The sequence below is a fragment of the Nostoc sp. LPT genome, from assembly GCF_017115165.1.
Lineage (GTDB): Bacteria > Cyanobacteriota > Cyanobacteriia > Cyanobacteriales > Nostocaceae > Nostoc.
Genome location: NZ_JABXKF010000078.1, coordinates 32102 through 89772 on the forward strand (window position 1 = coordinate 32102; position 57671 = coordinate 89772).

At 41.5% G+C, this 57671-nt stretch carries 37 protein-coding genes and 2 pseudogenes; 20 read left to right on the top strand and 19 right to left on the bottom strand.

Annotated elements, in window-relative coordinates:
• Nucleotides 1-174 precede the first annotated feature (174 nt).
• A complete protein-coding gene (locus HWQ58_RS16815; RefSeq protein ID WP_292864701.1) occupies nucleotides 175-2139 on the top strand; it encodes an AAA family ATPase in 1965 nt (654 codons plus the stop codon).
• Between the two features lie 325 nt (nucleotides 2140-2464).
• On the opposite strand, the gene HWQ58_RS16820 is transcribed toward HWQ58_RS16815, so the two are convergent.
• From HWQ58_RS16820 to HWQ58_RS16875, 13 genes are all read right to left on the bottom strand, one after another.
• Nucleotides 2465-2860 (bottom strand): DUF4280 domain-containing protein, encoded by a 396-nt coding sequence (locus tag HWQ58_RS16820; RefSeq protein ID WP_292864704.1) that lies wholly within the window; start codon nucleotides 2858-2860, stop codon nucleotides 2465-2467.
• Nucleotides 2861-3101: 241 nt separating this feature from the next.
• Complete coding sequence (locus HWQ58_RS16825) at nucleotides 3102-5036, bottom strand: VgrG-related protein (RefSeq protein ID WP_292864707.1); 1935 nt, start codon at nucleotides 5034-5036, stop codon at nucleotides 3102-3104.
• 104 nt (nucleotides 5037-5140) lie between these two features.
• A complete protein-coding gene (locus HWQ58_RS16830; protein WP_292864710.1) occupies nucleotides 5141-5662 on the bottom strand; it encodes a hypothetical protein in 522 nt (173 codons plus the stop codon).
• 27 nt (nucleotides 5663-5689) lie between these two features.
• Entirely contained in the window at nucleotides 5690-6784 is a 1095-nt protein-coding gene (locus tag HWQ58_RS16835; protein ID WP_292864713.1) for a hypothetical protein, read from the bottom strand.
• A gap of 3 nt (nucleotides 6785-6787) precedes the next feature.
• Nucleotides 6788-7312 carry a phage tail protein gene (locus tag HWQ58_RS16840; RefSeq protein ID WP_292864716.1) on the bottom strand — a complete coding sequence of 175 codons (525 nt, stop codon included), beginning with the start codon at nucleotides 7310-7312 and terminating at the stop codon, nucleotides 6788-6790.
• Nucleotides 7312-7464: a hypothetical protein gene (locus tag HWQ58_RS16845; protein ID WP_292864719.1), complete on the bottom strand. Its 153-nt coding sequence runs from the start codon at nucleotides 7462-7464 to the stop codon at nucleotides 7312-7314. The genes HWQ58_RS16840 and HWQ58_RS16845 overlap by 1 nt, the downstream gene beginning before the upstream one ends.
• Before the next feature lie 91 nt (nucleotides 7465-7555).
• Nucleotides 7556-7708: a DUF6760 family protein gene (locus HWQ58_RS38480; protein WP_322708496.1), complete on the bottom strand. Its 153-nt coding sequence runs from the start codon at nucleotides 7706-7708 to the stop codon at nucleotides 7556-7558.
• Nucleotides 7693-8058, bottom strand: a complete 366-nt coding sequence (locus tag HWQ58_RS16850; RefSeq protein ID WP_292864799.1) for a phage tail assembly protein — start codon at nucleotides 8056-8058, stop codon at nucleotides 7693-7695. The genes HWQ58_RS38480 and HWQ58_RS16850 overlap by 16 nt, the downstream gene beginning before the upstream one ends.
• 172 nt (nucleotides 8059-8230) lie before the next feature.
• Nucleotides 8231-8554: a hypothetical protein gene (locus HWQ58_RS16855; RefSeq protein ID WP_292864722.1), complete on the bottom strand. Its 324-nt coding sequence runs from the start codon at nucleotides 8552-8554 to the stop codon at nucleotides 8231-8233.
• 136 nt (nucleotides 8555-8690) lie between these two features.
• Nucleotides 8691-9179: a phage tail protein gene (locus HWQ58_RS16860; protein ID WP_292864725.1), complete on the bottom strand. Its 489-nt coding sequence runs from the start codon at nucleotides 9177-9179 to the stop codon at nucleotides 8691-8693.
• A gap of 103 nt (nucleotides 9180-9282) precedes the next feature.
• Nucleotides 9283-9756: a phage tail protein gene (locus HWQ58_RS16865; RefSeq protein WP_292864728.1), complete on the bottom strand. Its 474-nt coding sequence runs from the start codon at nucleotides 9754-9756 to the stop codon at nucleotides 9283-9285.
• Between the two features lie 118 nt (nucleotides 9757-9874).
• Nucleotides 9875-10348 (bottom strand): phage tail protein, encoded by a 474-nt coding sequence (locus HWQ58_RS16870; protein ID WP_292864731.1) that lies wholly within the window; start codon nucleotides 10346-10348, stop codon nucleotides 9875-9877.
• A gap of 84 nt (nucleotides 10349-10432) precedes the next feature.
• The gene (locus tag HWQ58_RS16875) at nucleotides 10433-12145 is read right to left on the bottom strand and encodes a phage tail sheath C-terminal domain-containing protein (RefSeq protein ID WP_292864734.1); all 1713 of its coding nucleotides are present in this window, start codon (nucleotides 12143-12145) and stop codon (nucleotides 10433-10435) included.
• Nucleotides 12146-12879: 734 nt separating this feature from the next.
• Between HWQ58_RS16875 and HWQ58_RS16880 the strand changes: the two genes are divergently transcribed.
• From HWQ58_RS16880 to HWQ58_RS16915, 8 genes are all read left to right on the top strand, one after another.
• Nucleotides 12880-14154 (top strand): DUF4255 domain-containing protein, encoded by a 1275-nt coding sequence (locus tag HWQ58_RS16880; protein ID WP_292864737.1) that lies wholly within the window; start codon nucleotides 12880-12882, stop codon nucleotides 14152-14154.
• A gap of 115 nt (nucleotides 14155-14269) precedes the next feature.
• Complete coding sequence (locus tag HWQ58_RS16885; protein WP_292864739.1) at nucleotides 14270-14497, top strand: hypothetical protein; 228 nt, start codon at nucleotides 14270-14272, stop codon at nucleotides 14495-14497.
• A gap of 10 nt (nucleotides 14498-14507) precedes the next feature.
• Nucleotides 14508-16478: an ATP-binding protein gene (locus HWQ58_RS16890; protein WP_292864742.1), complete on the top strand. Its 1971-nt coding sequence runs from the start codon at nucleotides 14508-14510 to the stop codon at nucleotides 16476-16478.
• A gap of 187 nt (nucleotides 16479-16665) precedes the next feature.
• A complete protein-coding gene (locus tag HWQ58_RS16895; RefSeq protein ID WP_292864745.1) occupies nucleotides 16666-16875 on the top strand; it encodes a Nif11-like leader peptide family natural product precursor in 210 nt (69 codons plus the stop codon).
• 79 nt (nucleotides 16876-16954) lie between these two features.
• Nucleotides 16955-17554, top strand: coding sequence for a Uma2 family endonuclease (locus HWQ58_RS16900; RefSeq protein WP_292864748.1), 600 nt, complete (start codon nucleotides 16955-16957; stop codon nucleotides 17552-17554).
• 266 nt (nucleotides 17555-17820) lie between these two features.
• Nucleotides 17821-18057: a type II toxin-antitoxin system Phd/YefM family antitoxin gene (locus tag HWQ58_RS16905; RefSeq protein WP_292864751.1), complete on the top strand. Its 237-nt coding sequence runs from the start codon at nucleotides 17821-17823 to the stop codon at nucleotides 18055-18057.
• Between the two features lie 132 nt (nucleotides 18058-18189).
• The gene (locus HWQ58_RS16910; RefSeq protein ID WP_292864754.1) at nucleotides 18190-18663 is read left to right on the top strand and encodes a hypothetical protein; all 474 of its coding nucleotides are present in this window, start codon (nucleotides 18190-18192) and stop codon (nucleotides 18661-18663) included.
• Nucleotides 18660-19064, top strand: coding sequence for a type II toxin-antitoxin system VapC family toxin (locus HWQ58_RS16915; RefSeq protein ID WP_292864757.1), 405 nt, complete (start codon nucleotides 18660-18662; stop codon nucleotides 19062-19064). The genes HWQ58_RS16910 and HWQ58_RS16915 overlap by 4 nt, the downstream gene beginning before the upstream one ends.
• Before the next feature lie 146 nt (nucleotides 19065-19210).
• Here HWQ58_RS16915 and HWQ58_RS16920 read toward each other — a convergent pair whose 3' ends face one another.
• Together HWQ58_RS16920 and HWQ58_RS16925 are read right to left on the bottom strand one after the other, a co-directional pair.
• On the bottom strand, nucleotides 19211-19594 hold the full coding sequence (locus tag HWQ58_RS16920; RefSeq protein ID WP_292864760.1) for a transcriptional regulator: 384 nt from the start codon (nucleotides 19592-19594) through the stop codon (nucleotides 19211-19213).
• A gap of 208 nt (nucleotides 19595-19802) precedes the next feature.
• Nucleotides 19803-21650, bottom strand: coding sequence for a DUF4157 domain-containing protein (locus tag HWQ58_RS16925; RefSeq protein WP_292864763.1), 1848 nt, complete (start codon nucleotides 21648-21650; stop codon nucleotides 19803-19805).
• Nucleotides 21651-22614: 964 nt separating this feature from the next.
• On the opposite strand from HWQ58_RS16925, the gene HWQ58_RS16930 reads away from it, so the two are divergent.
• From HWQ58_RS16930 to HWQ58_RS16965, 8 genes are all read left to right on the top strand, one after another.
• Nucleotides 22615-23019, top strand: a complete 405-nt coding sequence (locus tag HWQ58_RS16930; protein ID WP_292864766.1) for a GPW/gp25 family protein — start codon at nucleotides 22615-22617, stop codon at nucleotides 23017-23019.
• A gap of 201 nt (nucleotides 23020-23220) precedes the next feature.
• Entirely contained in the window at nucleotides 23221-25425 is a 2205-nt protein-coding gene (locus HWQ58_RS16935) for a putative baseplate assembly protein (RefSeq protein WP_366838099.1), read from the top strand.
• A 120-nt stretch (nucleotides 25426-25545) separates the two neighbouring features.
• Nucleotides 25546-26601: a phage tail protein gene (locus tag HWQ58_RS16940; protein WP_292864769.1), complete on the top strand. Its 1056-nt coding sequence runs from the start codon at nucleotides 25546-25548 to the stop codon at nucleotides 26599-26601.
• Nucleotides 26602-26894: 293 nt separating this feature from the next.
• The gene (locus HWQ58_RS16945; protein ID WP_292864772.1) at nucleotides 26895-27842 is read left to right on the top strand and encodes a hypothetical protein; all 948 of its coding nucleotides are present in this window, start codon (nucleotides 26895-26897) and stop codon (nucleotides 27840-27842) included.
• 33 nt (nucleotides 27843-27875) lie between these two features.
• Complete coding sequence (locus tag HWQ58_RS16950; RefSeq protein ID WP_292864775.1) at nucleotides 27876-28166, top strand: hypothetical protein; 291 nt, start codon at nucleotides 27876-27878, stop codon at nucleotides 28164-28166.
• A gap of 92 nt (nucleotides 28167-28258) precedes the next feature.
• On the top strand, nucleotides 28259-30031 hold the full coding sequence (locus tag HWQ58_RS16955) for a cache domain-containing protein (protein WP_292864778.1): 1773 nt from the start codon (nucleotides 28259-28261) through the stop codon (nucleotides 30029-30031).
• A gap of 61 nt (nucleotides 30032-30092) precedes the next feature.
• Nucleotides 30093-32306 carry a hypothetical protein gene (locus tag HWQ58_RS16960; RefSeq protein WP_292864781.1) on the top strand — a complete coding sequence of 738 codons (2214 nt, stop codon included), beginning with the start codon at nucleotides 30093-30095 and terminating at the stop codon, nucleotides 32304-32306.
• Between the two features lie 285 nt (nucleotides 32307-32591).
• Complete coding sequence (locus HWQ58_RS16965) at nucleotides 32592-35162, top strand: hypothetical protein (protein WP_292864784.1); 2571 nt, start codon at nucleotides 32592-32594, stop codon at nucleotides 35160-35162.
• 112 nt (nucleotides 35163-35274) lie between these two features.
• Here HWQ58_RS16965 and HWQ58_RS38485 read toward each other — a convergent pair whose 3' ends face one another.
• On the bottom strand, nucleotides 35275-35433 hold the full coding sequence (locus HWQ58_RS38485) for a zinc ribbon domain-containing protein (RefSeq protein WP_366838102.1): 159 nt from the start codon (nucleotides 35431-35433) through the stop codon (nucleotides 35275-35277).
• Nucleotides 35408-35563, bottom strand: a pseudogene (locus tag HWQ58_RS16970) (IS4 family transposase); the annotation flags it as partial. The gene HWQ58_RS38485 and the pseudogene HWQ58_RS16970, both read right to left, overlap by 26 nt.
• Nucleotides 35564-35711: 148 nt before the next feature.
• On the opposite strand from HWQ58_RS16970, the gene HWQ58_RS16975 reads away from it, so the two are divergent.
• Both HWQ58_RS16975 and HWQ58_RS16980 read left to right on the top strand, forming a co-directional pair.
• A complete protein-coding gene (locus HWQ58_RS16975; RefSeq protein ID WP_292864787.1) occupies nucleotides 35712-35867 on the top strand; it encodes a hypothetical protein in 156 nt (51 codons plus the stop codon).
• Nucleotides 35868-36852: 985 nt separating this feature from the next.
• Complete coding sequence (locus HWQ58_RS16980; RefSeq protein ID WP_292864790.1) at nucleotides 36853-55278, top strand: FG-GAP-like repeat-containing protein; 18426 nt, start codon at nucleotides 36853-36855, stop codon at nucleotides 55276-55278.
• A 140-nt stretch (nucleotides 55279-55418) separates the two neighbouring features.
• Here the strand turns inward: HWQ58_RS16980 and HWQ58_RS16985 are convergent.
• A pseudogene (locus tag HWQ58_RS16985) lies at nucleotides 55419-55685 on the bottom strand (ISAzo13 family transposase); the annotation flags it as partial.
• Nucleotides 55686-56387: 702 nt separating this feature from the next.
• Nucleotides 56388-56972 (bottom strand): TetR/AcrR family transcriptional regulator, encoded by a 585-nt coding sequence (locus HWQ58_RS16990; protein WP_292864793.1) that lies wholly within the window; start codon nucleotides 56970-56972, stop codon nucleotides 56388-56390.
• Between the two features lie 135 nt (nucleotides 56973-57107).
• On the opposite strand from HWQ58_RS16990, the gene HWQ58_RS16995 reads away from it, so the two are divergent.
• Nucleotides 57108-57611 carry a GNAT family N-acetyltransferase gene (locus HWQ58_RS16995; protein WP_292864796.1) on the top strand — a complete coding sequence of 168 codons (504 nt, stop codon included), beginning with the start codon at nucleotides 57108-57110 and terminating at the stop codon, nucleotides 57609-57611.
• The last annotated feature ends 60 nt before the right edge of the window (nucleotides 57612-57671 follow it).

Genomic DNA, 57671 nt, shown 5'->3' on the forward strand with positions numbered 1-57671 from the left:
AAATCAACAAATGGGTTCGCCAAATCAACAAATGCGTACGCCAAATCAACAAATGGGTTCGCCAAATCAACAAATGGGTTCGCCAAATCAACAAATGCGTACGCCAAATCAACAAATGCGAACGCCATATCAACAAATGCGATCGCTCAAATAACAATCCTATATATCCAAGCAATGACAAATACGGGACTACCAAACTGGTATCAAACCAACTGGCAAATCATTCAGCAAGAAATCTTTCGCATTCGTCAGTCGTTGGAAACATATATAGAAGACAAACCCCAGGAAGTAATTGACGATGCTATCTCCCCAACCAGTGCCTTAGCTCAAATCTGCTCAAAATTTCATTTATCTGCCTTTGCACGGGATATTCTCTTGCTGTGCGTGGGTATGGAAATCGACCCCACATTTGCCACCCTTTGCGCCAAAGCCAATGGCAACAGCGATCGCAATTTTCCCACCCTCAGTTTAGCCCTTGCCATTTTTCCCCAAGCCAGTTTCTCTGTCCTCTCTCCCCAAAATCCCTTGCAACGATGGCAATTAATTGAATTTGCCCCTGGCTTTTCCCTCACCCAAACGGCGATTAGAATCGACAAACGCATTCTCTGTTATCTGTTAGGGGAAGCCGCCGTTGACGAACAACTCTTAGGAATTGTCACTTTCCCCGAACCTGAACCCCAAACCCTACCTTTGCCTCCTTCCCACGCCGGAATTTGCGATCGCATAATTGCCACTTGGTCGCAAGCCTCACGCAAATTACCCCTGTTGCAATTATGCGGTTCCGAATCTACCACCAAATATCAAATAGTCAGCAATATTTGCGACACTCTCGGCTTTAACCTCGGCATAATTTCCGCCGCCGTCCTTCCTAGTCTTCCCCACGAACTGCATCAACTCAAGCGCTTATGGGAAAGAGAAGCGATATTAGGAAATCGGCTATTATTACTCGACTGTGACTCCATCTCCACCGCCGATCCTGTTAAAACAACAGCGATTTCTCTATTGATTGAAAATCTCCAGACCCCGGCAATTATTAGCAGCCTAGAACGTCTCCCGACTCGACAACAAACTTTCGTCAGCTTTGATGTTCCCCCCCTCAGCTTCCACGAACAAAAAACCCTCTGGGAAATTCATCTTGGTACAGCAGCAAACCAACTCAACGGACAACTGAATAAGCTAGTATCCCAATTTAACCTCACTCCAGCCACCATTAAAGCCGCCTGCCTTCAAGTCACCAGTTCTTCAGATATTTCTCTCCCTTTTCAACCAGGGCTTGGGGGGATCTCCTGCCAACTTTGGAATTTTTGCCGCACTCAAGCCCGCCCCCGCCTCGATGACTTAGCCCAACGCATCAACGCCACATCTGCTTGGGATGATTTAGTGCTACCAGAAGCCCAACGTCAGGTACTTTCCGATATCGCCACTCATCTGCAACAACGGTCTAAAGTTTACCAAGACTGGGGCTTTGCTGGCAAAAGCAGTCGCGGTTTTGGGATTACCTCCTTGTTTCACGGCGAAAGCGGTACGGGTAAAACAATGGCAGCCGATGTATTAGCACAGCAATTTTGCCTCGATCTCTACCGCATCGACCTCAGCGCCGTTGTCAGCAAATATATAGGCGAAACCGAAAAGAATTTAGCGCGGATTTTCGATGCCGCAGAAGCCGGAGGAGTTATCTTACTGTTCGATGAAGCCGATGCTTTGTTTGGCAAGCGTTCTGAAGTTAAAGATAGCCGCGATCGGCACGCTAATGTAGAAGTAAGTTACTTGCTTCAGCGCATGGAAGCCTACGGCGGTTTAGCAATCTTGACAACTAACTTAAAAAATGCTTTAGATACCGCCTTTTTGCGCCGCATCCGCTTTATGGTAGATTTCCCCTTCCCAGCCGCACAATATCGATCGCAAATTTGGCAGCGCATTTTCCCACCGCAGACACCAATCAAAGGGCTAGACTATCAGAAACTCGGACAGTTACAAGTCGCTGGAGGCAACATCCGCAACATTGCCATGAATGCCGCTTTTATCGCCGCTGATGCCGATGAACCAGTAATGATGAAACATATTCTCCTTGCAACGCAACGAGATTATCTGAAATTGCAAAGACTTCTGACAAAAGAAGAAGTCAAAGGCTGGGTATAAGTTTCACGGTATCGGCTCAATAAGTAGGGGTAGCAGAAGAAAATAAATGAAACGAGGTACACACAGTACCATCCAGAAGTGTTAAATGGCGTAATCAAAACTCTTCATACTAAGATAAACTTAGCCGATAAGTGCTATTTTTCATCTGAGCCAAATAAGTTTTCTAAACCAATAAACATAACTTATTTTCTGACACATATATGACTGTAGATAGCGAATGATAAATTTTTGTTTATATTTTTTTAGATTCTATCAGATCATGGCACTTTTCTTTAATCTCTTCCTAACATTCAACACTTCTGGATATTAGCTATTAGCATCCATTTTATGTAATATTCACCTTCATTTGTCCTGCATAGTTAATCTTAACTACACCACCCCACGCACAGTTACATATTGCAGTGTTGGGCAATGCTGGAAAATTGTTAATTTTAACTTTTATTGCTCCTGCTTTCCAAGGGCCGAGAATCATCGGAATGCAAGGCATAGGTGTTAAAACACCCAACGCTGCGGTAGTTGCCGCAGCGACCACTGGGTTGGTCAGTGAGGTACACATTCCAAAAGGCGGGATATTTGCGACAGGTGCAAAGTCCATAATTGTTGCTGCTAGCATCCCATTTACCATTACCGGTGTACCTTTGGGAATAACTAATAGCGAACTAGGTGTAGTACCAAAGGGTACACACTGTAGAGAAGCACCCATTACAACTTGTTGTGGCATATTTTTACTTTATTAATTGTTAATTGCTAATTGCTAATTGTTAATTGTTAATTGTTAATTGTTAATTGCTAATTGTTAATTGTTAATTGCTAATTGTTAATTGCTAATTGCTGATTGCTATTTTTTCTTTTAGCCATGAGCCATTAGCCATTAGCTATTAGCCATTAGCCATGAGCCATTAGCCATTAGCCATGAGCCATTAGCCATGAGCCATTAGCTATTAGCCATTAGCCATTAGCTATTAGCCTATATTTACGATTGGAGCATTTACGGCGACTGTTGTATCACCTTTTATGGTAGTTGTTAATCCTTTTACAGTAGTTGTCATGGCGGATTCAATGTTAATCCCTGCGGCTCCTAGTTCGATGGTGTTGCCGCCCATTTTTAACTTTATGTTAGACATAGAAACTTCTATACTGCTACCTCCAACTTTAAGGGTAATTTTTTGAGGTGCTGTCAATTCAATTTCGCCAGTTGCATCAATGGTAATTTTCCGTCCTTGGTCATCAAGTTTACAGGTATTTCCACCACTGCTTTTGATTTCAATTTTTTTATTTTGGTCGTCTAACAGCACTTGATGACCATCTTTAGTTTTGATTTCAATCTTTTTCTCTGTATCGTTTATATTCAATTTGTGACCATCCACCGTATTTACATACACGCCCTTTTTACTGCTGCCTTTGTCTTCTTCAACAAACTGAAGGGTGTGACCTAAGCGAGTTTTGAATGTCCGCAGTCGCACTTTACCATCTGCAACTGATTCCTGCACGCTAGTGGGCGGTGCGTCTTTGCCGTTCCAAACGCCACCAATGACAAAGGGGCGGTGGATATCGCCATGCTCAAACCCAACTAGCACTTCGTCGTTAACTTCTGGTAAACAGTCAAACCCACGACTACTTCCTGCACCAATTGACACTACTCTTGCCCAGTCGCTTTCATGTTCTTCTGTCAAAGTGGGAAACTTAACTCTCACCCTACTCCATTTTTTCGGATCGTTGTTGTTGGTGACAATTCCTACTATTAGGGTTTGTCCTGGTTGCAAACGGGTTTGGGGAGTCATGGCGGTAAATAAATCATCACCTCGCAAGCCGCGAATGTTGAAGTCTGTAGTGTAAACTCTGCCTTGGAAAATATGGCGGGTTTCGGTGACGTAATAGCTACCGCTATATTTGCCCATATCTTTTAGAGATATTACTTTTCCTGGTCGAATATCCGGGTTTCCCACAGCTTTGGCATCTGCTTGGACAAACTCACCGGAAAGTTCGTTGAAAAGTGCTTGGGCGATCGCGTCTGACTCTTTGCTAGAAAAAACCGGTTTATCGACTACAATCATTTTCGGACTACCGTTAAAGGCGGTGCTAGTCTTATTGCCTTTTCCCTGGTCAATTGAAGTCACAACCTGAGCAGTTTGAGCGCTTTTCGTAGAGACAATTGCTTGCTTATTTTTATAGTCCCACCCTCTGACTTCAACGGAGCTAACTTGTTCGGCACTATTAACACGCACATGAAAGTTGGTAATATCTTTTAACCACTTTAGGTTCAAGGAATTACCTTCTGAAGGCTTACGAAAATTCAGCTTGCCATCTTGTACAAATAGCTCAAAACCGTTACGTGCCGCCCGTTCCCTCAGAAATTCCATATTAGTCTGATTTTCTTGAAAGATGTAGCCTACCGGATCGCCAAATCCATAGGGGCCACCAGTTTCATCAATTGTGCCTCCGGCAATGCCAGCTTCACCAATGATTTGACTTACAATGTCCGAATCTTTCTTATTTTGAAATGATCGATTGTAGCGTCCTCGGTGCAAACGGTGACTGATATCGTAACCTTGGATAATAATCGGAGCCTGAGATTCCGCGTTAAACTGCGCCTCTATAGCAGTAATTTCACCCTTAAGCAAGGTACTCTGATTAGCAGTGCTAAAGTCAGTATCTTCTGTGTTGCTGGAAGTAAAACCAATTTCAATAGATTTACCAATGGTAAAAGTATTATCGTACAGCCACGGGTTTTCCCCTTCTCGAGCTGAATAATAATCATTACGAATTACTAAGGTGAACATCCCCGGTAGATGCAAGCTTTCTTCTACACTGATTTGCAGAATATCTTCTAACAAACTATCAGATGCGGGTTGTCCGTCAATTTTTAAGGTTGGGATTGCAGTATAACTAGCAGGCATAAGTTAATTGCTAATGGTTAATGGCTAATGGCTAATGGTTAATGGCTAATGGTTAATGGCTAATGGCAATCAGCAATCAGCAATTAGCAATCAGCAATTAGCAATTAACTCATACGCTTGTTACGAGTATCTCCTGTGCGATCAACTTGGTTAGGTGTACCCAGACCTGGTTGGGAGGTTGATTCGTCAATTTCTTCTAAACTTAGATCTAATTTTGCCCGTACTGGAGTACCATTTGGCAAAAACATAATTAGTTTGTAGGTCAGGTTGGTGATAAAACAGCGAATATATTGATTACTACCCCAAGCAAATACGTAAGTTGGTGGGCGCTTTTTTTGATTTTTGCCACTCTCTAGAAAGTTCACTGCTTTTTCAAACTTTTGGATATAGACAATGACGCTTTTACCACCGCCTTCTTCATAAGTATCTAGTAAAATATCATTGATGGTAAGCGTGCAAGGTTCTGGATAAGCGAAGTTGACTTTAGGTAATCCTCTACCAGTACGCGCACCGCTATTTTTAGTAAGGTTAATCTGCTGTTGAAAAACTAATTGATTGGGGTTAAACATGAATTCAATCGTTTCACCCCCATCTGAGGAAACCAGTTTAGCTTTGACTAGTGACATAACTTTTTCCTCTCAACGTAAATAACATTACCAAGATGAGCGTCCAGTATAACCGCGTCCGTGACGCTCTTGCTGAATACGCAAGCGACACCTTACTTTCTCATAGATTGCTTGCGCCAATGTTTCTATGCTTTTCGATACTTCTGAGCTAGACTCTTCTGTTGTATCGCCAAAGGTTTGCTGGCTTGATAGTCGAATTGTTTCTGGTTCGTTGGCTTCTTTGGCTTGAATTAGAGTATTGACAGATGAACTATTTTGTTTGCTCATTTTTCGCTGTACCGAAGTTGTCTGACTCTTTACAGGATTGCTAATATCTGACCAAGAGGATACATTGCTACCTGACACAGTTGTACGGTCTGATTTAGGGGAGTTAGTAGAACTTTGGGTAACTATATTACTAGCAGCATACTGACTCAGCGATGGTTTGGAAGCGAGTGAATCCAAAACCATAATATTTTGTAGAACCTGTGGCAGTTGTAGCAACGTTCCTGACTTTGTTTCTGTATGCGGCTGTAATGTAGGAAATGAATCAAAATCTGTTTTTGGCTGAACCTTTGGTATTAAACTAGTTACTGGTGCGATCGCCTGCATCGGGGAAAGCGCGAGAGAATCAACTATAACCGACTCTGCTTGATCCTCAACATCAGCATCTTTATGCTGGGTATTATCTGACTCAAAGTTAACTGCAAAATCAGCTTGTGTATCGGGAAGTTCTGATGCCTGTAATTTTCTTGTCAGGTTGGAAGATTGCAGGGGTGCAATTGTTGACTCTACTTTTTGTTGTAAAATTTGCTCCGTCGATGATGAAGTGACTAAATCACGAGAAACTTGTTTAGTTGCGTGATGTTTTGGAGTCGCAGCTCGGTATTCTGAAAAAAATGGTGAATCTTCAAACAGGTTATTAGAAAAATCTAATTCAGAATTTTTAGAAGAAAAAATTGTCGGGTCTAGTATAGAAAGAGATTGCACTCCTAATGGTACGAGAAATTGCGGGGTAAGTTCCTCATCTCCTCCCAAGGGTTTAGGTGACAGCAATGGGTCTTTTTTATTTAGAGTTTCTGTTGATTTTCTTAACTTTGGTTGAGAAGTTTCACTTATTAGCGCATTATTTGATTCAGTCATTGCTTAGTTACTACCAAAATAGCCATTATTACGTCCCTTAAGGGAAGTTGCAGAAGCTGTACCCGATTTAGCGACTTTAATGCCTTCATAAACCAAAGTCAATTCTTCAATCGCCACTGTAGAGGAATCTGCTGCTAATTGAGGAGCTTTCCAACCAACAGGTACAGCTCCAATCAGCGTCCAACACTGCATGGTTTCACCCGCTTGGTTGAATACTAAAATGTTAACGTTGCGACGTTCGATCGCCTTTTGGGAATTAGTTTTCATGACTTGACTTGCCCATTGCCAAAAGACCATATCATCACTAAGACCACGCTTTAAAGTCACTTCTGAAAATTCCGGCTGTCCTAGCAAGATACGTTGCTGGTCATTCACACCTCCTTCGTAATAAGTTTCGTATTTGACTCGAACTTCCAAACCCTGACACTCGGTAAACGAGGCAGAGATAGTACTTTCCAACCCCACATAGAAACGATTAGCTGTGACGTAGTTGAGTCCAAAAGTTTGTGTTCCATTTGTTGTTACCATTAGATTCGACTCCCATATCCTTGACTACGTTCTTGATGCTTGCGGAGGTCTTCACGCAAAAGTTTGTAAACGCGATCGCTCAACTGTTCTATCAAGAACGAATCATGTAAAATTTGTTCTAATAATTTGCTATTTATTTGTGATTTAGTCATATTTACTAATTGCTAGTTGCTAGTTGCTATTTGCTAATTGCTAGTTGCTAATTGTTTTTCCTATTAACCATTAGCCATGAGCTATTATCGATTACTCTCTAAGTTTGCCAACTTCCATAACCCAGCGACGGCGATCGCTGTGTTCCAAATTGAGAATTTCTTCTAATGACCAATGGAACTCAGAAGCAATACAGGCTACCTCTTCATAAAGTTGGTTTGAGGGGTAGCCTAAAATTCCCCCGATAGCGCCAACTCCGTAGAAAACTTGTTATTACAGCTAGGACAACACACAGCAATTTCTGAATTGCCTTGTTGGTTGATGCGGTTGTAAAACTCGCGCAGATAGCTTAGGTCACGGGTAAATAGATTTTCTAGTATTTCGGGAGTAATTTTTGACAGTGTACCCACACGAACAATCACCCGCGAAAACATCACTAAAGTGCTATAGGCTTCACCTTCTTTGGCGCGCTGATCTTTTTGCACAGCAATTTCATCTTTCGCCGTAGCCAGTCGCATTACCCCATCACGGTGAACTACACCTTCTGTATCCATCAATCCACGAGGAAGTGTAAAGTCAAACTCTGTAGTCAACATCAAGTTTTTATCTAGCAATCTTCAATAGATTTTGAACTTTTTTTTGTTAATAGCTAATCGCTAATTGCTAATTGCTAATTGCTATTGTTCTCTTACTATTAACCATTTGCTATTAGCTATTAGCAGCCTTACCGAGTGTTTAACAACTCATATAGTTCGGCTATATATTCAACTAATATTTTAGCGTTGTTTCTGGCTCCGTAGCCTCCGGTTCTAGTTCATTTATATGCCGATAGAACTTTTGTAGATAGTTAAGGTCACAGGTAAATAGCTCTTCAATCACGATAGGCGTGACTTCTTCCAATGCACCTAAGCGGCTAATTACTCGTGACAGAATAATGATCGTTGCATAAGCCGGATTCGACTTAACTCGTGGATCTCGCAATGGCACAATTTCATCAATTGCCCGTGACAGCTGCATTACCCCTTTGCGATGAACATTGCCATCAACATCAAGATAGCCTTTTGGTAAAGTAAATTCAAACTCTGTTTGCATTGCCTAACTGCTCAACCAGGAGTAAAGAGTGTTGTTAACAGCTAATTGCTAATTGTTAATTGCTAATTGCTATTAACCATTAGCCATTAGCCATTAGCCATTAGCTTCTTAGAGACACGATTACTCGTGTTTATACTCATTTAATCCGACTAAATTCATCAATTACCAACTCCATTTCTTCGATTTCAAACTCACTATTACTTGCACTGACATCAGAAATTTTGTATTTTATGGGCCATGCTCCCAAAAATCTAAATCTTGCCTGTTCAATAGCATTTTGGTTGTAGAGAGTTAAATCACCATTGCGGCGTTGCTTTGCCCAGTTGCCTTGTTCAACGGCACTGAACCAATCCCACACTGCCATTGAAACAGTCATCCCGCGACGCAAAATTAAATTGCCACTGTGAGAATTTCCTGGTATTTTTGTGCGTGCTACTCGACCAACGCTATTGCCATCTTTGCCCCATTTCTGGGGAGTCACCTGACAAAACTCGATGGCCTCCTGAGTGCGCTCAAATCCTTGACATTCCATAAAGTAGCCGTCAATGCGATCGTCACTGCCATCTACCCGAATTTCTAAGTAATAACGAGAAGAAGTTAAAAGTTCGTACTGCTTATCTGTCACAGAACTATTTTAGATTGCTAATTGCTGATTGTTGATTGCTAATTGCTAATTGCTAATTGCTAATTGCTAATTTTTTTCCCATTAGCCATTAGCCAATCTCAAATTACTTAATACGTCGGATGGAGTGGAAAGCTAATTCGACTGTTTCCGTAGCTAGTTCCGTCGTGCCTGCCTCCAGTTGGCTTGATTTATAAGTTTTGGGCATAACACCTGTCAAATTCCAGCGTGCTGCTTCTTCGCCACCCTGATTATACAGAATGATAGAGGCAGTTTTAAGCACTCCTTTATTTGTAGTTCCTCCGCCTGTAGTGGGTTGGGAGTGGGAGTCAGTGTACCATTTTATTAATCTGTCATCCTGAACTGTAGACACATATTCAACCGTGACCGTTCCATTACTGACTCCGGTAACTGTCGCCTGAATTGCAGATTTTCCTCCCTTTGTAACACCAAAAGGATTCTGGTCTCCAGCAGTTTGCAACTCTATAGAGATGCCACTGACTTTTTTGACGATTAAGTCTGACAGTCCGTCAATCTCTACATAAAACTTAGAGCAAGCAAGCACTTCACCTTTTGCCATAGTTAACTCCTGTACAAGTATTAGATTTTGTTAATTGCTAATTGCTAATTGCTAATTGTTACTATTAACCATTAACCATTAGCCATTAGCCATTAGCTATTAACCATTAACCAATGTTTTATTTTGTGCGGTCTATTTGTTCGCAGACAATCTCAAACGTTTCTACAGCCAATTCATTGCTTTCGGCGGAAAACTCCGAGACTTTGTAAGATTTAATCCAAGCCTTAGTTATCTTCCAGCGCATAACTTCTGTATCACTACTATCGTAGGCAACTATAGCGCCACCCTTTCTGTTCTCAGCCCACTTACCGTCTCCTCCTTCGCTTTTTGGCATCGTAGCCTTCATCCAGTTGTAAAAATCCATGTCACCTTCAGCTAAGTAAACATTGATAGTGAAGTTAGGATTTTGTTTGAAACCGCCTGAAGTTGTTTGCCAAAGCGTTTTACCATCTTTAGTGGAGGCAAGTGGCTTTTCGTGTCCTGTAGTTTGACCTGTAAAGTTCATCTCAGCGACATTCTTGAGCAGTTTCTCGGCAACACCATCAAATTCTACATAAAACCTACTACTAGGTATTGGTTTTAAATCAGCCATATTTCAACTCCTTATCTAAATGCGGAGAATGTGGAAGTAGGGACAGGGGAAGAATTCTCTCTCCTGTCTCCTAATTTTTATTACTTACTGTCCTGGTGCCCACTGGCTCAGGCGGAAGATGACAAATTCTGCTGGCCGTACTGGGCAAACGCCAACCTCTACATAGAGACGACCTTTCATCATTGTTTCGTGGGTGTTCATTTCACCATCGCATTTCACATAAAATGATTCGGCAGCAGAACCGCCAAACAGCGCTCCTTCCCGCCAGAGTTGCTCAAGGAAGTTGCTGACAGTGCGCTTCACACGCTCCCACAAATCCATATCGTTCGGCTCGAATACTACCCATTGAGTACCCATCTCAATGGATTTCTCGATATAGCTAATGAGACGGCGGACACTGATATAACGCCATTGGATATTATCTGGTTCTACTAAGGTACGAGCGCCCCAGATTTTGAACCCTCGGTTGTAACTGGCAAAGTTACGAATACAGTTGATACCTACAGGGTTTAGTAGTTCTTGTTCTCGCATATTGGTTTCATACGCCAAACCAAGAACCCCACGTGGAGTATCATTTGCTGGTGCTTTGAAAATACCTCGTGACTGGTCGGTACGGCACCAAACACCCATCATATGACCGCAAGGGGGAACCAGAATTGGTTTACCACCGTTGCGGGGATTGGCTACTTTTATCCAAGGATAGTAAAGCGCCCCAAACATTGAGCGACGGTTAAATTCCCGCAGCCAATTAAACACATCTTGCGGTTTTTGCTGGTCTGGAGGTACGGCACGGTTCTCGTTTTTACCTGGCTTCACAGGCGGCGGATCTATCACCACCATCCGGTAAGCTGGCCCTGGGAAAGAGTTTTCGCACATACTCAGCATCATTTCTATGACACCGTGTACCTGATCCAAGTCTATCAGTCCGTTTTGGTATGCCCGCATAACATCAGGACAGGCAACCATCGCTACTTCGTCTACTTCAAAAATGCCTTGTAAACCTGTTTTGTCGGTGCGTACACCAGTGACATCTCGTGTCATGTGTTCGGCACGAGCAATGTATGGTGGCGGAGCAATTTCGTAGGAACCATTGGCTGGGCGACGAGAGAGAGCTTGACCAGTTTGGGAAATATTAGCAATTTGCACAAACTCAGAACTTTCCAGCGCAGTTACTACATAATCAGCCACCGCAGTGTCAACCTGCTGGTTCAAGGTTAGATGGTCATACCGCTCAAGGATTTGGTCGCCACTACGGACAATAACTGAGAAGTATTCACCTGTATTAATTGGGGTATCTGTACCCTCTGGTGCATCATCTGGTAAAGGCTTCGGCTCACTTTCGAGAATCGAAACTATGAACCGTCCGCCGCTCGGTGCTAAGGCAGGTACGTTGCCTTCTGCTTCTGGCAGCTTGAGGTTAAACATCAAAGATGGCTTACCACCAGGGGTAAGCAGCCTGGTGCCAGTTTCTTCGGCAGTCGGAGCATTGGCACCAGGTAGTTTGGTGCCAATGCTCACTACCCAACAACGTCCCCCACCGTTATCAAACCAGCCCTTCACTGCAAAGGGTAGGTAGGCATCAAAGTCTGTAAACCCATCTGAGCCACCTTTGCCAAAGTACTCTAAATACTGGCTCCAGTTTGTAACCATCATCGGTTTGAATAAATCTGCGTCACCACGGACATCTTCAGTGAAGCCTACGAAGCCCGCTACGCTCATACTGACACCCTCAATTGGACGGCTGCCACGGTCTACCTCTTCAACGTAGACACCAGGAGCAAAATAATCTAATGCCATTTGTAACAATCCTCCATTGGTTTAGGGGTAGATAACGCACAAAGAGTTGCAGTGTATTGCTTTTGTCGTCGAGAGTAACTCGACCTACTCTTATGTGAGCAATATGGTCTTATTTACGGGTGTTTAAAATCTGAATTCATTGACGTTACCATATCGCCATCAACTACAAACTTGAATCACAACCGCGACTACTACAGTTATTTCAGATACATTCATCACGCCCTCTAGCACTTTGTTTGCATCGTGTTAGACTAACGGGGCTGAAATCTGGGTAACTGGCATCTGGTTCGCAAGTAGAGAAACCCCTGCCAACGATGATTTTAAGTAATTACTTGGAGATTTTAACGCCTTGTCTTTGAATTAATAGTGTAACTATTATCACATTGCTTTTAGAAGTCGCTTACCCGTAGTGCCCAGTATCTTTACATTACTCATATAAGTTGGCACACGTTACTCTTGTTTTACAAGGGCTTAACAAGCTTATTTTAATAAAATTTTCCTAGCTATTACTTTATTTAAATCAGTTTAACTTATATATAAAGTAAAATATTCTTAGTTAGATATAACTAAATTGTGCATAAGTAGAATAAAAATGGCTTTTCTTGCCTTCCAAATGGCAAGATGAATGGACAATCACCTAAGACTTGGGTAAAGTAGAAAAACTAAATTTCCCGAACTTTACTCAGTAATATTACGCAAAAAAAAGAATCATTTTTTCATTAACATAATTGTACGTGAGTAATTATCAGGCTGTTGCAACTGTGACAGCAATTTTCCAAAACATTTTACAATCTGCCGTACAGGTAGATATAGATGGTGCGAGAGTCACAACGGTGCAGCCTAGAAATATCGGCAATGGAACACCAGAAATCGGTATTAATCTTTTTCTGTATCATGTTAGTCGCAATCCCGCTCTTAATAATGCGGACGCTATGCCACGCTCAAAGGGAGCTACAATCAGGCGTCAGGCGGCACTTGACCTTTATTACGCAATTAGCTTTTATGGTAATGATACAGAGTTAGAAGCACAGCGATTATTAGGTAGTGTGGTTCGCACGCTCAACGATCGCTCAACAATTTCAGGCGATACCATTCAGGAAGCGATAAGAGTGGCAAATTATAGATTTCTGGCTGGTTCTAACCTCGGAGATCAGATTCAGCAATTACTCATCGTTCCGATGGATCTCAGCCTGGATGACCTATCTAAGGTTTGGACAGTGTTCTTCCAAGCTCCCTATATACTTTCGCTGATTTACAAAGTAACTGTAGTGATGATTGAGGGCGAAGAGTCTTTGAAGCGGTCATTACCTGTAGGCGATCGCAACTTAGGTGGCGTGGTTCCTTTTCCCAACCGTCCCGTAGTCGAACAAGTGGTGTCTGCGGCAGGTAGACTAGAGCCAATAATGGCCAACAGCACTTTGCACATATACGGTAGGCATCTGGCAAGTAACATTACAAGAGTGCGAATTAACGGCATTGATGTTTCGCCATCTGAGGTAAGCGAAACCCAAATTATTCTACCTCTTTCAGACTTGTCCATTGATTGCCTACGGGCAGGTGTGACTTCCTTGCAAGTCATTCACAGCATCCCAACTGGTACTCCAACTGTGAACAATGGACATCGTAACGTTGAGTCAAATGTCGCGCCGTTTGTACTTCGTCCGACCATCAAGGTTTTTAGCCTCTCCAAGTCCCAAGGACGTTTTGAGGAACTGCGATCGGCAATTCTTAACATACAGCTAGATGTCATGGTAGGCAAGAAACAGCGAGTTGTTCTCGTGATGAATGAATGGTCAATTGACAATCCTCTAAGTTACCAATTTGAAGCCAAATCCCGCAATGCTAATACCGATACCCTTGCTTTTAACCTTTTAAGTGTAAAAGTGGGCGAGTATTTGCTGCGCGTACAAATCGATGGCGCAGAAAGTTTGCTAAGTATCGATAAGGATGAAACTAGTCCTACCTTTAAATGGTATAACGCGCCTAAATTCACAATAAGCATTGGTTAATGGCTAATGGCTGATGGCTAATGGCTGATGGCTAATGGAAGATTGGCATTTATAACAATTAACAATTAGCAATTAGCAATTAGCAATTAGCAATTACCAATTACCAAACACTACTATGGATACTAAACAAATGTTGACAGAGCAGTTAGAACAAGAATATGAATTTGCCAGTACAAATATGTTAAATGAGATGGGAAACAAAGCCATAAAAATGGGATTGATTGCTGGGCACGGATACCACAGAGGAAAGTACGAAATTTTACAGCAGGGCAAAGCCATCTTACTCCCGCCCAAAGAGGCGTTTGACTACTTGCAGAACTTAATTGCTGAGTTGGAAAAGTGATTTTTCACAGATGATTTTTTACAGAAATGCTGACTGGCGTAGAGAAAACCAACGCTACTTAATGCAGGAACTTGCCCGTGTGCGACAGGCTTTGATGCAGGCGGAGGAAGCAGGAGAAAACACCACGTCCCCACCTCTGCCACTGTTTGCGTCATCTCCCCCATCAGCGTTGGAACAACTTTGTCAAACCTTCAAGTTGTCAGCGTTTGAACGGGATGTATTGCTTTTGTGTGCGGGGGTGGAGTTAGATGCTAGTTTTGCTCCGCTTTGCGCGGCCTCTCTTGGAGATGCACAGAAGAACTATCCTACTTTCAGTCTGGCTTTGGCGGTGCTGGAAGATGCTTACTGGGAAGCGCTGGCTCCCACTGCCTCATTGCGGCGATCGCGGCTGATTGAAATTGGCGCTGGTAATACTCTCACCACCAGTCCTTTGCGAATTGACGAGCAAATTTTGCACTATCTCACGGGTACATATCATCTGAATGAACGGCTTGTAGCAATGGGCGCAGCTGTAGCCAAGAGCGAAGAACTAGTTCCTTCCCACTGGCAATTAGTAGAAAAGATGGTAAGTATTTGGTATCTAACGCCATCAGAACCGCTACTGCCACTGTTGCAATTATGCGGCAACGATGCGGCTTCGCTTTTAGCGATCGCCTCCACTGCTTGTGACAAACTTAACTTTATACCTTACACTCTTCCTGTGGAATTACTGCCCACAGATATTGGCATCCTTAACTTGGTCAAATGCCTGTGGGAGCGGGAATTTAGTTTAAATAATCTGGCATTGTTGCTAGAGTGCGATCGCCTAGAAATGCTGGATGGGAAGGAAGAAAAAGCGATTTCTCAATTCCTAGAAAGCATCCAAGCCCCGGTAATTCTATTGAGTAGCGATCGCCGTCGCCAGAAGCACCGCCCATTAATCACCTTCGACGTTACCAGCCCCACTTCTGAAGAACAGCGTCTATTATGGCAGAAAGCTTTGAGCGACTTCGCCCCCAACCTCAACGGACACGTTGACACCCTAGTTTCTCACTTTAACCTTAGCGATCGTGGCATTCGTGCCGCTTGCTTGAAAGCCAGGAGTCAGGAGTCAGGAGACGTTAATTCCCCTCCTCTCCTTCTTTGGGACATCTGCCGTATTCAAGCGCGTCCACGTTTGGATGAACTAGCACAACGTATGGAAACTTCTGCGGGATGGGATGACTTAGTGTTACCGGAACGCGAAAAGCAAGTACTGCGAGATGCAGCAAAACACATTCACCAACGCACCAAAGTTTACGAACACTGGGGTTTTGGTGGCAAAAGTAAGCGAGGACTAGGAATCAGTGCTTTATTTGCTGGAGCAAGTGGCACGGGTAAAACGATGGCGGCGGAGGTGCTAGCACAAGAACTCAGGTTAGATTTATACCGGATTGACTTGAGTGCGGTGGTGAGTAAATATATTGGCGAAACAGAGAAGAACTTGGGGCGGGTGTTTGATGCTGCGGAGATGGGCGGTGTAATTTTGCTGTTTGATGAGGCAGATGCTTTGTTTGGCAAGCGTTCTGAGGTGAAAGATTCCCATGACCGCCACGCCAATATGGAAGTCGCCTATTTGTTGCAGCGCATGGAAGCTTATCCAGGATTATCTATTTTGACAACAAACCTGAAAAATTCCATTGACCAGGCGTTTCTCCGCCGCATCCGGTTTATTGTCCAGTTTTTGTTTCCTGATATCAATCAAAGAGCAGAGATTTGGCTAAAGGCCTTTCCCAGCCAGACACCCATTGAGGAGCTTGATGAGTGGAAACTCGCAAATTTGCAGGTAGCAGGTGGTAATATTCGGAACATTGCTCTCAACGCGGCATTTATTGCCGCCGAAGCCGACCAGCCCGTGCGGATGGAGCATATTTTGCAAGCCGCTAAGAACGAGTACATGAAGATGGAAAGACAACTTACTGATGTTGAGGTGAAGGGATGGGTTAAGACTGCTAATGGCTAATGGCTAATGGCTGATGGCTAATGGTTAATGGCTAATGGCAATGAGCAATTAGCAATTAGCAACGGACAAAACGGCTAATGGCTAATCGAAGAATCGAAGACTGACATTCTAAAACAATTAACAATTAGCAATTAGCAATTAGCCATTAGCCATTACTTAAAAACATTCGTTATTTTAGGAGTAAATTATGGCACAGCAAGAAGTTACCAGACTATTTAGAGAAGCTCAGGTTAATCCCAATTTGCGCCAAAGGCTGAATACTGCTCCTGATGTGGAGACATTTGTACAAATGGCAGAACAACACGGCTACAATTTCACGATTGAGGAATGGCAGAAAGCCACAGGTTTTGCTGTGGAAGAGTTGAAATGTAAGTTATCTGAGATTCCAGGTATTTAGTAAAATGATCGAATGAGATGTTTTTTTCTAACTGCCCATTTCGCGTTAAGTTGACATATAAGAGCATGAGGCGAAGGCAATGGTACAACTTCTCAAGAAAGCCACCGACCAACGAATTGTTCGTCACGAGGGCACATGGGAACAGTTCAAGCTAATCCAAAAAGGCTTTGAGGGCTATGACGGTGTGCGGCTGTTTTATTACAACGGCACAATTGAGATTCTGATGCCTGGAGAAGACCACGAATTTTTCAAAACCATCATTGGGTTCCTGATTGAACTGTTTCTGATTGAGAAGGGCATCGAATTTATCCCTGCTGGGTCGATGACTCAGGAGCGTCAAGGAACAGCATCTGCCCAAGCCGATGAGTCTTACTGGCTTGGTCAGAAGCAGCTCGTCCCTGACATCTCAATAGAAGTGGTGTTTACCAGTGGCGGTTCTAACAAACTGGAGCGATACAAGGCATTAGGTGTCCCTGAAGTCTGGTTCTGGGAAGATGGATTTTTCTCGCTCTATCACCTGCAAGAGCAAAACTATGAGCGAATTTACCGTAGTGAGCTTCCTGGACTAACTGACCTGGATATCGATTTACTATCACGGTGTGTTGTAATTGCCCAAACTTCAAGGATTGAAGCTGTCAGAGAATTTCGTCAGGCGATTTTAGGGAAAAAGCAGAGTTGACAAATTGAGCGCTAATAGGACATCTCTAACCAGAGAAATAAGCATTCTTGCTACATTCAATATACCTCTTGCATAAATCAAAAATAAGAAAGAACCCCACCCCGCCAAAGCTACGCTTTGTCTCCCCTCCCCGCTTGCGGGGAGGGGTTGGGGGTGGGGTGTTAAGGGACTTTTGCAAGAGGTTTAATAACAATCTTCAGGGTAAGGGAAGAATTTTTGCTATGATCTCTAAACTCATGAAACAATGTGAATCTTTAAGGAACACAATGAAAAAGGTTACACTAACGGAATTGAGTAATAATATTGATCGTCTACTGGATGAGGTACTAGAAACAGGTATTCCGCTAGAAATTAACAAAAATGGAAAGTTGTTAAAAATTGTTCCTATAGAAAAAAAAGATAAACTTAAAAATTTGACTTTTAAACCTGATGTTATCCAAGGAAATCCAGATGATTTAGTTAATATCAGTTGGGAGCAGGAGCTTAATATTGATTTATCTTGATACTCATGTAGTTGCATGGCTATATTCTGGTTTGACAGATAAATTAACTGATATTGCTAAAACTTTAATTAATGACAATGAAGTTTATGGCTAGTGTTATGATATAACCTTTTACCAGGTCTTAAAAAAACTATGGTTAAGCATCAAATCATTATTGATATTACGCCTGAGAGTGCTGAAAAATTTGCCTCATTATCTCATGAAAAACAAGGTCAATTAAAACTGTTGCTTAGTTTAAAACTAAAAGAGCTTATTAGTCCTGATAGTTTCAAAGATAGCCATAAGTCAACTATTAGTCAAAATGCTCAAAATCGAGGTTTAACAGAAGAAATCTTAGACTGTTTTTTAGAAGGTGATGTAGAAAATAAACCTAGTAATGAATTTTCGCGAAAAATAATTGAAAAATGGTATTATCTACGAGATAATCATCAAGAACTAGACCCCAATAATCCTTTGTCTGATGATGAAATTGAAATCATTCGTCAAATTTTAATTCAACACAATCAAACTCGTCCTCTTGGAGTAGCTAAAGGCGAATTGATAATTCCTGATACCTTTGATTCACCTTTACCTGACGAAATTTTAGATTTGTTTTATTCTCCATGAATTTATTACTAGATACCCATATTTTTCTATGGTTGATTAATGATCATCCTTCTTTAAGTGAAAAGTTGGGTTGTGAGATTAAAAATCCCGAAAATAGGATATTGTTAAGCATAGTTTCTACTTGGGAATGTGTTATTAAATACCAATTGAACAAACCGGAATTTAATACTTATTTTCCTGAGTCTCCAGATGTATATATTCCTCAAAAAAGACGAGAATCTTTAATTAATAGTTTAGCCATTAACGAAGCAACTATGAGTTATTTAATAGCCTTACCTTTACTACATAGAGACCCTTTTGATAGGCTATTAATAGCCCAATGTTTACAATATGATCTAGTTATGGCTACAGTGGATGATGCTATTTTAGGTTATCCTAATGTCAAGTTTTTTGAATTGTAAATTATAGTTGATAAACAGAAAAATTGGTTTGTTAGGTTAAACGATCGCAAAGCGTCCCACAGAGAAGTGAAACCCAACAGCCGATAAGGTGATCTTACCCCCAACCTACAAGAGCGATCGCACTCGCAGCACCTACAGCGATCGCACTACAAGATTAGCGATCGCAATTTGAAAGCTTCTTGAGGATTGAGTTGACGTTTTCCGTTTAATATGTCTAAAACTGTTTGTTCTTGCGGAAAAATTCCGAAAAAATCTGGTATCTTCAGATTATAGTCTTCCATTAATGTTTGTAATAATTCTCTATCAGTTAATTCAGGCAATTGTTCATTTTTTTCTTCATAATCATAGACTAACATTCCTAATACTTGTAGGTAATCTCGATCGTCATGATTAAGATTGCTTTTATCTAATATTGAGTTAATCCTTTGTTGAGTTGCCGTTAATTCAGCATCATTTGTAATAGGACGAGGTGCAAATTCTGTTATTAAACTTAGATAATAAGGGCTAGGGGTTGTTAAACCAGTCGTCATTTTTCCAATTCTCCTTATCGTAGTCTGCGTGGGTTAAAACGGCACGAATAAAGAGGTGTTTTGCTTCGTTGGGGTAGGGAGTAAGGAGCAGGGGGATTAGAAATTAGAAATTAGCGTTTTATAAGCTAAGGAGATGGATTGTTGATGAACCTATCCCACTAATAATATTTGTACTACAAAACTTAAGCTTATTGAAAAATATCTTCCATCATGTAGTCATTTGCATGAAACTTATCGCCAAATTGTCAAAGTCCATTGACTTCATTCCTAAATAACATTTTTGCAATACTTGAAATTTTTCTTTGCTTACCGACACATCGTCTGGCAGGTCTAACTCGTAAGTCCCTCCCGCTTGTGTCAATAACTCGATCATCGACTCTTCATTTGTACACACCGGGAGTATCTCGTTCAATTCGGTTAATAATTGCTTATATGTGCTTTTGGTTGCGTTATTCTCCAAGGTTTTCAAATGCTTTATGACTCCCTCCCTGTTTATACTGCCTTTTTTCAATTTTCTCGATAATGTTTGTGTCACTGTTCGTAGCGTGTTGATTCGTTGATTAACTTCCGCGCTTCCCGCCCATAGGTTCTCTATTTTGCTGTTCATCAACGTCAGTATTTCCACTATGTTCTCCACAATTCTTTTATATATGTCTAATTCTACTGTCCCGTCCCCGCTGATTTTCAATCTCACTGCTACTAGACGCTTGTCTAATTCTTCTACTCCCCCCTCTTCTGGAGAGGCCAAATGCCTGTTGACGAAATACTCCATCCCCTCTCGGATTGTGTGCCACGGCAGGATGTGTCTTATGTTCTGTTTTCCTTTTACTGTGCTTATCGCTTTCGCGATTTCTTCTGTCCATCCCGGCCTTCCATTAATCTCTATTCCTTTTCGCCACTCTTCATGATCGTTTTTATCTATCTCAAGATTGCCGTTCCCGCTTTTGTTTAGGGTCGGCTCGTGCACATCAATACCCGTAATCTCGAATCCGTGCGATCCAGCAATTGAATGCCTGTAAGACATCAATCCATCTGCTTCAGGATCGTATATGTAACCTACTATCGCTTCCACATCTATTCCACTCGTCCTCAACGTCTTCTCATTTTTATCAATGTATTCTATTATGATGTCGATTTCACTTTGTGTCGCTTCTCTACTCCTTTCACCTGCACCTCCGTTTAGATATAGCATTCTCTGGATTGCCTTTCCTTTTCCTTCTTCTTTCGTTTTTTTTGTCACCTTTTTGGTTTCTTCTTCCCTCTTGCACCCATCCTTTCTATTTTGCCTTTCTTCTCTCTTCCCATTCCGTTCTCTCTCTCCAATGCTTTCTCTTTCCTTTTCTTGTTTCTCTTGGCCTACCTTTTCCCCCTCTTTTTTCTGCTGCTCTACGTGGGTCAACTCATGCGCTATCAACTCCTGTCCCCCACGACTTCGCGGCTCATATGCCCCCTGGCGAAAGAATACATCCTGCCCCGTCGTAAACGCCTTCGCCTGAATCGATTTATTCAACTGGTCTGACTGAGCATCCGTATGTACCCTAACCCCACTAAAATCAGCGCCCATTGCCTGCCCCATTGACCGTTGCAAACCTGCATCTAATGCCTGTCCGCCACCCTTTGCGTTGTTAATTGCTGATTCCAAATCTGTTGATGCTTCCCCTCCACCAATGGCTTCCCGACGTTGCACCAAGGATTTCATTTGTATTTCTGACTTTTCAGGCTTTTCTATACGCTGTATATTCTCTTCCTGCTTTGCAGACACTGCTTCCGGTTGATTTATTCGCTGCACAACTTGCGCTGCTACTCTATCCGCTTCTTGCTCGTATTTATCTCCCGGCTCACCAATAGTCAGTTTGGGTTGAATCGCTAACTTTCCAAAGCTGTGACCAAAACGACTGGCTCGCTCTACTTGCGCTTGTAAATCTGGGGGTACAAGTTTCTCTTGTGTTACCGTATTGCTTGTTTGTGCAAAAGGTCGCATTTGCAGAAATTCTGATGAGCTAGGTGTAGCTGTTGATTTCGATAAAGCTTTTTTTTGAAGCGGTTGCTGTGTCATTAGGAACCCCAGATTTTAGTATTAACTATATGACTGTCCCAGTTTGGCACAGCATCAGGGTTTTTACAGTTCAGTATTGTTATGGAGTTTTATATAAATATTTATAACTATCAGCATTTTCATTCATCTATTACAGCCTGTAACGCTTAATCAGCAGCAGTGTGGCGTTTTATAGTACTTTTCGTTTCCTACGGAGATTAGGTATAATTCTTTCTCTTTATCTCATCACTGGGATTTTACGGCGATGGCTAAGTCGGCAATTGCCACATTTCAGTGATATTACGGTTGAATCCAAAGTTGATTAAATATAATTTACATTACATACCATATTGGCTCAAAGTCGTTTAAAACAGTTACAGCGTTTTGCTTCTATTTACAGTAGATCCTTTACCCACCTTATAAAAGCTACGGTTTAGACACAAGTCAAATTACCCCCCTTAATCCACCCCTAGAAAGGGGGGAAACCGGAAATCAACTTCCCTCCCCTTTATAAGGCTACGGTGTACACACAAGTCTTTTGGTTCAGAACACAAGTGCTTTCGTTCAGAACACAAGTCTTTTGGTTCAGAACACAAGTGCTTTCGTTCAGAACACAAGTCTTTTGGTTCAGAACACAAGTGCTTTCGTTCAGAACACAAGTCTTTTGGTTCAAAACACAAGTACTTTCGTTCAGTACACAAGTCTTTTGGTTCAGAACACAAGTACTTTCCTTCAGAACACAAGTCTTTTTTGAGCCTTTGAGGGAATAAAACAGCTTTGCTTTTCAAGAGGGTGTTAGGGAGATTAAAAGTCGTGGAGCCACTCTAAAAGACTTGTGTGTACACGGTAGCCTTTATAAGGGGAGGGTTAGGGAAAGGTATTAATAAATATCTACATCACTTTTTTCGGGATTTAATAATCAATCTTGTTCCGATTTGGGACTAGATGTTAAATACCGAAAACTACTCAAACTCAGGAGAGTAATATGCCAGAAGAAAACAACGAAACCCATTTGGGTAAAGGATGGGCATTTCCACTCGGAGTTAGTGTTCAGGGAAGTGTACAACAAAGTTCCATAGTCCCAAATATAGAGGAATCAATACTGATTATATTGCGGACTCGATTGGGTGAAAGGGTGTATCGACCAGATTTTGGCTGTCGTTTAGAAGAGTTAATCTTTGCACCAATGAATACACAAACGCTGTTGCTGGCAAAACTGTATACCCAAGAAGCACTAGTGAAATGGGAACCCCGAATTATACTTGATGCAGTGCGTACCGAACCAGATCCAGTCCGCGGTCGCTTAGACATAATTATTGAATATCACCCCAGGAATAGCCACGAACAGCGCAGTTTGGTTTTTCCGTTTTATCTTATGGCTAATAGTTAATTGCTAATGGCTAATGGCTAATGGCTAATGGCTCATGGCTAATAGCGAATCGTAAAAACAATCAGCAATCATCAATTAGCAATTAGCAATCAGCAATCATCAATCATCAATTAGCAATCAGCAATCAGCAATCAACAATCAGCAATTAGCAATCAACAATTAGCAATTAGCAATCAGCAATTAGCAATTAGCAATTAAAAAATGACCATAGAATTTGAATTTTTACCAAAACTACCAAAATCAAACTTAGACGATCGCACCTTCAAAGACTTAGTAGACGAGTGCATTCTTCGCATCCCGCGCTATTGTCCAGAGTGGACGAATTACAATCCGGGCGACCCTGGGATCACGCTGGTAGAACTGTTTGCGTGGCTGACTGACCAGATGATGGTGCGCTTTAACCAAGTGCCGCGACGTAATTTTGTCGTGTTTCTGGAAATGCTCGGTATTCGCTTGCTCCCAGCCGCCCCAGCCCAAACTGAACTAACGTTCTACCTGAGTTCTGCCCTTCCCCATACTTACGAAATACCCGCAGGTAGAGAAGTTGCGACTATTCGCACCGAAACAGAAGAAGCAATTGTCTTTAGTACTGACGAAACTCTGAGAATTGGTCAGCCGGAAATTACCCACTTGCTGAGTGCGAGGACGGCAGAAACAACACCAACAGTATTACGCGATCGCCTCACAAATCTCTGGACACGACATAATGACAATTGGGAAGGTCGCGCCCAGTCGATTTTTGAAGAACATCCCCAACCTGGAAACTGTTTTTACCTCGTATTCAGTCCCGAACAGCCAATTAGCGGCAACGTCCTCGCCATCAAACTACGGGGAGAAGCCGCTACATCCACAGGTATCAACCCAGATACACCGCCCCGCCATTGGGAAGCTTGGAATGGGCAATATTGGCAATCGATTCTCTTGCAAGAGTCTGATGATAGCACCCGTGGTTTCAGCTTTAGTGACACTGGGCAACCCCCCGCCCCCAACACTGTTGCTGAAGCTGATGTTGTCCTGCACTTGCCTCAAGAATTTCCCGTCACCTACTTTGCCGCTTATCAGGGACGCTGGCTGCGCTGTGTTTATACGCTACCAATGGGTACACAGTCAGGATACACTTACTCGCCTCAGTTAATCAGCATTTGTGCTCGTTCCATTGGCGGTACGGTGAATGCCAGTCAGTGTAATTTAGTACTAGATGAATTAATTGGTAAAAGTGACGGCACTCCCGGACAGAAATTTCAACTGCAAAATACCTCAATTTTGCCACGAGAACCAGGAGAATACATTCTAATATCGCCGCCTGGAGGGTTGGCGGAGATTTGGAGCGAGGTCAACGATTTTGCTGATTCGAGTCCATCTGACCGCCACTATCGGATTGATTCGCTGACCGGAGAAGTGCAGTTTGGTTTTTTAATTCGGGAACCAGCCCAGATGCGCGAAGAAGTACAGCTACGGGGAAGAATACAAGTCACTGGTGAAAGCATCACCCAAGTTAGAGAACAGGCGCACTTTGTCCAAGAGATGGAGCGACAGTACGGAGCCATCCCCCCCAAAGGTTCACTGATTCGGATGGTTGCATACCGCACAGGAGGCGGACGCCAAGGCAACGTAACTAGCGGCTCCTTGCGAATTCCCAAAACCGCAATTCCTTATGTAGAAAGGGTGATCAATCATGTCCCGGCTCGCAATGGTGCTGATGCCGAATCTTTAGAAGATGCCGTGATGCGAGTGCCACGAATACTCAGGACACGCGATCGGGCCGTCACTCCCGAAGACTTTGAAACTTTGGCACTTCAAGCTGGCAGAGGTGCTGTTTCCCGTGTCTGTTGCCCCCCACGCGCCAATGACGAAACCACCAGAGGCATAGTTGACTTGTTAATTGTTCCGCAAGCCAACACAGACAGCATTAACCGTGCTGAAGGCATTAACCCCGCTCAATTCGCACTAAACCTTGCCCTGCAAGCACAAATTCTCAGTTATCTAGATCAGCGACGCTTATTGGGCGTACATGTACAGCTGCGAGAACCAGAATATGTTGGTGTAGCCGTGCAAGCAGAAGTAGGGCTAGAGCCAGAATACAACAATCCCCATGCACAGCAAGCAATTATCCGCAGCTTGCAAGTAGCGTTATACCGTTTCCTCAACCCACTCACAGGTGGACTTGATGGTAAAGGCTGGCAATTTGGTGCTAGCGTCTACCCTTCAGATATCGTCAGCTTATTTCAGAAAACAACCGGAGTCCGCTTTCTTGGAACCATCCTTTTATTTGAACTCCGCCGACAAGATTCCACTTGGACACGCTCTCTAGCACCTAATAATATCATCAACCCCGGAACTCTGGGACTAATCTGCTCCTGGGCAGATAGTGAACTGCGATCGAGTCATGCAATTACTGTAATTTAGTCAATTGCTAATTGCTAATTGCTAATTGCTAATTGTTTTTCCCATTAGCCATTAGCCATTAACCACTAGCCATGAGCCACTAGCCACTAGCCATTAGCCATTAGCCATTAGCCATTAACCATGACACAATCCCAAAAAAGCCAAAATCTGTGCCTGCAATTGACTCCAATGCAAATTCCGGAGGCAATACCAGTTTCGGAAGTAAAGCGCCCTATTTCTTGGGGAGGAATGGGTACAAACGCTCAAGAGCGCCTGAATTTAAACTTGTTGCTGCGCCCAGGAGAACCGAGCGAGATGGTGGTACAAGTGAAAAATGTGGGATCTCGCCCCGTACAGATGGATTTGCAAGTAAAAGGAGACTTTCCTCAAGAGTGGTGTCGCATTGGGATGGAGGGGTCTGAAGTCCGCGCGGGTCAGCAGATGGAAGCAGTGCTGTATTTTAGGATACCTACTGACTTTTTTGAGTCTCTCTCAGCGCTACACCCTAAGGAAACTCTCAAGCTCAACTATATAGTTCATCTGCACGCCTACTTAATTGAATCAGACACAAGTAGGCGAGAAGTAGAGAGCACTACATTCAATCTTTATGTACGTCCTCCCAGTCTATACCTCAACTTCCTGCCTGCTATTTATCGGGAAGTGGATTTTGTCGGACGTTTTCTCAAAATCTTTGAGCAAAGCTTAGAACCTTGCGTTCATACCTTAGAAAATCTCTGGGCTTACCTCGATCCTTTGACTGCACCCCAAGCGATGTTACCATTTCTGGCTCATTGGGTAGCTTGGAATCAAACACCACAAATCGGACTGGAACGACAACGCTATTTGATTAAAAGCGCCATGCAAATTTACCAATGGCGCGGTACGCGACAGGGATTACGTTTTTACTTGCACTTAGCAACGGAGTTACCTTTAGATGACCACATATCTGATGAGAAAGATAAGCATATTGGAATTACCGAATTTTTTAGTCGAGGGTGTGTTTTTGGAGAAGCAAAATTAGGGGAAGACTCTATTGTAGGTGGTAGTCGCCCGTTCCATTTCACACTGCATTTGCGCCCAGAGAACAAAAATCAAATTGATGAATCTTTTGTCCGCAGTGTAATTGAACAAGAAAAACCTGCATTTTGTACTTATGATTTAATAATTGAATCAAAAGAGCTAATGGCTAATGGCTAATGGCTAATGGCTAATGGCTAAGAATATAAATTTACTAAAGCCAGAGGAGATAAAAATTAGAAAAATGTTATTTATTTTGAAGGGAGCATAGCTAATGGCTAATGGGTAAGAATATAAATAAAAAACCGCAGAGTATAAAAAAACTAGAGAAATGCAATTGTTGCAAATTATTGAGAATTCATATTATTAATTGGCCAGTCTTCCATTAGCAATTAGCAATTAAATCTCCTATGTCCTCACACTTTCCACCTTTATCAATTAAGCCTTTACAATGACTACAAGTCAATAATGGTTTGCTGCTCACAGCCGAGCATTGGCGATTGGCTCATGATTACCACCGCCAACGTCAGAATATTTATTATCAGTCGCTACACCAAGCTGGTATTGTTAGCGGACTGGCAGTTTGCGTAATTCCACCACCTTCTGAAGTAGCACAAGAATACCGGGATGGGCGCTGGCTGCTAATTCAACCGGGGGTTGCCATTGACCACAATGGCAACCCGATTGTCGTACCGCAGCCACTAGCATTTCATATCGCTTCGGAGCCATCTATTAGTGGTTCTTTGGTGGTATATGTGGTGATTAATTATGTAGATCCAGACCGCCTGCAAGGTTTGGAAGAACGGCAACTGCTTCAAGAAACTTTTCGCATTGATGAAAAGATTACACCACCAAATGATACTGATGTGGAACTGTGTCGGGTTTTGCTCGAACCTGGTGAGGTGCAGCTAGAACCAGCCGCAGATGTTCTAAATCCTGAAATGAACCAGTTGGATCTACGCTACCGTAAGCTGGCACAAGTCCGAAGTTTAGAGCAAGTCCGGGTGGCACAGGTAACTCAGGGACAGACGGGGGATGCTGTGACTTTTGCAAAGTTTTCTTACCTGATGCAATCAGTTACGGCTCTTTACCCAGCTATACAGGGAACAATTAACCAGGTGACATTGCAAGCAGGTGCAGAGCAATTAGATTACGATTTGTTCTATTTCACGCTTCCGCAACTGTTGACATTACAAGAGTCTGAGCGTCAGACTTTACGTCAATATTTGGCAGGTGGGGCAGTGATAATGCTAGAAGTGTCGATACAAGAGGCGAATATTGTTGAACTAAGTGCCGTCAGACAGCAACTGCGATTTGCGATCGCCAATCTCACCGATGAGTCGGAAATCGCCTCAGTTCGTCAAGAGGTAGAAACCGAACTCAACGCCGTTGAGTCAAATTTAACTCAGCAGTTATGGTAATTTTCGCAACCAATCCGCGATTTCGCTGAAGATATGGGCATTAATACCGTTAATTCGGATACTTTAAGTTCTAACCACTCTTTACGTAATCAACCGTTTCTCTTTGCTCAATTGCCAATTGTGCAAAATTACCCGATTCACCTATTTAACTGGGGTGGCATTGTACTAGTAGTTGGTTCACTTTCTAGCGCTTGGGGAATTGATGATACTTTATCGCTATCAAGAGAAACTATTCGCAGTGCCCAAGAAATGGGAATTAATATTCTGCATTTTGCATGGCATCGCCATCAATTAACGCAGTTGCAGCAAATTGTTAATGGTTAATGGCTAATGGCTAATGGAAAAAAAATTAGCTATTAGCAATTAGCAATCAGCAATTAGCAATTAACACTTACTTATAACTACTAATTAAAAAAATGCCTTCCATTAGAACAACTGTTCCAATCGCTTTTTTAATTCCTCTGCTAACCTGCGTAGGAGTGTTGGGAACGATTGCTTTATATATAGGTTATCACGATGCTAAAAAATTTTCGGATAAAAGTATGGAAATGATAAGCGAGCGGATTACAGAACGGCTGAAAAAATATTTAGAAGCTCCGCATCTAATTAATCAAATAAATGCTGATGCAATAGCACAGGGTCAATTAAATTTGGAAGAACCGAATAAATTGGAGCGTCATTTTTGGTATCAAGCCAAGGCGTTTAAATCTGTGAATGGCATTCAATTTGGTTATGAAGCAACTGGCAAGCTACGAAGCATTGTTAGAGATAATAATAATAATGATCAACTGACGTTTAATGTTGCCGATACATATACTAATAAGGCACTTATAGTCTATGAAGCAGACAAGGGAGGAAATCGCAGCAAGGAATTAGATAAACGTAAACTACCTAATTTCGATCCCCGCAATCGTGACTGGTATCAAACGGCGGTGAAAGCAGGAAAGCCGACTTGGACGGGAGTTATTGAAAAAAAATCCACTCAAAAAATTCAACTGCGCGTCTCAGCAGTACGTCCCGTTTATCAACAAGATAGTGGTAAGCTGCAAGGCGTTTTGGCAGTAGATTTTTTCTTGACTCAAATCGGTGAATTTCTCAAGAAATTGAGTCAGGGTAGTTCCAGAGAAATTTTTATTGTAGAACCTTCTGGAAAATTAATTGCCGCATCAACTGACAATCGTATTTTTGACGATCAAGGTAAGCAAATTGAAGCTATAAATTTTGTTCAAGAGCCACTGATTAAAGCCACTGCTGAATATGTAAACAAAAAATACAGTAGCTTTAGCAACATTCATAAAAAAGAGCAATTCAATTTTCCTCCACAAAGCACAGAACCCTTTCTAATCCATATCACTCCCTTTGAGGATAAATATGGTCTTAAATGGTTGGTAGTCGTAGTTGTGCCAGAAAAAGAATTTATGGGAGGTTTCCAGCGCACTAGAGATGTCACTATTATTGTAGGGCTGGGTGTGTTAGCGTTCAGCTTGCTGATGGGACTGGTGGTGACTCGCTGGTTAACTAAGCCTATCTTGGAAATGAATGATGCAGCAAAGCAAATTGCATCTAGTGAATTTGACTTAAACAGTCTCACACCCTTAGCCAAACGTTCTGATGAAATTGGGCAATTGGCGCGGGTATTTCAAGAAATGGCTGATATAGTTTATAGCCGTGAAAAGAGTCTCAAAGACCGGGTGCAGCAGTTGCTTTCGGAAACTGACAAAGCCAAGAAAACTGCTTTATTAAAGCAGATGACTGGTAATGTTGATTTCCAAGAATTATTAATGCGATCGCGTTCATGCAGGGAAAAAACTACATTTCCTAAACAAAACTTAAGTAACCTGCTGCATAAAGTTCCTTCTTTTCAAGAGTTAAATCCTGTCCTATTACAAAAACTCATTGAAATTGGCTACCAACAATCTTTATTTACAGAAGTTATTCTTTATCGGGAAGATCAACTAAACAACAAATTTTATCTAATTATCTCAGGTAGCGTAGAACTTCACATTGACAAATTGAAAAAGCCCTTAAGCATTCTCTCAGCCGGGGAATTTTTCGGCGAACAGTCTCTATTAGAAACTATCCCCGAAGTTGCAACAGCACGCACTTTAGAACCAACAACTTTATTTATTATTGACCAACAGGGATGGCAAACACTATTCCCACATCCAAAAGAACTGGCTAATAGCTAATAGCTAATGGCTAATGGCTAATGGCTAATAGCAATTAACAATTAACAATTAGCAATTTTATATGTTAAAAGAACTTATATTTACGAATATTTCCACACAAGAAATAACACTGGAACCTGGGGTAAATCCTGTATCTTTTGATGTTATGGTGGTTAATAATAGCGACCAGTTTGCAACTTTTCAGGTAGAATTGCTAGCAGCTGGGGCTAAGACTGGTAAAAGTGCTAATTGGTACAGAGTAACCCCGGAAGTTTGTACTAAAAAACCTCCAGGTGACTCAACTCAGTTTTCTATCACCGTACTTGATAGTCCTAAACCTGGATTTACAGGTTTGATGACGATGACAGTGCGGGTTTTTTCTCTAGAGTTACCGTCTTCAGATAGTCGCTTGGTGGTGAGGTTGATAATACCAGGAACAGGCGCTGCGGCACCGCAACTTGACTTACCTAACGAAGAGTTTAAACGCTATCCGGGAGAAAAGTTTCAGATTCCTGTTTCCCTAGAAAGCTATAGTCCACGAGCTACCAAAGTTACTCTGCGTTTGTTAGGTTTAGATTCCTCGTGGTTTCCAGAGGGAACAGAGAAGCGTCTGCTACTTCCTGTTGGTGAAAAGATAAAAGAAGTTTTTGAGTGCTACATTCCCACTACTGCAGAAGCATTGAGCGATCGCTACGCCTTCACCATTGAAGCAAATCAGCCAGAAGCGCCTTTGGTTCATGTCCAAGGCTATTTAACTGTTTTACCGGAAGGATTTATAAATTTTGAATGTATTCCTTTACGCCAAAAAATACCAGAGAAACTAGGCGTGTGGCGTGATAGAAATGCCGATACTGCTGAATATACGCTCCAATTTGATAATCAAAGTAATCTCCGTCAGGAAGCAAGTGTTGAAGTCAGTTATGTGGAGGAGGAAAAAAAGACTTTAAATTTAATATTTGAGATTGTAGATTCAATTAAATCTAAAATCCGTCTTCTCAGGCAGTCAGAGAATGGAAACGAGCCAATCCCAAACTCCAAATCCCAAATTTCTAGTCTTGAATTTGAGGTGATGCCAGAAAAAGCAGACCTCAAAGAGGCGGGACTAACGCACTTTAGCCTCAAGGTGAAGCAAAAACGCCCAAGGCTTGGTTGGACAAAACGCAAATTTTTACAAGCCAAAGCTGTCACAAATGACAAGCGGATTGAAATACAGAATGATACTCAAACATTAGAGTTACAGGTGCTGCCTGTAATTCCCGAATGGCTGCAACTGGGAGGACTATGCATCGGAGTGCTATTGAGTCTGGTTTTAAGTAATCGGTTGCTTTGGCTTGGCCAACAACACACAGATACAGTCAACACTGTTCGGTTCAATGGATTGGCTGAGGAAGTGGTTAGTGGTTCTAATGACCAAACTATCCGCCGATGGCGCGTGGAATCAAATGGGTTAGCGCTTCTAGGAGTGTTGCCACGAGCAAATAAAGCCGTGCGAGTGGTGCGTTACCGCCCCGTGAACAACGACAAAGTAGCAGTAGGTTTTGAAAACGGTCAAATTCAGTTGTTTAATTTGCTATCAGGAAAAGCCGAGCCTCCCTTCACCGCTAAAATAGATGACCGTGTATTTGATTTGATGTTTACCAAAGACTCGCGATCGCTATTTAGCGGTCATGGTAGTGGATTAGTTGTACAGTGGACGCTGGATGGGTTATCAAGCCGGATATTCCGCAAGCAGCAGGTAGGATTTGCGGTGAATGCCTTGGCTTTGGTTGGGGAAGCAGAAAGTCATCTCGCAATTGCTGGCAGATTCAACCAACTAACTCTTTGGGATTTGAAAGCTAATCAATTACGTTCCGTATCTACTGGTTCTAGCACTAATAAAGACTATATTTTTACTCTAGCCTCTAGTGACAGCAAGCCTAATCTGTTGATAACTGGAGACAACCAAGGCGCGATCAAAATTTGGAACTTACGTCCTTGCTTGAGGAGCAAAGCTAAATGTGAATTGCTAGATGAGTGGACTGCCGATTCGCAAGCTGTGCGTGCAGTAGCTATGAGTAGTGATGGTTGTTACCTGGCAAGTGCAGGCGAAAACGGTCAAGCAAAGCTTTGGTCTTTGAATGAGCAGGGTGAGCGTAGCAGTAAAAATTTAACAGGTAAAGTACTCATCCACTCTGCAAAATCGCTGACAAGTGTTGACATAATCCGCATTCGAGATGAAATTTTAGTTATTAGTGGCTCAGAAGAACATTTAGTGAAACAGCAACGTGTTAAACAGTTTTCTTCAGATTGTCGTTAATAAGAAATGCTAATTGCTAATTGCTCATTGCCATTAACAATTAGCCATTAACCATTAGCCATTAGCTCTTCCCAGTGTTAAACAGTTTTCTTCAGATTGTCGTTAATAAGAAATGCTAATTGCTAATTGCTCATTGCCATTAACAATTAGCCATTAACCATTAGCCATTAGCTCTTCCCAGTGTTAAACAGTTTTCTTCAGATTGTCGTTAATAAGAAATGCTAATTGCTAATTGCTCATTGCCATTAACCATTAGCCATTAGCTCTTCCCAAAAAAACAAGATAATGTTAAGCAAACATTTGAACTCACATATAGCAGATACACAACTGAGTAGCAGTCTTCTCAACTCTACTCGCGCAAAACCACTCTTCGTGATTTTAAGCGCTTCTGGCAAAGATGCTGTGTCGGCAGGGTCAACTTTTGTTTTAAGTGTGACGCTAGGCAATAAGGGCAAGCAAAGTGCTGTTATAGAAGTCTACATCGAAGAGATATCATCAGGTGTGCGCTCCTGGTGTACTTCTGGACGAGAATATCTGGCGTTGGGGTCAGAACAGAGTGAAGAGGTAGTTTTTACTTTTGATGTGCCTGTTGATACGCTACCAGGAACTTACAATTATATTGTGGTGGTTGATGCCCACGAGCATTACCCCGAAGATACACCAATTCGGTACGAACAGTATATCCAAGTATTGCCTGCAACTAATGATATTGTTAGTAGCAGTGAGCCTACGTTTATCTTACAACCCGTCAGCAGTTCTGCTAACCCAGCTGTAATTCAGCAGGGAGGGGCGCTGCCTGTTCAGGTATTGGTGCAAAACCGAGGCGATTGCGTTGATCGCTTTCGCCTGGTTTGTTCTGATTTGCCTAAAAGTTGGTTTACCATTACTTATCCTCAAGGTTTCCAGGGCGCTGGATTAATCGTTCAGTCTGACAGTTTGAACCTGAACCCAGGCGAGTGTGGAGTAATCATGCTTGTGATTACTCCAGGGATGGATGCGCTCTCTGGAAACTATGTTCCAACTTTGCGGTTATATTCAGAAAACTATCCAGACTTGATTTTGCTGGATTTAGTTTATCTGCAAGTACCACCCAGACATCTACTCCAGACAGAATTACGCTCAATTATTAGTCGGGTACGAACTAAGCCAGGACTATTTCAAGTACAGTTGACCAACTCTGGCAATACAGAGCGGCAAATTTCTTTACAAGTCAAGAATCTTGATGAGTTAGAAATCTATTCCTACACTTTAGAGCAGTCTCAAGCACTTGTGCAGCCGCAGGAAACTGTAGGTATTAACTTGCAGGTACAGCCACAGAAGTGGTGGCGGCGTCCACTAATTGGTGGTGGGCGAATTGTTAACTTTTGCGTTGATTTAGAAGATTTACAGCATTTGCCTATCGCTAACAATAGTTTACCGGGAGTGTTAGTGTGGGAAGCCCGTCCTTTATGGCAATTGTTACCTTTTTTACTTTTAGGTTTATTGAGTGTGGGGGCAGTTGCCTATTTAATTTGGTGGGTATTATTTAGAATTCCTCCCTCGCCTAAAATTGTCGAGTTGTATCCAGAAGATACTATTTATTCAGCTGTTAATGGCGATGTGGTGCATCTTGGCTGGCAAATCAGCGATGTTAATCGCCTGCAAACTCTGAAAATTGTCGGATTGTCTGTTGATGGTACACCTCTGACTCGGAAAGAAGTCTATGATTTTAATCAAGGTGTGCCTACGGATCTGCAACCTTTCTGCACTAAAAACCAAAGTTCGCTAACTTGTCGTCAAGTTCGCACCAGCGCCCGCAAAAGCGCAACTTACGTTTTTGAAATGACTGCTCTAACGAAGCCAGGGCGGGGTGCTGTTACAGACATCGGCAAAACTACCCCAGTAACAATTGTTCCTATTCCCCAGCCTTCTATTGTTGTTTTTAACTCGACACAACCGATATATCAAGAAGTCCGAGGACAAGAGACAGGGGAAAAAAGACAGAAGGTAGAAGTCACAAGTCACAAGTCAAAGGGAAAAACTGAGGAATCCAGCAAGCTCGTGGATGATGAGATTCGCCTCAATTGGTCTGTGATACATCCCAAAGAATTGCAATCACTACAAATTATCGGTCGTACTCCTGACAATTTAATAGTAAGTGCTGTAAAAACATACGATTTCAGCCAGGGCATTCCCCGCGAGTTGCGGAGGTTATGTACTGTTGAAGAACAGCTTGTCTGTCAAAAGGTGAAAACTGGTATCAAGAAACCAGGTAGTTACGTATTTGCACTGAAAGCAATTCCTAAAGGTGGTGAAAACGACAAGCTTGAACCAAAACAGACAGAACTAATTAAAATTCTTCCCAGACCACCGCGCATTCTCAAGTTTACAATCAATGGTAAGCCTGTTAACAACAAATATCTCATTCCCATCAGCAAAGATAAAAAGGTTTTACCTCTAATTTTTGCTTGGCAGGTTGATGCTAGTGACTCTACACAGGTTCAGTTACTTCCCACACCTGGAAGTGTACCTCTAAAAGGCTCGATATCTCTAAATCCTGACCCAAAGCCTAGTACTATGACACTAGTGCTTCAAGTTACTACTACTACCGGGCAACAGCAGGTGCGATCGCTTATTCTAGAAACCTACGATCCGCAAGCCCAAGATCCATCTGTGGCTGCGGCTGCGGCTGTGGGGCAGGCACTAATAAACGCCCAAAAAGCAGCAAGTCACGGACAGAATAAGGCAGATACTGTTCAGCAAGAACCTCAGCGACCAAGTAAAGAAGAAGATGAAAAAGATATTGATAGTGATTCAGATGTGAAACAGCCTCTTACTCTATTCCCTTTTGAGCAGCCACCTCAATTGGATAGATAAACTTTCACTGCGCTGACAATCGCCTCTTTTGCTCTCTGAAAGTTACTCAATTCTACTTTTGTAGTCTTGAAGTTCAGTTTCTAGCTTGGAGCATGGGAGCGGTGAGCCATCACTATACTTGCACGATTGAGCTTATCCGTGCGTAATTTAAAAGATTAATACTAGCATTTAAGTCGCGGTTAATAGACAAATTGCAGACATTGCAATCATATTGTCTTTTGCATAAACCAATACTTCGGACAAAATTAGGCAGCAATAACACCGTAATCACGTAGGTTTTGGTAGTTAGGATGGGATTTAATTAGAGTCGGCGAAAGTCCTAACCTTGAAATAAAGGTGTCGAGCAAATGGTCATTGAGTGCGCGTCGCTTAACACTCGCCATTGAAAAAACAAAGGGTTTTTGACTCAACTGCTGTCGATGAGCATCGAGCTTGGCAATATTGAGGGCAGTGAAACTAGCATTGAAATGAAATAATCCTTTCTCCACTCGATTATGATTGCCATTGTAAAACTGATCCAGTCCAAAGGTCTTTTTCCCACTTTTAGCAATGAATGAACAATCCATCACGGCGATCATTGAGTTATTTTCTGGCGTTGCTGCTTTGGTAGAGGATTTGACAGAGCAGGAACAAAGCGATCGCCTTTACCTAGAGCGCCGTATGGAAAGAGCGTTTTTTGAGGCGGGGATTGCTGTGTCCATGTAGTACGCGAAAAGGCTGAAGGTCAACTTTTAAGCTTTGCAAAGCATTGAGATTTACATCCTAGAGTTTGATTGTCTGGTCTTCATGTCCACTAGCAAGTAAGTTTTGCTGCCAATGTTCTAGAAATTGTTCAACAACTACTAACGCTTCTTCGACTGTTATTTATTTAGTATTTTTAAAAGTTAATAGATGAATGAAATGACTTGATTTTTCACTGATTGTTTTAAGATGAATGAAATGACTTGATTTTTCACTGATTGTTTTAGCAAAGTCAATTTTACAAGCAAAAATTTTTTATAAATAGTCATTTTGTCAAGGCAAATAAACAATGTGTACTTAAGTAAATTTAACGAATAAAACCGAGAAGAATTAAAATTTCATTGTAATATGGAATTCTTATCTAAATTGCGCGAAAAAACTCGGTGGAACTCCAAGAAACTTTTTTACTATTGCTTATTGCCCTTCGGATTCAGCAGTTACTCGCGGGTAAACCCCTAAGACTGCACTGGTTAATCTATTGCCCATCTATGCAGGTAATTTCAAGAGCATTTGTAGAAGACTGTTAAGCAATATGCTTCAGGCAAAGTAGTATTATCTAATACACTGCAAAAATTATTTTTAACGTAGACGTACAGCAGTTAGAATGTCACACTCTTGGCGCAGTTTCCGTTGCTTGCGTTAACGATGCTTGCGTAGCGTCCTCCCTTAGGACAAAGGTCATCCCTCCGAACCCGTTTGATGAAGTTTCGTCGAAAGATTAGGATTTCTCACGGAGTATCATAAAGGATGCTTTCGGCTTTTGCCTTTGGCGTTGCCATCAAAAATTATAGAAATAGATTACTAGACATCTCCAGAAATGATTCAAGGGCCAACAATCGTTCGCCCCCACTAAGGGTTTCAGGCAACGCAGAACTAATTATTGGAGATGTCTACTAAATATAGTTAAAGCGATACCCAAGTGTAAACGCTTCTCATCTAGGAGTTAACCATGAGCAAAAAAGTTGTCTCTGCCTTTGACCTTGATTTGTGGTCTTTGAAGGGTTTTGTTGATAGCAGTATCTACCCTAAAAGTTTAGTCTTAGGAATCCAGCTAGCGACTCAACAACTACAGAATTTCGCTAATAGTCCCACTTTTTCTAGTCAGATTAAATCTGTCTTGGGGCAGAATGTTGAGACAACTAAACTACAACAAGACTGGAAACAAGGAAATTTTAGTCAGTTTCCCCAACTCAAACTGCTCTCATTTGCAGAACTGAAGGGTGCAAAGGGAGCATTTGCTGAATCAGCTAATACTATTTATTTATCTCAGGAATTTCTTGCTCGCAATACAGACAATCCTGTAGAAATCGCTAGTGTTTTATTAGAAGAAATTGGTCATGCTGTTGATGTGCGAGTTAATCAAGGCGATACAGATGGGGACGAAGGCGAATTATTTTCAAGTCTAGTTAGAGGTATTTCGTTAGAACCGCAACAATTACAAGATATTAAGCAGGAAAACGATCGCTTTCAAGCTACCATAAACGGTCAAACACTTAACCTAGAAGCAGCAGGAACTCTCCGTGAAACTACAGTCAGAGAAATACGCGATCGCCTAGACGGTATTCTCGCTGGACTTCAGGAAAATCTCAGTAGTCAGCTATTAAAAAATATACTTATTAACTCAGTTTTTGGCGATCGCTTAGAAAGCACTGAAAGCTTGCGATTACTAGATACCGTTCGTCTGCAACTGAACAAAATTAATATTACTAGTTCTGGTTATTTAGCCCAAGATTTAGTTACAGAAATCAATCGAGTGTTGGCAGGTACAGATGCGAACATTAGTTATAATGCCACCACAGATCAATTTGCTTTATCGTTCGCTAAAGCACAAACTACTCAATTTGCTTTAGATAGTCAATTGGGGATTCCCAACGTAGGGTTAAACTTTTTAGGAAAAGTTGGATTAACAGCCAATTTTGACAGCACAATTAATTTTAGCGTAGGTTCAGGAAGCTTTGTTTTCCAACCAACCACGGAAAAAGAATTTTCCTTTAACTTGATAGCAGAAAACTCAGAAAATCTAGCCGGAACTTTAGGATTTCTCAATTTAACTGCTAGTAATAATGGCGCTCAAAAAGCATTTTATACTAAATTTTCCCTATCTGCTGACATCCTTGCAGGAGGACAAATACAAGGATTTTCTACAAATGATACTCTGGATGTAAATCCACTATTAACCCTCAGTGGTGGTCAATATCTTCCCACCTTTAAAACTACTCTTGCTTATAACCTCACCTCCAGTCAATCAAATCCAACTCTGAAATTTACAGATGTTCAGATTGGCTTAGGTTCCCTTATGCAATCTGCCACTCCCTTTTTGAAAGATGTCAAGGGAGTTGTTGATAAATTTGATCCGATTATTAAATTTTTAAATAAACCCTTACCAGTAATTGATAAATTTGGCATCAATTACTCCATTTTAGATTTAGCACAAAATCCTGTATTTAAAACTTATGCAACTCAAGTCTTAAAACTTCCGCCTATAGATTTGAGCTTTCTAGATAGTATTAGTAAACTCAACACCCTTCTGGGAACATTGAGTAAATTGACTAGTTCAGGAAATATTAGTCTGGGTAGTTTTGATTTTACTAATACAGGAATTTCTACTTATACACCTAATAAAAATGCCGTTGCTAATGCTAGCAGTTTAATCGGTGATACCTCCTTTACCTTGCCTATTCTCAACGATCCAAAAACTGCATTTCAACTCTTACTAGGTAATCCCAATGTTGATTTATTCCGATTTACTCTGCCAGGTTTAAGCGTCAACACTGGAGGAACGCTAGTTTTCCCAATTTGGCCTCTTCCTCCTGTATCAGTTGGGTTTGGCGGTAGTATTGGTGCAACTATTCCCAAAACAACCTATGGATTTGATGCGACAGGATTATTGAAGTATAGAAATAGTAACAAATTTGAGAATATCTTTGAAGGACTTTATTTAGACAGTAAAGGGAAAAGACCCGGATTAGAGCTAAATTCTAAATTATTTATGGATATTAATGCTGGCATTAGAGGTATTGCCAGTGTTGGCGGCGAAGCTTACATCAAAGGGTTAATTAATTTAGCACTTAATGACCCTAATAAAGATGGCAAAATTCGTTGGTTAGAGATTAAAAATAATTTTAATCAAGGTTTTTCTTCCCTCTTTGACGTATCTGGTGGCGTTTCTGCTGGGGCAAATATTTATGTTGAATATCCCTCATATAATCCTAAAGATTATTTTTCAGGAAAAGTCTTTAAACGCGAGAATATTTTAGAATTGGGTCTTATTCCTATTCCTGGGTTACAGTTTGAGTCTTCTTCTTCCCGTACAGTTCTTCCCCCCAGTTTAGGAGTCCTCAAAGATAAAGTTTTACGCTTAAATATTGGTATTTATGCTGGTGCTAGAACCAATAATAACCAGGATGTAAGCGAAATTTATACCATCACTGGTGGTAGTACCATTACCCTCACAGGCCCAACCCAAGGACAAGATAAAGAGACTTTCTCTGGTGTTACCAGTGTACAAGGAGATGGCAATTTAGGAGACGATCGCCTGAACGCATCTGGTTTAACTGTCGCCGTGAAGTTTACAGGCGGAGTTGGGCGAGATGTCCTCACAGGTGGTAATCAGAACGACACCCTCAAAGGTGGAGAAGACAGCGATACCCTGACTGGCAATGCTGGTAATGATTCTCTATCGGGTGATGCCGCTAGCGACAGTTTATTAGGTGGTGCTGGTGCAGATACCCTGCTTGGTGGTGAAGGTAATGATACCTTGCTGGGCGAGTTGGCTAATGACAGTTTATCAGGTAGTATTGGGAGCGATCGCTTACAAGGCGGAGACGATAACGATACCCTTGATGGTGGTTTAGATAACGACACCTTAATTGGTGAAAATGGTAACGACAGCCTCTTCGGTAGTTACGGAGATGATTTGTTACAGGCTGGAAATCAAAATGATACCCTCAAAGGTGGCTATGGCAATGACAGCCTAGAAGGTGGCGAACAAGACGATAGTCTTATTGGCGAACAGGGCAACGACTGGCTAAAAGGCGCAGGCGGAAATGATACCCTCGAAGGTTCAGAAGGAAACGACACCCTAGAAGGTGGACTAAACAACGATTCCCTCTTAGGCGGATTTGGAAACGATTCTCTACTAGGGGCAGAAGGCCTTAATACTCTCCAAGGTAATGATGGTAATGATACTCTGCTCGGCGGTCAAGATAATGACACAATTCTAGGTGATGCTGGACAAGATAGCTTAGAAGGTAACAGAGGCAATGATTCCCTCTCAGGTGGTTCTGATAACGACACAATCTTTGGCAGAGATGGCGACGACATCCTCAAAGGAGACGAAGGCAATGATTATCTTTGGGGAAACCAAGGCAAAGATACTCTTTTGGGTGGTTTTGGCGATGACACCTTAGAAGGCGGCGAAGAGAATGACAGTTTAGACGGAGGATCTGGTCTTAATACCCTGTTAGGAGGCGCAGGTAACGATACTCTCGTTGGGGGCGACTTAAACGATAGCCTGTCGGGTGGTACAGAAGATGACAGCCTGCAAGGGAATAGCGGAAATGATACTCTCTTGGGAGCTCAAGGTAACGACACACTCTATGGCGGTGCCGGAAATGATTTACTCGACAGTGGTGAAGATAATGACTACTTGGAAGATGTAAATGGATCTAATACCCTGCTGGGAGGAGCGGCAAAAGATACCCTCATGGGAGGGGATGAAATTGATTTACTGCTAGGTGGTGCTGGCGATGATGAACTCGAAGGATTAGTAGGTAATGACACCCTGTATGGTGGTTATGACGTAGATACCCTAGATGGTGGCGCAGGCGATGATATTCTCTATGGTGGTGCTGGCAATGACTCAGTGATTGGAGGAATAGATAATGATACTATCTATGGCGATCAAGAAGGCAAGGATATCCTATTGGGCGGTGATGACATCCTCAAAGGTGGGGTAGGCAACGATAAACTTTATGGTGATGAATTAGAAGATAAATTATACGGTGAGGATGGAAATGATTTACTCGACGGTGGTGCTGACAACGACATCCTAGAAGGTGGTTTAGGAGATAATACCCTCTATGGTGGCATTGGAGCAGATTTGCTCACTGGCGGGGATAATAACGATACCCTTTATGGTGGCGATAAGAATAACTCTCCTGCCGATGGTAACGATACCCTTATTGGTGGCAAGGGAAATGATTCTCTAGTTGGAGAAACTGGAGAAGATAATCTGCAAGGTGGCAATAATAATGATATTCTCGAAGGAAATCAGGGCAACGATACCTTAGAAGGTGGACTGGGTGCCGATTCTCTACTTGGTGGAGAAGGAGACGATCTCCTCAAAGGACATCTCATTGAACTGAAAACAGAAGTTGTCAACGGGGATGACAACGATACCTTAAATGGTGAAGCTGGCAATGATGAAATTTGGGGTAGTGATGGCAGCGACTCTCTAATTGGTGGAGATGGTAACGACATTCTCTATGGTGATGATTCTGATAATCCATTACTAGATACAAGTTCTGCTGCCTCACCCATCGATAAAAGAGGCGATGATACCTTAGAAGGGGGTGCGGGTAATGACACCCTCTATGGTGGTTTAGGTAATGATGTTCTCAAAGCTGGAACGGGATTCGATCGCCTTTATGGTGGTACTGGCAATGATACGCTGTATGGTTATGAGCCTACCCTAGTTTTAGATAATGGTAATCCTCAGATTATTACTAATAATGGTAAAGAATACTATGTAAGTAGCGATCGCCAACCCCAAGACGGAGTAGTTTATGTTTTAGCACCGGGTTCTGGCACTGATACAATCTACAACTTCTTTAGCGGTACGAAAAACGGCAAAGAAATTAGCTACCAAAATCCCGATGGAACACCTGTCACAAATAAAGATGGTAAGGTATTAACTCTTGGCAGCGATGTCATACGCCTAACTGGGGGATTGAGTTTTAGCTTTATTGACATCGTTGAAGATAAAAAACCTGATGGGACAGTATTTACCAAAATTATCGATCTTGATACTCAACAAGTTCTAGCAGAATTTATTGGTATTACTAAAGATCAAATTGGTCGCCAAAATATTGATGAACAAAATGTACCCGTAGACCGCTTAGAATTTAGCAGCAAAAAACCCATTTACGCCAAAGAAGAAACTGTCAGTCTTGTTGATGCCCAAGTTAGAGATCCTAACGGTGCAAGCGACATTGAAAAAATTAATTTCTGGCTGAAGAATCCAGACGGAACTTGGAAAGATTTTCGAGATATTGGCTTAACTGGAGTTAAGTACGGTAATGCTGACTGGGGTGATTTTGATAAAGATGGTGATTTAGATATTTTAGTCACTGGTTATACTTCTAAAGTCACTAGCGAAGGACAAACAGATCAGGTATTTGACCTAGTTCCTGTAACTAAACTCTATCGTTATGACAAATCCAGGAATCAATTTATTGAAATCCTTGATTTAAATCAAGTCCAATCTGCTTTTGATGTCATTGATGGATTAACTTCTCCCCTAGCCCAACTTTCTCAGGGAACAGTTATGTGGGGAAACTTTGATGGTGATAGTGATGGTAATTTAGATATTTTACAAACAGGTAAGTCTGATACTGGTATCACTGTAGCTAAAATCTATATCAATCAAGGACAAAGTTTCCAAGCTCCTTTAGAAATTAAATTAAGTAGTTCTGCTAGCCAAGAAGTAAACTGGCTAGATATTAATAAAGATGGCAAGCTTGATTTGCAGATTGGTACAGATATTTATCTGCAAAATAATGGTGGACTTGTTAAAAATAATATTCCATTAGATGTCCTGCAAACTCGGAAATTCAGTTTTGTTCGGCAATTTGGGACAGAAAGTGAAGATACAAGCAAGCAAATGAGTATTGATAATAGAGGTTATATCTACATACCTCTAAATACTTACAACTCTAGTCCTACATTTAGCCAAAGGGCTTCTTTAGAAAAGTATGCTATCAATGGCAATTTTATCTCATCTAAACAATTTGCTGCCCTCCAAAATGTTGATGCAGTAGCAGTAGATAGTCAAGATAATATTTTCGTTATAGGCAAAACTGGTGATCTTTATTTCTTAGTCAAGTATGATCCTAATGCCCAATATACTGATAGTTGGGATTTATCAACTTACTTCTCCCATGTATCTGACATTCAAATTGATAAACAGGGTAATGTTTATGTTGTTAGTAGAAATAACGATTCTGAAAACAGACTAGTTAAGTTTTCGTTTGATAGTAAAGGTATTATTAATGCTTGGACTCAGCCAATTAATTTTGAGATTGCTTATCCAAATGCTGGAGATATAGCTTTAGATGAACAAGGTAATATTTACCTAACTGGCTACAATTATTTTAGTAAAAATGCTGTTATAGCTAAGTATAATACTGCGAATGGTCAGGTTAAATGGACTCAAGAATTTGGCTTTTCTTCGTCGGAATTATCTCAATCGAATGTAGCTACAGATGTAGCTGTTGACAATCAAAGTAATGTTTATATTACTGGCTTATCCAATAATGATGCTTTCTTGGTCAAGTATGATTCTACTGGCAATTATCTGTGGGGTAAAACTCTGGGATATTCCGACTCATACATTTACTCTTATAGCTATGGCTATTTTAATATTAATTTAACTGTTGATAACCTGGGTGGTATTTATGTTGCAGGAGCTAAAAATCGTGAGCAGCCTAACGATTTCCGCAATATCTTTTTAGACAAATATGATGCCAATAATGGTAATCGACTTTGGAGTGAACAACTAAGTTCAGATGATGATAGTACTCCTTCAGGAATTATTCTAGATTATTCAGGAAATATCTATATTAATGGCGAAACTAGAGGCAAAATCAGCAATGTCGGTTATCTAGACTCTAGTAATTTCTTAAAAGATGCTTTCTTAGCTAAGCTAGAATTAGCTTCTCAGATATACAGTAATGAGTGGACAAGTTTTGATGGGAAAACCTATCTTTTGATGACCGCTAAAAATTCTCAAGGTCAGCTCATCACCCAGGTTTATCAATACACTAGCGATAATCAACTTCAATTACTGAATGTAGCGCTTCTAGGAATCAGTGAAGGAAAAGCCATTTGGGGAGATTACGACAAGGACATTAAGACAGATGATATTCTCCTCAGTGGCAAAGACCAAAATGGAAATATAGTTACTAAGATTTACAAATTTAATAACACAACTAATACTTTTACTGAAGTACCAGTTTTACTGGCTAAGGATACTAACAAGAACGGCAAGTTAGACATTGAAGAAAGGAATAACTTAACCTCTATTTCTGGCGTTTATCAAGGTGATATTAGCTGGCAAGACTTTGATAAAGATGGCAATTTAGATATTCTCCTCACTGGCTTTACAGTTCAAAATCGTCGCACTGCCGATGGTAATAACGTTCCCATTCCAGTAACCAAAATCTATCAATTGATGGATGATACTAATGGAATTTATTTCGATACGAATGTTAATTTAAGTGGTGTTGCTAACAGTTCAGTTCAAGCCAAAGATTTTGATGGCGATCAAGATTTAGACTTATTAATCACAGGTGAAGATATCTTTGTTCGTCCTGAAGACGAAGCAAATTTATCTTCATCTCAACTTGAAGGAGGTAATCCTACTACCACGATTTATCGTAATGACTCTAGTGATGGCAAGATTAAATTTACCAATCCTATCTTTACCACCAATGAAAAAGATAAACGTTGGGCAGATTTCAACTATCAATTTTGGAGTGATAATTTAGATCCAGGTGTTTATGAACTAAAAGGAATTGCTTCCGACCATGCTACAGGTGGAATTGAATTAGTACCAGGTTATGCTGAGAAAACTACGACTCTCCAAGGTACAGCAGCACAAAATATCTTTGTTATCGGTAATAAAACCAATAACTTTTATGATAATACCGTTACTATTGAAGGTTTTAACCCTAACCTAGACCTGCTACAACTTTATGGCAAACAAGATGAATATACTAAGGTAAGCGAAGAAAGTAATACCCGAATTAACCATAAAAGTTCATCTCTTAGCATCCTCTTTCTAGGAGTTAGTGATACTGCTATTACCCTTAGCAACGACTTCACCCAAGGCAATATCATCTTTGCCGATCCTAAACGTGATGACAGCGAAAGCGTTAAATTTGTCATTACTAACAAAGGTGGCCCTAATAGCGACACACTAGATTTCTCCTCTGGGTTTCCCGTTCAACAAAATCAACTCCAAGAACCCCTACCTGGACAATTCAGTACCTTTGGCGCTTTAGCAGGTGGTGATGGTAACGACACCTTAAAAGGGAGTCAAACCAACAGTGAAAAAACCCTCAATGGCGGTGTTTTAGTCACTTACCTTGATGGTGGTACAGGAGATGACTCAATTATTGGTAGCAATCTTAACATAGATAGTACCGGACAACCTGTTACAGATATTTTACTTGGTTGGGAAGGTAACGATACTCTCCTGGGTTTACAAGGGCGTAATATCCTTGATGGTGGTAGTGACAATGATTTATTAGTCGGTGGTTCCAACAGCGATACCTTAGAAGGGGGTCAAGGTAATGACACCCTCAACAGTGGTACAGGAGTTGATACTGCAACTTATCGCAATGCTCCCGAAGGCGTTACTGTTAATTTAGCTTCCGCTACCGCAACTCAGGATGGTTACGATACTCAAGATACTTTTATTACCGCAGGTACTGTATCCACCATTGAGAGTGTCATTGGCTCAAATTACGGTGATTCGCTCACAGGCGATGCTCAAAACAATCTGTTATCAGGATTAGCAGGTAATGATACCATAGCCGGGGGTATGGGTAATGATTCTTTGGAAGGTGGTACAGGTAATGATTCCCTGTTAGGTGGTGTAGGTTTTGATACCCTAATCAGTGGTGGTGGAGCCGATACCTTAGAAGGTGGTGCAGGCGTTGATACTTATATAGTGCGATCGCCCCTCATGACCCTTGAGGAAGCTTTTACTACACTGGGTGGTAATTATAAAACGCGGAGCGATGTTACCATCAACGGACAAAAGCTCACTTGGGAAACATTTCGTCTCTGGGCAGATCCTAGCCGTTGGAACGGTCGGGTGCAATGGGATAAATATCGGGCGATCGGACTCGAACCTGATGAACAGCTGTATCAGCAAGCACAGACTAATAATAAACAAGGATGGCTCAGACAGTCCCTTAGTGGCACAGTAATTCGAGACGAAAATAGCGAAGAAGATACATTAATTATTGCTGCTAATGCTCCCCTGTCAAAAACTGGTTTAGCTGTTGGAAAAGTTGGTTTTTATCAGTCAGGAAATGATTTAATTCTTGACCTGAATAAAGATGGTGTGTCAAATACTAAAGATGATTTAACTATTAAAGATTTCTTTAATGGTAATCAAGGTGGTGCAGGCAGCATCAGCACCATCCGTATAGCTGGGTTAGAAGCTAGCTATTATAAAGATGCGAATTTTAGTGATTTAGTCGCTACAAAAATTGATCCAAACATCAACTTTGATTGGGGTCAGCAAGCACCGTTAACCCTTGGCGATAGAACAAACAATTTTGGTATTATATGGCAAGGTTTTCTCAAAGTTAACACAACAGGAACTTACAAATTCCAACTCAAACTAGACAGTGATGATGAAAATCCTAAAACTCACCTGTTTGTCAACAATGTACTTGTTCAAAATGAAAACCAAGGTATAAATTTAAGTGCAAATCAAGAGTATTCTTTCCGTTTAGAATATGCAGAACAAATAGGTGAAGCTAAAGTTAAACTGCTTTGGTCTATCAACAACTCAGATTTTCAAACTATTCCTGAAGAACAATTCTTTTCTCCTCAAACTATAAGTGCTGCTGACATTCTCAATACCAACAGTGGATTAACGCCTATTTTGCAAGAAAACTTGGGTATTCAAACAACCAAAGACTGGAAAAGTTCTGCAACTTGGGGAGATTATAACAAGGATGGTAATCTTGATTTTCTAGTTGTCGGCAGTGATGCTTATGGCAACGGTATTGCTAGAATTTATCGCAATACAGGAACATTTAACTCTACATCTTCAGCCTTTGCTGCACCTATTCAATTAACCCAATTTGAGCGCTTTGATACTGCTGTTTGGGGTGACTATAACAATGATGGCTATCTGGATATTTTAGCAACAGGGATTAATACTATCCTAAAGGATGGTCAACCTGAGAAAACATATCAAGTCAAAGTTCTTTTAAATCAAAGCGGACTAAGATTTAAAGAACTTACTATCAAAGGATTATCAACTCAGAATCTTAATACTCCAAGTCAAGCAAATTGGGCTGATTTTGATAATGATGGTAAGTTAGATATTGTTACAACTAATAAGAATGAAGTAACTTTGTATTTAGGTAATGGTAATCCTCTTTCACCATTTATCACCAACGTTAACAATGGAGTTATCAATCTAGGAGATATTAATAATGATGGTTATATTGATATAGTTTTGTCAGGTAAAGATAATGGGAACAAAATATGGAAACCAAAGGAATCTCAACCACTGACTGGGAACTTTAGCAGTCCTTTATCCGACAGAGGTGCATATTACCAAGATTTTCCATTATCTAGTATTCAATTTCCTTCAAAAATTGAGGATAAGTTAGAACCAAATAAACTTTATGAAATTAGTTTATCTGCTGAGAGTTTTGATACTTATCTAGAAATTGTTGACAAAGAAGGAAATATTTTTGCTTATGATGATGACAGTGGTGAAGGAAGTAACTCTTTATTAAGTTTCAACTATGTTAATAAATATAAGGATTATAAAATTCGCGTTACTACTTATTCGCCTGAAGCAACTGGTGATTTCCAACTATCAGTTCGAGAAATTAATAGTACAGTCGAGATTTGGCAAAATAGTCATGATTTTCAAACGTCCTCTAAATCTTTTGAGCAATTAAACCCAGAAAAACTGTCACTCTACGGAGCAGAAACCGCAGCCCTTGGAGATTATGATGCAGATGGAAAATTAGATATTCTCATCACCGATAAAGACCGCACGAGAGTTTATCAAAATAAAGGTAATAACGGTTCTATTTCGTTTACCGAATTTAGTGGTAAATCATTTACTGGAGAACTAACAACAGATGATGCTCTAAATTCTCTAAAAAGAGATTCTTACTATAAACGCTATCAAATTACTGATTTAATTAATGATTCCGAGAAAGCGCAGGTAGTCGAGCTTAATTTAATCGGTAATTTCGACACATATTTGCAAATTGTCAAACCTCGTGCTACTCGGCCACTGATTGCTTTTGATGATGATAGTGGTGGTGGGACTAATTCTCTAGTACGCTTTAATTACACCCCAGATTTAAAAGACGCAGAAGTTTGGGTGACAACTTATCGTACTAAGACAACAGGTTCCTACACTCTATCTGTAGGTGATATAGGACTACCCAGTAGTGTTAATAGTGCTGCTGCTTGGGCAGATTATGATAATGATGGCGATTTAGATGTTGCCCTCAGTGGACTTGGCGACCAAGGTTCTTTTACTAAAGTTTTCTTAAACCCTGTTATTGGCACTTCTACCAGTCAAACCTTTAGGGAACAGCCAGCTTTACTACCTGGACTGCAAAACGGTTCTGCAAGTTGGGGAGATTACGACAATGATGGCGATTTAGATTTACTGCTGACAGGTACTTTAGGCACTACAGCACAGCCTTTTGTCCAAATTTATCGCAACAACACTTACGACCAAGGCAATGGTACAGCTAACTTACCTCCTAGTACACCTACCTTAACCACATCCCCACAAATTACTATACCTTCAGGCATTAAACTCAGCTGGAATGATGTTTCTTTAGGTGAAGAACCTTATACTTATAACCTCCGCATTGGTACAAGTTCAGAGGGAACTAATGTACTTTCACCTTTAGCTAATAGTCAAGGGAAGCGCACAGTCGCACAAATCGGGAATGCAGGTTACACAACCAGTAAAATTCTCAGTAACCTAGCTAAAGGAGTTACCCATTACTGGAGTGTACAATCTATTGATAATGGTTTTCTAGGATCTACCTTCTCTCCAGAAAGTTCCTTCACAACTAATCCCTTCTCAATTGTACCTTTACCTCCGAGTGTAACTATTACACCGTTAACGGAATTAGTTACTAGCGAAAGTGGAATACAGGCTAAATTGCGTGTAGTTCTTAATAGTCGGCCTACCGCAAATGTCAAGATTAAGTTCAGCACTTCAAATCCAACAGAAGGAGAAGTTATAGCTGATTATGACTTAGATTATAACTCGACACCTGATACTCTGACATTCACTCCTGAAAACTGGAATATTGCCCAAACTTTTGCTGTCCAAGGAATTGACGACACATTCGATGATGGCAACGTTCGCTACACTATTGAGACTACTGTAACCAGTGCCGACGCTACCTACAATGATATTTCTGTCAATGAACTAACTTTGGTTAATCAAGATAATGATAATCCAATTACTCGTGTCAGTTTAGCGGGTGATGGAACTGCATCTAACGCTAATAGCGACTCTCCTAGCATCACTCCTAGCATCAGTGCTAATGGACGATATGTTACTTTTGAATCTAATGCTAGCAATTTAGTCCCCAATGATAATAATGGACTAGGAGATATCTTTGTCTATGACCGCACTACAGGACAAATTACCCGTATCAATGTAGCCAATGATGGCATAGAAGCAAATGATACTAGTTACTCCCCCAAGATCAGTGCTGATGGACGTTACATAACTTTTGCATCTGATGCCAGCAACTTAGTCCCCAATGATAATAATGGACTAAGAGATATCTTTGTCTATGACCGCACTACAGGACAAATTACCCGTATTAATGTAGCCAATGATGGCACAGAAGGTAATAGTTACAGCTACTCCTCTAGTATCAGTGCTGATGGACGTTACATAGCTTTTGAATCCAACGCTAGCAATTTAGTCCCCAATGATAATAATCAAAAAACAGATATCTTTATTTATGACCGGACTATAGAACAAATTACCCGTATTAATATAGCCAATGATGGCACAGAAGGTAATAGTTACAGCTACTCCCCTAGTATCAGTGCTGATGGACGTTACATAGCTTTTGAATCCAACGCTAGCAATTTAGTCCCCAATGATAATAATCAAAAAACAGATATCTTTATTTATGACCGGACTATAGAACAAATTACCCGTATTAATATAGCCAATGATGGCACAGAAGGTAATAGTTACAGCTACTCCCCTAGTATCAGTGCTGATGGACGTTACATAGCTTTTGAATCCAACGCTAGCAACTTAGTCCCTAATGACAATAATGAAAAAGAAGATATCTTTGTCTATGATCGGACTACAGGACAAATTACCCGTGTCAGTGTAAACAGCAATGGTGCTGAAGCCAATGATAAAAGCTACTCTCCCAGCCTAAGTGGTGATGGACGTTACATAGCTTTTGAATCCAATGCCAGCAACTTAGTCCCCAATGATAATAATGGCAAATTTGATACATTTGTCTATGATCGGACTACAGGACAAATTACCCGTGTCAGTGTAGACAGCAATGGTGTTGAAGCCAATGGTGAAAGCTTCCTTCCCAGCTTAAGTGGTGATGGACGTTACATAGCTTTTGAATCCAATGCCAGCAACTTAGTCCCCAATGATGATAATGGACTAGAAGATATCTTTGTCTATGACCGTACAGCCACTACAGGCGTTACCATTACATCCAATGAAAATCTCGTTACTACAGAAAGCGGTGGAACAGCCAGTTTTTCAGTTGTTCTCAAAAGCAAACCAACCGCAGATGTAATTATCCCCATTAGCAGTTCAGATATTACCGAAGGTGAAATTGCAGTTTCTCAGCTTACCTTCACCCCCGATAACTGGAATGTCGCGCAAACTGTCACCATCACAGGGGTAGATGATTCGCTCTCAGACAGGGATATTATTTACAGTATTATTACTGAAGCAATTAAGAGCCACGATAGTAATTACAATAATCTCAATCCTGACGATATCTCTGTTACGAATGTAGATAATGACAGCATTCGCGACGGCATTTGGGGTGACTATAACAAAGACGGTAAATTAGACGTTCTTTCAATTACCAGTAGCACCAGCCGCATTTACCAAAATCAAAACGGTAAATGGATAGCTACAAGCACCACCCTCCCAGGTGCAACTCAAGGTAGTTGGGCTGATTATGACAAAGATGGCAATTTAGATTTTTTGCTTGTCAGTGGTACTCAAACTTATATTTATCGCAACCAAGCCGGAAGTTTCACCGCAGTTAATACCACCCTCCCAGGTGCAACTCAAGGTGCTTGGGCTGATTATAACAATAACGGCGATTTAGATTTATTGCTTGTTGGTGATACCCAAACCAATGTATATCGCAACCAAGCCGGAAGTTTCACCGCAGTTAATACCACCCTCCCAGGTGCAACTCAAGGTGCTTGGGCTGATTATGACAATGACGGCGATTTAGATTTTTCCCTTGTCAGTGGTACTCAAACCCGTGTCTATCGTAACCAAATAGGAAGTTTCACCGCAGTTAATACCACCCTCCCAGGTGCAACTCAAGGTAGTTGGGCTGATTATGACAATGACGGCGATTTAGATTTATTACTAATCAACGCTACTCAAACCCATCTTTATAAAAATAATCTAGGTAGCCTTACCATTGATACAACTCTAAGCGGTGGCTCCAGCTTAGTCACAGGTGATTATGACCATGATGGTTTGTTAGATATAGCCATTGTGGGCGATCAAGTCAAAATTTATAAGGGTAGTGCAACCGGATTTAAGGAATATATTGACCAAATTCCGTTAAGCAGCACTTACAACACCATCACCCAAGCGGATTATGACAACGACCGAGACCTGGATTTATTCTTATTAAATGGTACAGGAGTTGCCCAAGTCTTCCGCAATGATGCAGCGAAATTAAACACCGTTCCCACTGCGCCCAATCAATTCCAAGCTGTAGTCAGCAAGACGGGTGTAACACTGAAATGGAGTGGTGCAACTGATGCTCAAACTCCTACCCCCGGCTTAAGTTACAACCTGCGTCTGGGAACAGCACCAGGAACAAGTAATATTTTTGCTGCTCCGATTAATAATGGTAATTTACTACTGCCCCAAGGTGGAAACGTTGGTCAAGGAGCTAAAGAGACAGATGGCTCTAGGAGTTGGGCATTAACAGGACTTGCACCTGGTCAATATTACTGGAGTATTCAAGCAGTAGATAATAGCTTATTAACATCGAAATTCTCAGTAGAACAATCCTTTAATATTCTGCCGCCGCCTCCTGTTCTGCCCACCTTGAGTTTTTCGAGTCCTAAATTAACCATTGCCGAAGGAGATAGTGGGCAAAAATCAGTATTGTTGACAGTTCAGTTATCTCAAGCCAGTCAGCAAGAAATAAGAGTTGAGTACAGTGTCTACAAAAGCGAGACAGATACCAGTACACCTAATGAAGATTTCCAACCGATTACGGGGACGCTAGTTTTTAACCCTAATCAAACCTCTCAGACTATTGAGTTGATTATTCAGGGAGACACGACACCAGAAACAGCAGAAACATTTACTGTATCGCTGCAAAACCCCATCAATGCCCAACTAGTTACCAATCAAAATCAAGCGAAAATTACTATTACCAGCGAAAGCAGCGATGGTGTCATTCTTGTACCAGATTTGCAAGTCACTCAGCTATCAGCACCTAACAGCGCTCAACAAACGCAATCTTTTGATATTGCTTGGACAGTGCAGAATATTGGCACGGGAGGTAGTGCCGAAACCCGTTATGCCAGCTATGTTTACTTATCTCAAGATACTGTACTTAGTGATGAAGATGACCTTTTAGGTGTTAATTGGCAATCTCTCCCAGAAGCAGGTAAAACCCAGAGTCTGAACCAATTAATTACAATTCCTTACGATGTCACTGGAACTCAATATCTAATCGTCAGCAGTAATCCGGCACAAGATCCTCAAGAAGCTAATGCTTTCAACAATACCATTAGCCGTCCCATTACTATCACAGCGGCGCAACTGCCAAATTTAACTCTGCAAAGCGTGACTGCTCCCAATCAAGGTACTGCTGGTAGCAAAATTTCAGTTACCTCCAGCGTGAAAAACATTGGAGTGGGAACGGCGAAAAGCGGATGGACAACCTTAGCTTATCTCTCAGCAGATAACATTTTAGATGCCAGCGACATCCTTCTTGAACAGCAGACTGCTACTACCCCATCGCTAGCTATAGGTGCAACTAGCAATTTAACTACTGAAGTTACCTTAGCTAACACTGGTTTAACCCAAGAATATTTGTTGTTTACGGTTGTTCCAGCCAGTGGTGATTATGATAGCGACACCAAAGAAGCAGCTACAGCAAAACCAATTGCTCTACAATTTACAGCTCAACCGCAAATATCCCTGAATGCTTCTGCTGTGTTAGTTACAGAAGATGGCAACGACAAACTTATCTACACTTTTACTCGTACTGAGGACATTACCAATTCCCTAACTGTTAACTTCAGTGTGGGAGGAACAGCGCAATTTAATACTGACTATACTCAAACTGGAGCAGCTAGTTATAGTGCAACCACAGGTAGCATCACCTTTGCGGCTGGTTCTACAACTGCAATTTTAAGCTTAACTCCTGTCAAAGATACCGTTGGGGAATTAGATGAAACCGTTCGCCTGACTTTAAGCTCAGGTAGTGGTTATACTTTAGGGACAAATGCGGCGATCGCAACTACCATCAAAAATGATGATATTCCCCTAAATAATAACTTTGCCAATGCCATTACTCTCAGTGGTAAAAATATTAACCTGACTGATTCCAATCGCAAAGCTACCAGAGAAACCGGGGAGCCGCTAATTCTCAATGATACTGTCGGCAATTCTGTCTGGTATTTCTGGACTGCTCCCACCACAGGAACTGTGGAACTATCCACTAATGGTAGTCAGTTCAATACTCTTTTAAGTGTATTCACTGCTAATTATGTATCTGGATTAACTCTTGTTACCAGTGATGATGACTCTGGAGAAGGTGAAAATAGCTTCGTCACATTTAATGCTACTGCTGGGGTGCGTTATGCGATCGCTATTGATGGTGTGGGCGACGACGTAGGCGACTTTGTTCTTAAGCAACCGAGTTTGAGCATTGCAGACTTGACGACTATTGAACGTGATAGCACTAGTCAAGCAGTGGTAACAGTAACATTAGATCCAGCCAGCGCTCAAACAACTACAGTCAATTATGCTACCGCCAACGGCACAGCTATAGCTGGACAAGACTACACTACAGTCTCTGGTACTCTGACTTTCCTGGCTGGAGAAACAGTCAAAAGCTTTACTATCCCCATTCTGACTGATGCTGTTAAAGAAAATGATGAAACCTTTACAGTTAATCTGTCAACGCCTAGCAACAATGCCAAAATCGCTCAGGACACAACAACAGTCACCATTAAAGACACGGTTAAATCCAGTACCAGCCTCACCATAGCCGCAACAGATAATAACCTGCAACTAACAGGTACTAGGAATATCAATGGCATAGGCAATGCAAGTAATAATATTCTGCTGGGTAACGCTGGCAATAATACCCTCAATGGAAGTAGCGGCAACGATACTCTTAGTGGCGGTGCAGGTAACGACACCTTCATAGACGGTACTGGCAACGATAGTGTCATTGGTGGAGATGGAATTGATACACTTAAAGAAACAAAAGATGTTAATTTTACCTTGACTGATATACAACTCGCCAGGTTCACCCTCACAAATAATATAATCACTTTTCTGGAGAGTGACACCCTCAACACCATCGAAAAAGCAGAACTTACAGGTGGTGGTGGTAATAATATTTTGGATGCTTCCGGCTTTACAGGTAACGTCTTCCTCAGTGGGAGTACAGGCAACGACCAATTAATTGGCACGGCTAAAAACGATACCCTTGATGGTGGAAATGGTAACGATATTCTCACAGGCGGACTGGGTAATGATATCCTAACAGGCGGTTCAGGCAATGATCGATTCATCTATGATACGAACGCCGCGTTTACTACTGATGCAATTGGTATCGATATCATTCAGGACTTTACTAGTGGAGTTGACAAAATTACTATTGATAAAACTACATTTACAGCCATTAGTAGTAATGCTGGTATTGGGTTTGGCATACTCAACGAATTTGCAGTAGTGAGTAGTGATTTAGCAGCGACAACTAGTAACGCCTATATTGTTTTCAACTCTGCAAATAGTAAGTTATTTTACAATCAGAATGGAGATACAGATGGTTTGGGCACAGGTAATCAACTCGTTACACTTTCTGGAGCCTCGAATATACAAGCTACTGACTTTATAATTCAAGCATAAATCCTTAAAATTCAGTTTGGCGAGATTTAGCCATCTGTTCTACCTCTAGCTACAGCCGCTAACTGTTGCTTAAGGGCATCTATTTGCTGCTGATGTTCATCAATTTCAGCTTGGATTTGTGCTTGTAATTCTTCTGGTGACAGTTGTTGAATCTGTTCCTCGTGATAGTGCAATAACTCTTCAGAGTTCTTGTCAGGTATTACAGAGTATCGCCAACCACCGCTTTTTAATTCTCTTGTTCCTTTCCGAATTGTGTCTCGATTCCATCCTAATTCTGATTCTGCAAGCCTTTGCCCTCCTAAACCTAAGCCCTGAACTATCGTAGTCATAAATTTACGCTTTGCTGCACCTTTTAATTGAGATGCAGTTTCAATCAACAACTTTTTAAGAGAATCAGTTAATACTATAGCCACCAGTTGCCACACTCAAAAACTCAAAAACTCAGTCATTATTCAAATTACTATAAAAGGGGGGATAAAGGGGCTGCTGTCGGCAGCCCCTTTATCCCTCAATAAAATGATTATCATTATTGTTTATGGAATAGTTTATTTTTTGGAAGTCCCTTGGGATATCTCATCAAGATTAATTGTGGTGAATTTTCAGTATGTTTTATGTTAATAAAATAACTTTTTACTTAAAAAGATGTTTTAGCGATCGCACCTTTTTTGTCCGACCTCACAAAATCGCGTTGCTCCCGTCAACGTTACTAGTAAGCTCTCTCATTTCCTGGCTTAGTTCATCCAATTGTGTCTGGGTGTTAGCTTGTCTAATAGTTAAATTGTCTAATTGTTCTTGTGTTCTAGGAAAGTCTTTCAGCCAAGCCCAAGATTATTTGTTCAATACGGTCTATTCTTGTTATGGAAGTATTCGGGTGTGTCAGTCATTTTCCTTATGTTGAACTTCTACAATTTTACTTTCTCGTTTGATTCAACGTTCTCAAACTTTGATAACAGGGATTAGGACTTTAGTCTTCGCGCACCCTTCCCCATTGGCGATCGCTTAAAGCTCTTTTACCCAATTTATAACAGTCGTATGATAACGAAGCGTTAGCGAGTCCGCGAGCGTCTACACTTTTCTTACCCGTTCTATTGCGCGAAAGCCAGAACTGTTCAAGATGATGCGATTAAACCATTGATATGTCGTAGCACAAGATATTTTTGTTGATCTGCGGAGAACTGCTCAGGACAAATGACAACACTAGTGCCAATGCCATCCACTAGGGCAATGAGTGCATTGGCTTCGAGGGTTAAATCAAGATCGGCTCGAATCACCAAAGCTTTTTGTAAGTCAGCTAACTCTTGAGAAATAATCTGCCGTAAAAAGTTATAGCGTTTTCGGTGTTCCTGAACAAGGCGATCACGCCCGATAGAATAGCCCAAAAATGCCACCCAAACCTTCCAATCAGCTTTGTCAATGTCCTCCAGAGGTAGAGCCACAAAAATCATCTGTGCTAGTTTGTCAATTCCTTGTCGTCCCTCGGCACAGGTTTTCATATCCTGTAGGACGTTTTCAAACACTTGTTCCAAGGCAAATAGGGTAAGTTCTTCTTTGTCTCGAAAGTAATGGGTAACAACCCCGGTCGAAGAACCAAGTTCTTGCGCGATCGCTCGCATACTGGCACGATCCAATCCTTCACGGACAATCACCCGCCATGCCGCTTTAGTGACTTCAATACGGCGAGCGTCATAACTCATAGCTCTCCTCGGTTTACAGCAACATCAAACAAGTCTCTTGACATTTTATCACAACAGTTGTTATGTTTTTATCGACATAACAACTGTTGTGATATTTCTTCTAGAGGCTAACCTGTTTTACACACGGAGTTCGCGATGATTCGACCGACCATGCCCGATGACACAACCGCGCTGATTGCCTTAGCCGATGCAATTGGACTGTTCCAACTAAACCAACTTGAGGAGCTTGACGAAATGTTGTCCGATTACTTCAGTGGTAGCAGCGACAGTGATTCTCTACCAGACGGCAAAGCCGAACGCTTTTGGATTACCGACGATGACAACGGGGTGGTGGGGGTCGCCTACTGTGAGATGGAACGGATGACTGATCAGACGTGGAATCTACAGTTGATTGCTATCCGACCCGACCGCCAAGGACAAGGACGTGGTGCGACCCTGCTACGCTACGTTGAGCAAACATTGATGACACGCGGCGGGCGTGTACTACTGGTAGAAACGTCAGGTACGCCGGACTTTGAGCGCACGCGAGCGTTCTACCGCAAGTGCGGTTATAAAGAAGAAGCACGGATACGCGACTTCTATCAAGCGGGCGCTGACAAAATCGTTTACCGTAAGGCGCTGTCCGCTCAGTCGCAGTAAGCGCCCGCTTAATGCGACTGCTGTCATTGTTGTCGGAAAGCGATCGCGAAATGTATAGCG

Coding starts and splice junctions, on each gene's coding strand:
- HWQ58_RS16845 (WP_292864719.1), bottom strand. CDS start 7,464: ATGACTAAATCACAAATAAATAGCAAATTATTAGAACAAATTTTACAT.
- HWQ58_RS16975 (WP_292864787.1), top strand. CDS start 35,712: ATGAATGAACAATCCATCACGGCGATCATTGAGTTATTTTCTGGCGTT.
- HWQ58_RS16865 (WP_292864728.1), bottom strand. CDS start 9,756: ATGGCAAAAGGTGAAGTGCTTGCTTGCTCTAAGTTTTATGTAGAGATT.
- HWQ58_RS16930 (WP_292864766.1), top strand. CDS start 22,615: ATGCCAGAAGAAAACAACGAAACCCATTTGGGTAAAGGATGGGCATTT.
- HWQ58_RS16885 (WP_292864739.1), top strand. CDS start 14,270: ATGGATACTAAACAAATGTTGACAGAGCAGTTAGAACAAGAATATGAA.
- HWQ58_RS16950 (WP_292864775.1), top strand. CDS start 27,876: ATGGGCATTAATACCGTTAATTCGGATACTTTAAGTTCTAACCACTCT.
- HWQ58_RS16895 (WP_292864745.1), top strand. CDS start 16,666: ATGGCACAGCAAGAAGTTACCAGACTATTTAGAGAAGCTCAGGTTAAT.
- HWQ58_RS16875 (WP_292864734.1), bottom strand. CDS start 12,145: ATGGCATTAGATTATTTTGCTCCTGGTGTCTACGTTGAAGAGGTAGAC.
- HWQ58_RS16870 (WP_292864731.1), bottom strand. CDS start 10,348: ATGGCTGATTTAAAACCAATACCTAGTAGTAGGTTTTATGTAGAATTT.
- HWQ58_RS16830 (WP_292864710.1), bottom strand. CDS start 5,662: ATGTCACTAGTCAAAGCTAAACTGGTTTCCTCAGATGGGGGTGAAACG.
- HWQ58_RS16890 (WP_292864742.1), top strand. CDS start 14,508: ATGATTTTTTACAGAAATGCTGACTGGCGTAGAGAAAACCAACGCTAC.
- HWQ58_RS16840 (WP_292864716.1), bottom strand. CDS start 7,312: ATGGTAACAACAAATGGAACACAAACTTTTGGACTCAACTACGTCACA.
- HWQ58_RS16960 (WP_292864781.1), top strand. CDS start 30,093: ATGTTAAAAGAACTTATATTTACGAATATTTCCACACAAGAAATAACA.
- HWQ58_RS16955 (WP_292864778.1), top strand. CDS start 28,259: ATGCCTTCCATTAGAACAACTGTTCCAATCGCTTTTTTAATTCCTCTG.
- HWQ58_RS16990 (WP_292864793.1), bottom strand. CDS start 56,972: ATGAGTTATGACGCTCGCCGTATTGAAGTCACTAAAGCGGCATGGCGG.
- HWQ58_RS16825 (WP_292864707.1), bottom strand. CDS start 5,036: ATGCCTGCTAGTTATACTGCAATCCCAACCTTAAAAATTGACGGACAA.
- HWQ58_RS16980 (WP_292864790.1), top strand. CDS start 36,853: ATGAGCAAAAAAGTTGTCTCTGCCTTTGACCTTGATTTGTGGTCTTTG.
- HWQ58_RS16995 (WP_292864796.1), top strand. CDS start 57,108: ATGATTCGACCGACCATGCCCGATGACACAACCGCGCTGATTGCCTTA.
- HWQ58_RS16815 (WP_292864701.1), top strand. CDS start 175: ATGACAAATACGGGACTACCAAACTGGTATCAAACCAACTGGCAAATC.
- HWQ58_RS16925 (WP_292864763.1), bottom strand. CDS start 21,650: ATGACACAGCAACCGCTTCAAAAAAAAGCTTTATCGAAATCAACAGCT.
- HWQ58_RS16835 (WP_292864713.1), bottom strand. CDS start 6,784: ATGACTGAATCAAATAATGCGCTAATAAGTGAAACTTCTCAACCAAAG.
- HWQ58_RS16855 (WP_292864722.1), bottom strand. CDS start 8,554: ATGCAAACAGAGTTTGAATTTACTTTACCAAAAGGCTATCTTGATGTT.
- HWQ58_RS16820 (WP_292864704.1), bottom strand. CDS start 2,860: ATGCCACAACAAGTTGTAATGGGTGCTTCTCTACAGTGTGTACCCTTT.
- HWQ58_RS16905 (WP_292864751.1), top strand. CDS start 17,821: ATGAAAAAGGTTACACTAACGGAATTGAGTAATAATATTGATCGTCTA.
- HWQ58_RS16965 (WP_292864784.1), top strand. CDS start 32,592: ATGTTAAGCAAACATTTGAACTCACATATAGCAGATACACAACTGAGT.
- HWQ58_RS16920 (WP_292864760.1), bottom strand. CDS start 19,594: ATGACGACTGGTTTAACAACCCCTAGCCCTTATTATCTAAGTTTAATA.
- HWQ58_RS16910 (WP_292864754.1), top strand. CDS start 18,190: ATGGTTAAGCATCAAATCATTATTGATATTACGCCTGAGAGTGCTGAA.
- HWQ58_RS16935 (WP_366838099.1), top strand. CDS start 23,221: ATGACCATAGAATTTGAATTTTTACCAAAACTACCAAAATCAAACTTA.
- HWQ58_RS16850 (WP_292864799.1), bottom strand. CDS start 8,058: ATGTTGACTACAGAGTTTGACTTTACACTTCCTCGTGGATTGATGGAT.
- HWQ58_RS16900 (WP_292864748.1), top strand. CDS start 16,955: ATGGTACAACTTCTCAAGAAAGCCACCGACCAACGAATTGTTCGTCAC.
- HWQ58_RS16915 (WP_292864757.1), top strand. CDS start 18,660: ATGAATTTATTACTAGATACCCATATTTTTCTATGGTTGATTAATGAT.
- HWQ58_RS16940 (WP_292864769.1), top strand. CDS start 25,546: ATGACACAATCCCAAAAAAGCCAAAATCTGTGCCTGCAATTGACTCCA.